This window comes from Kitasatospora sp. NPDC087271, from assembly GCF_044744605.1.
GTDB lineage: Bacteria > Actinomycetota > Actinomycetes > Streptomycetales > Streptomycetaceae > Kitasatospora.
Window position 1 is genome coordinate 1 of the sequence record NZ_JBIUYQ010000033.1, and the last position, 57,671, is coordinate 57,671.

General features: G+C 73.6%; 42 protein-coding genes (1 of these 42 running past the window's edge). 9 read left to right on the plus strand and 33 right to left on the minus strand.

Annotated elements, in window-relative coordinates:
* Window positions 1-270 precede the first annotated feature (270 nt).
* From ACIO9K_RS33955 to eccD, 9 genes are all read right to left on the minus strand, one after another.
* On the minus strand, window positions 271-1,956 hold the full coding sequence (locus ACIO9K_RS33955; RefSeq protein WP_363624925.1) for a ribonuclease J: 1,686 nt from the start codon (window positions 1,954-1,956) through the stop codon (window positions 271-273).
* Between the two features lie 171 nt (window positions 1,957-2,127).
* Complete coding sequence (dapA, locus tag ACIO9K_RS33960) at window positions 2,128-3,027, minus strand: 4-hydroxy-tetrahydrodipicolinate synthase (protein ID WP_063347602.1); 900 nt, start codon at window positions 3,025-3,027, stop codon at window positions 2,128-2,130.
* Window positions 3,028-3,255: 228 nt separating this feature from the next.
* Window positions 3,256-3,987 (minus strand): FAD-dependent thymidylate synthase, encoded by a 732-nt coding sequence (gene thyX / locus ACIO9K_RS33965; RefSeq protein ID WP_363586537.1) that lies wholly within the window; start codon window positions 3,985-3,987, stop codon window positions 3,256-3,258.
* Window positions 3,984-4,442, minus strand: a complete 459-nt coding sequence (locus ACIO9K_RS33970; RefSeq protein ID WP_363586536.1) for a tetratricopeptide repeat protein — start codon at window positions 4,440-4,442, stop codon at window positions 3,984-3,986. Before ACIO9K_RS33970 ends, thyX begins: the two co-directional genes overlap by 4 nt.
* 7 nt (window positions 4,443-4,449) lie before the next feature.
* Entirely contained in the window at window positions 4,450-5,196 is a 747-nt protein-coding gene (gene dapB, locus ACIO9K_RS33975) for a 4-hydroxy-tetrahydrodipicolinate reductase (RefSeq protein WP_063347605.1), read from the minus strand.
* Window positions 5,197-5,210: 14 nt separating this feature from the next.
* Window positions 5,211-6,563: a pitrilysin family protein gene (locus ACIO9K_RS33980; RefSeq protein WP_350887436.1), complete on the minus strand. Its 1,353-nt coding sequence runs from the start codon at window positions 6,561-6,563 to the stop codon at window positions 5,211-5,213.
* Window positions 6,564-6,678: 115 nt separating this feature from the next.
* Complete coding sequence (locus ACIO9K_RS33985) at window positions 6,679-8,886, minus strand: polyribonucleotide nucleotidyltransferase (RefSeq protein WP_363586535.1); 2,208 nt, start codon at window positions 8,884-8,886, stop codon at window positions 6,679-6,681.
* 460 nt (window positions 8,887-9,346) lie between these two features.
* The gene (gene rpsO / locus ACIO9K_RS33990; protein ID WP_363586534.1) at window positions 9,347-9,637 is read right to left on the minus strand and encodes a 30S ribosomal protein S15; all 291 of its coding nucleotides are present in this window, start codon (window positions 9,635-9,637) and stop codon (window positions 9,347-9,349) included.
* A gap of 209 nt (window positions 9,638-9,846) precedes the next feature.
* Entirely contained in the window at window positions 9,847-11,304 is a 1,458-nt protein-coding gene (gene eccD, locus ACIO9K_RS33995) for a type VII secretion integral membrane protein EccD (protein ID WP_363624929.1), read from the minus strand.
* A 367-nt stretch (window positions 11,305-11,671) separates the two neighbouring features.
* On the opposite strand from eccD, the gene eccCa reads away from it, so the two are divergent.
* Together eccCa and ACIO9K_RS34005 are read left to right on the plus strand one after the other, a co-directional pair.
* Window positions 11,672-15,616: a type VII secretion protein EccCa gene (eccCa, locus tag ACIO9K_RS34000; protein ID WP_400335596.1), complete on the plus strand. Its 3,945-nt coding sequence runs from the start codon at window positions 11,672-11,674 to the stop codon at window positions 15,614-15,616.
* Between the two features lie 482 nt (window positions 15,617-16,098).
* Complete coding sequence (locus tag ACIO9K_RS34005) at window positions 16,099-17,511, plus strand: APC family permease (protein WP_363624933.1); 1,413 nt, start codon at window positions 16,099-16,101, stop codon at window positions 17,509-17,511.
* Between the two features lie 70 nt (window positions 17,512-17,581).
* Here ACIO9K_RS34005 and ACIO9K_RS34010 read toward each other — a convergent pair whose 3' ends face one another.
* The 6 genes from ACIO9K_RS34010 to ACIO9K_RS34035 all read right to left on the minus strand — a co-directional run bounded on the left by ACIO9K_RS34010 (window position 17,582) and on the right by ACIO9K_RS34035 (window position 23,515).
* Window positions 17,582-18,820, minus strand: coding sequence for a hypothetical protein (locus ACIO9K_RS34010; protein ID WP_400335598.1), 1,239 nt, complete (start codon window positions 18,818-18,820; stop codon window positions 17,582-17,584).
* A gap of 67 nt (window positions 18,821-18,887) precedes the next feature.
* On the minus strand, window positions 18,888-19,430 hold the full coding sequence (locus tag ACIO9K_RS34015; protein WP_363624937.1) for a SigE family RNA polymerase sigma factor: 543 nt from the start codon (window positions 19,428-19,430) through the stop codon (window positions 18,888-18,890).
* Window positions 19,431-19,562: 132 nt separating this feature from the next.
* Window positions 19,563-20,795: a type VII secretion-associated serine protease mycosin gene (gene mycP, locus ACIO9K_RS34020; protein WP_363624939.1), complete on the minus strand. Its 1,233-nt coding sequence runs from the start codon at window positions 20,793-20,795 to the stop codon at window positions 19,563-19,565.
* Window positions 20,796-20,895: 100 nt separating this feature from the next.
* Entirely contained in the window at window positions 20,896-21,192 is a 297-nt protein-coding gene (locus ACIO9K_RS34025; RefSeq protein ID WP_363586526.1) for a WXG100 family type VII secretion target, read from the minus strand.
* A 102-nt stretch (window positions 21,193-21,294) separates the two neighbouring features.
* Window positions 21,295-21,600 (minus strand): WXG100 family type VII secretion target, encoded by a 306-nt coding sequence (locus ACIO9K_RS34030; protein WP_350885676.1) that lies wholly within the window; start codon window positions 21,598-21,600, stop codon window positions 21,295-21,297.
* Window positions 21,601-21,781: 181 nt separating this feature from the next.
* The gene (locus ACIO9K_RS34035; protein WP_400335602.1) at window positions 21,782-23,515 is read right to left on the minus strand and encodes a type VII secretion protein EccB; all 1,734 of its coding nucleotides are present in this window, start codon (window positions 23,513-23,515) and stop codon (window positions 21,782-21,784) included.
* Window positions 23,516-23,694: 179 nt separating this feature from the next.
* On the opposite strand from ACIO9K_RS34035, the gene eccE reads away from it, so the two are divergent.
* The 3 genes from eccE to ACIO9K_RS34050 all read left to right on the plus strand — a co-directional run bounded on the left by eccE (window position 23,695) and on the right by ACIO9K_RS34050 (window position 28,193).
* A complete protein-coding gene (gene eccE, locus ACIO9K_RS34040) occupies window positions 23,695-25,125 on the plus strand; it encodes a type VII secretion protein EccE (protein WP_363624943.1) in 1,431 nt (476 codons plus the stop codon).
* On the plus strand, window positions 25,125-25,892 hold the full coding sequence (locus ACIO9K_RS34045) for a hypothetical protein (protein ID WP_400335605.1): 768 nt from the start codon (window positions 25,125-25,127) through the stop codon (window positions 25,890-25,892). The genes eccE and ACIO9K_RS34045 overlap by 1 nt, the downstream gene beginning before the upstream one ends.
* A gap of 129 nt (window positions 25,893-26,021) precedes the next feature.
* Entirely contained in the window at window positions 26,022-28,193 is a 2,172-nt protein-coding gene (locus ACIO9K_RS34050) for a MinD/ParA family protein (protein WP_400335607.1), read from the plus strand.
* 55 nt (window positions 28,194-28,248) lie between these two features.
* Here ACIO9K_RS34050 and ACIO9K_RS34055 read toward each other — a convergent pair whose 3' ends face one another.
* The 10 genes from ACIO9K_RS34055 to rimP all read right to left on the minus strand — a co-directional run bounded on the left by ACIO9K_RS34055 (window position 28,249) and on the right by rimP (window position 41,718).
* Complete coding sequence (locus tag ACIO9K_RS34055) at window positions 28,249-29,193, minus strand: bifunctional riboflavin kinase/FAD synthetase (protein WP_363586521.1); 945 nt, start codon at window positions 29,191-29,193, stop codon at window positions 28,249-28,251.
* Between the two features lie 65 nt (window positions 29,194-29,258).
* Window positions 29,259-32,888, minus strand: coding sequence for a serine protease (locus ACIO9K_RS34060; protein ID WP_400335609.1), 3,630 nt, complete (start codon window positions 32,886-32,888; stop codon window positions 29,259-29,261).
* A 301-nt stretch (window positions 32,889-33,189) separates the two neighbouring features.
* Complete coding sequence (truB, locus tag ACIO9K_RS34065; RefSeq protein WP_363624951.1) at window positions 33,190-34,119, minus strand: tRNA pseudouridine(55) synthase TruB; 930 nt, start codon at window positions 34,117-34,119, stop codon at window positions 33,190-33,192.
* 34 nt (window positions 34,120-34,153) lie between these two features.
* A complete protein-coding gene (locus ACIO9K_RS34070) occupies window positions 34,154-35,257 on the minus strand; it encodes a bifunctional oligoribonuclease/PAP phosphatase NrnA (RefSeq protein WP_363586518.1) in 1,104 nt (367 codons plus the stop codon).
* Window positions 35,258-35,259: 2 nt separating this feature from the next.
* Complete coding sequence (rbfA, locus tag ACIO9K_RS34075) at window positions 35,260-35,700, minus strand: 30S ribosome-binding factor RbfA (RefSeq protein WP_350885658.1); 441 nt, start codon at window positions 35,698-35,700, stop codon at window positions 35,260-35,262.
* Between the two features lie 153 nt (window positions 35,701-35,853).
* Window positions 35,854-36,150 carry a DUF503 domain-containing protein gene (locus tag ACIO9K_RS34080; RefSeq protein WP_063347622.1) on the minus strand — a complete coding sequence of 99 codons (297 nt, stop codon included), beginning with the start codon at window positions 36,148-36,150 and terminating at the stop codon, window positions 35,854-35,856.
* A 167-nt stretch (window positions 36,151-36,317) separates the two neighbouring features.
* Window positions 36,318-39,452 carry a translation initiation factor IF-2 gene (gene infB / locus ACIO9K_RS34085; protein ID WP_363624953.1) on the minus strand — a complete coding sequence of 1,045 codons (3,135 nt, stop codon included), beginning with the start codon at window positions 39,450-39,452 and terminating at the stop codon, window positions 36,318-36,320.
* A 249-nt stretch (window positions 39,453-39,701) separates the two neighbouring features.
* A complete protein-coding gene (locus ACIO9K_RS34090; protein WP_063347625.1) occupies window positions 39,702-39,950 on the minus strand; it encodes a YlxR family protein in 249 nt (82 codons plus the stop codon).
* A gap of 145 nt (window positions 39,951-40,095) precedes the next feature.
* Window positions 40,096-41,106 carry a transcription termination factor NusA gene (nusA, locus tag ACIO9K_RS34095; protein WP_063347626.1) on the minus strand — a complete coding sequence of 337 codons (1,011 nt, stop codon included), beginning with the start codon at window positions 41,104-41,106 and terminating at the stop codon, window positions 40,096-40,098.
* A 57-nt stretch (window positions 41,107-41,163) separates the two neighbouring features.
* Window positions 41,164-41,718 (minus strand): ribosome maturation factor RimP, encoded by a 555-nt coding sequence (rimP, locus tag ACIO9K_RS34100; RefSeq protein ID WP_350885651.1) that lies wholly within the window; start codon window positions 41,716-41,718, stop codon window positions 41,164-41,166.
* A 305-nt stretch (window positions 41,719-42,023) separates the two neighbouring features.
* On the opposite strand from rimP, the gene ACIO9K_RS34105 reads away from it, so the two are divergent.
* Both ACIO9K_RS34105 and ACIO9K_RS34110 read left to right on the plus strand, forming a co-directional pair.
* Window positions 42,024-43,142, plus strand: coding sequence for a DUF4439 domain-containing protein (locus ACIO9K_RS34105; RefSeq protein WP_400335613.1), 1,119 nt, complete (start codon window positions 42,024-42,026; stop codon window positions 43,140-43,142).
* Window positions 43,143-43,229: 87 nt separating this feature from the next.
* Entirely contained in the window at window positions 43,230-44,153 is a 924-nt protein-coding gene (locus ACIO9K_RS34110; RefSeq protein WP_363624957.1) for an aminoglycoside phosphotransferase family protein, read from the plus strand.
* Between the two features lie 8 nt (window positions 44,154-44,161).
* Here the strand turns inward: ACIO9K_RS34110 and ACIO9K_RS34115 are convergent, their stop codons facing one another.
* The 5 genes from ACIO9K_RS34115 to dxr form a co-directional block, all read right to left on the minus strand.
* Window positions 44,162-44,713 (minus strand): GNAT family N-acetyltransferase, encoded by a 552-nt coding sequence (locus tag ACIO9K_RS34115; protein ID WP_063347629.1) that lies wholly within the window; start codon window positions 44,711-44,713, stop codon window positions 44,162-44,164.
* A gap of 70 nt (window positions 44,714-44,783) precedes the next feature.
* Entirely contained in the window at window positions 44,784-45,659 is an 876-nt protein-coding gene (locus ACIO9K_RS34120) for a GNAT family N-acetyltransferase (protein WP_350885688.1), read from the minus strand.
* Window positions 45,660-45,816: 157 nt separating this feature from the next.
* On the minus strand, window positions 45,817-46,977 hold the full coding sequence (ispG, locus tag ACIO9K_RS34125; RefSeq protein ID WP_363586514.1) for a flavodoxin-dependent (E)-4-hydroxy-3-methylbut-2-enyl-diphosphate synthase: 1,161 nt from the start codon (window positions 46,975-46,977) through the stop codon (window positions 45,817-45,819).
* 143 nt (window positions 46,978-47,120) lie between these two features.
* A complete protein-coding gene (locus ACIO9K_RS34130; RefSeq protein WP_363586513.1) occupies window positions 47,121-48,425 on the minus strand; it encodes a site-2 protease family protein in 1,305 nt (434 codons plus the stop codon).
* A gap of 119 nt (window positions 48,426-48,544) precedes the next feature.
* Window positions 48,545-49,774: a 1-deoxy-D-xylulose-5-phosphate reductoisomerase gene (dxr, locus tag ACIO9K_RS34135; protein ID WP_350885642.1), complete on the minus strand. Its 1,230-nt coding sequence runs from the start codon at window positions 49,772-49,774 to the stop codon at window positions 48,545-48,547.
* 84 nt (window positions 49,775-49,858) lie between these two features.
* Between dxr and ACIO9K_RS34140 the strand changes: the two genes are divergently transcribed.
* A complete protein-coding gene (locus ACIO9K_RS34140) occupies window positions 49,859-50,527 on the plus strand; it encodes an NAD(P)-binding oxidoreductase (protein ID WP_400335617.1) in 669 nt (222 codons plus the stop codon).
* 89 nt (window positions 50,528-50,616) lie between these two features.
* Here ACIO9K_RS34140 and ACIO9K_RS34145 read toward each other — a convergent pair whose 3' ends face one another.
* From ACIO9K_RS34145 to ACIO9K_RS34155, 3 genes are all read right to left on the minus strand, one after another.
* Window positions 50,617-52,059: an aldehyde dehydrogenase family protein gene (locus ACIO9K_RS34145; protein ID WP_363624961.1), complete on the minus strand. Its 1,443-nt coding sequence runs from the start codon at window positions 52,057-52,059 to the stop codon at window positions 50,617-50,619.
* Between the two features lie 254 nt (window positions 52,060-52,313).
* On the minus strand, window positions 52,314-53,879 hold the full coding sequence (locus ACIO9K_RS34150; protein ID WP_363586511.1) for a PucR family transcriptional regulator: 1,566 nt from the start codon (window positions 53,877-53,879) through the stop codon (window positions 52,314-52,316).
* A 153-nt stretch (window positions 53,880-54,032) separates the two neighbouring features.
* Entirely contained in the window at window positions 54,033-56,069 is a 2,037-nt protein-coding gene (locus tag ACIO9K_RS34155; protein WP_400335619.1) for an ATP-binding protein, read from the minus strand.
* 300 nt (window positions 56,070-56,369) lie between these two features.
* Between ACIO9K_RS34155 and gabT the strand changes: the two genes are divergently transcribed.
* Window positions 56,370-57,671, plus strand: partial view of a 4-aminobutyrate--2-oxoglutarate transaminase gene (gabT, locus tag ACIO9K_RS34160; protein WP_363586509.1) — the 5' portion only. 39 nt of this gene lie beyond the right edge of the window; the window shows 1,302 of its 1,341 coding nt (coding positions 1-1,302); it begins with the start codon at window positions 56,370-56,372; its stop codon lies beyond the right edge, outside the window.

The window sequence follows — 57,671 nt, forward strand, 5'->3', positions numbered from 1 at the left end:
CTTCGGACCGCCTTCCAGCGGGCCCTCCGGGCGCTTCGTTCTTTCGTGTTTCAAGCTTATCAGATGTTTTCCGCTCCGTTTTCCGGAGTTTCATTTACCTGATCGGCTTTCGCCTTTCGGCGCTCCCGAACTCTACCAGAGTTTCTCGGGCCGTTTTCCGCGGTCATTCTCGAATTCGCATTCGAGAGACTTCCTGCGGGGCCGTCCCGTGGGGCAACCCGGAGAACATTACGCACCGGGCTGCCCCACGTCAAACCAGCCGCCGGAGGCTCAGACCTCGACGACGACCGGCAGGATCATCGGCCGGCGGCGGTAGTTGTCCGCCACCCACTTGCCGACGGTCCGGCGGACCAGCTGCTGGACCAGGCGGGGCTCCAGCACGCCGTCGCTCGCCGAGCGGTCCAGGGCCTCCTGGAGCTTGGCGGCGACCGGCACGAACGCGTTGTCGTCGATGCCGGAGCCGCGGGCCTGGAAGGTCGGGCCGCCCACGATCTTGCCGTTGGTCGAGTCGACCGCGACGAAGACCGAGATGAAGCCCTCCTCGCCGAGGATCCTGCGGTCCTTGAGCGAGGCCTCGGTGATGTCGCCGACCGAGGCGCCGTCCACGTAGACGTACCCGGCCTGTACCTTGCCGACGATCCGGGCGACGCCCTTCTCCAGGTCGACGCAGACGCCGTCCTCGGCGATGACCACGCGGTTGCGCGGAATGCCGGTGGCGATGCCCAGGTCGGCGGCGGCCCGCAGGTGGCGCCACTCGCCGTGGACCGGCATCAGGTTGCGCGGCTTGCAGATGTTGAAGAAGTACAGCAGCTCGCCGGCCGAGGCGTGGCCGGAGACGTGCACCTTGGCGTTGCCCTTGTGCACGACCTTGGCGCCCCAGCGGGTGAGGCCGTTGATCACCCGGTAGACGGCGTTCTCGTTGCCCGGGATGAGCGACGAGGCCAGGACGACGGTGTCGCCCTCGACGATGCGGATCTGGTGGTCGCGGTTGGCCATCCGGGACAGCGCCGCCATCGGCTCGCCCTGGGAGCCGGTGCAGATCAGCACGACCTCCTTGTCCGGCAGGTCGTCGAGCTGCTTGACGTCGACGACCATGTTGCCGGGGACCTTCAGGTAGCCGAGGTCGCGGGCGATGCCCATGTTGCGGACCATCGAGCGGCCGACGAAGGCGACCTTGCGCTTGTACTCGTGCGCGGCGTCCAGCACCTGCTGGATGCGGTGCACGTGGCTGGCGAAGGAGGCGACGATGATGCGCTTGTCGGCGTTCGCGAAGACGTTCCGCAGCGCGGCCGAGATGTCCCGCTCGTGCGGGATGAAGCCGGGGACCTCGGCGTTGGTGGAGTCCACCAGCAGCAGGTCCATGCCCTCTTCGGCCAGCTTGGCGAAGGTCGGCAGGTCGGTCAGGCGGCCGTCGAGCGGCAGCTGGTCCATCTTGAAGTCGCCGGTGGCCACGACCATGCCCGCGGGGGTGCGGACGGCGACCGCCAGGGCGTCCGGGATGGAGTGGTTGACCGCGATGAACTCGCAGTCGAAGGGGCCGATGCGCTCGCGCTCGCCCTCCTTGACCTCCAGCACGTACGGCCGGATGCGGTGCTCGGCGAGCTTGGCCTCGATCAGGGCGAGGGTCAGCTTGGAGCCGATCAGCGGGATGTCCGGGTTCTCCCGCAGGAGGAACGGGACGGCGCCGATGTGGTCCTCGTGCCCGTGGGTGAGGACGATGCCGTCGATCTTGTCGAGGCGGTCCCGGATGTAGGTGAAGTCCGGGAGGATCAGGTCCACGCCGGGCTGCTCGTCCTCGGGGAAGAGGACGCCGCAGTCGACGATCAGGATGCGGCCCCCGTATTCGAAGACCGTCATGTTGCGGCCGATCTCGCCGAGACCGCCGAGCGGGGTGATGCGGAGGGCGCCCTCCTTCAGGGCCGGGGGTGCGCCGAGTTCGGGGTGCGGGTGACTCAAAAGACTCTCCTCACGACGCACGCCATATGCCCGGGGTCCTCCCCCTGAAGACATATGGCGTGCGTACTCAGTGTCGTTTTTCCTACTGGGTCGGTGCTCTCGCGCCGTCGGTCCGGTCCAGCGGCGGGCCCGTGAGGGTCCGGCGAGCCGGGGCGCGCACGTCTTCGTCTGTTACAGGTGTACCCCGCCGGCGGCGAGATCCTTCGTCAATCGTGCGATCTCCTCGGGAGTCGCGCCGACCAGCGGCAGCCTCAGCGGGCCGGCCGGCAGTCCCTGGAGCTCCAGCGCGGCCTTGGCGAGGATGACACCCTGCGTGCGGAACATACCGCTGAACACCGGGAGCAGGCCCTGGTGGATCGCCGTGGCCTTGGCCACATCGCCGGCCAGGTACGCCTCGATCATCGCACGCAGTTCGCCGGCCACGACGTGTCCGACGACGCTGACCACTCCGGCGGCTCCGACCGACAGCAGCGGCAGGTTGAGGATGTCGTCGCCGGAGTACCAGGCGAGGTCGGAGCGGGCGATGGCCCAGGCGGCCGCGCCGAGGTCGCCCTTGGCGTCCTTGTTGGCGACGATCCGCGGGTGCTCGCCGAGGCGGACCAGCGTCTCGTGGCTCAGCGCGACGCCGCTGCGGCCCGGGATGTCGTAGAGCATGACCGGCAGCCCGGTGGTGTCCGCGATGTGCACGGTGTGCCGGTACAGGCCCTCCTGCGGGGGCTTGCTGTAGTACGGCGTGACGACCAGCAGGCCGTGGGCTCCGGCGGCCTCCGCCTGTCGCGCCAGCTCGGCACTGTGGTGGGTGTCGTTGGTGCCGACGCCGGCCACCACGTGGGCGCGATCCCCGACCGCCTCCACCACGGCGCGGACGAGCTGGGCCTTCTCGGCGTCGCTGGTGGTCGGGGACTCACCGGTGGTGCCGTTGACGACGAGGCCGTCGTTGCCGGAGTCCACGAGGTGCGTGGCGAGGCGCTGGGCGCCGTCGAGGTCGAGTCCGCCGTCGGCGGTGAACGGGGTGACCATCGCGGTCAGGACCCGGCCGAACGGCGTCTGGGGGGTGGAGGTCGGAGCCATGCGTCCAAAGCTACTCGTAGGCGGTGGGGCGGTACCCACACCGGTCCAGTGTTCGGACAGGGGCATACCACGCGAAGCGGCGGAAACAGGCGGTGACATGGGATTCCGGTGCTGCCCGCTCGGGGGTTCGGGCAGCACCGGAATCCGTGTTCATGAATGTAGGGAGCGGCTAGAAAAGCCGCAATCCAGACATGCGTGACACTCCGCCCATATGCCTATCGTCCCAGGTCAGGGAGCGACCCGGCCGTGCTTCTCGAAGGCCGCATGGGTGAGCGGCATGAGCCGCGCCCACTCCTGCTCCATCTGCTCGGCGACCATCTCGATCTCGCGCTGCGGGAAGGACGGCACCGCCGAGTGCTCCCGCTTGGTCCGCAGCGACAGGAAGTGCATCAGCGAACGGGAGTTGCAGGTCGCGTACATCGAGGAGAACAGTCCGACCGGCAGCACCGCCCGGGCCACCTCGCGGGCCACGCCGGCCGCCAGCATCTCCTGGTAGCGCGCGTAGGACTCGCGGTACGCGGCCTCCATCGCCTCGGTGGTGGTCCTGTGCTGCTCGGGGGTGCCGTCGACGAACTCGTAACGGCCCGGGCGGCCCTGCTGGACGAGCTTGCGCTCCTCCGCCGGGACGTAGAAGACCGGCTGCAGCTCGCGGTAGCGGCCGGACTCCTCGTTGTAGGACCAGCCGCTGCGGTGCCGGTGGAACTCCCGGAACACGAAGATCGGCGCGCTGATGAAGAAGGTCATCGAGTTGTGCTCGAAGGGGGTGCCGTGCCGGTCCCGCATCAGGAAGTTGATCAGGCCCTTGGACTTCTCCGGGTCCTGCTGGACCGCCTCCAGGGACTGCTCCCCCGCGGTCGAGACGCGGGCCGCCCAGATGACGTCCGAGTCGGCGGCCGCGCTGCGGACCAGCTCGACCGTGACGTCGCTGCGGAAGCTGGGGGCCGTCGGTTGGTCGCTCACGCGTTGCTCCTTGCGGGTTCGGTGCTGTGCAGCTTGATGGCGTGCTGCATGGTCTTGCGGGCTCGCGGGGTGTCGCCGGCGTCGGCGTACGCGACCGCGAGGCGGAACCAGACCCGCCAGTCGGCCGGCGCGGCCTCCGCCTCGGTCTGCCGGCGGGCGAACACCGCGTCGGCCGAGGCCCGGTCGATCCGCCCGCCGGTGGTGCGCTGGAGCTCGTCCACCGGCAGGCCGCCCTCGGCCTCCAGCTCCCGGGCGAGTTGCTCGCTGGCCCGGCCGAACCGGACGGTCTGGCGCAGGAACCAGACGCCGATCACCGGGATGACGAAGGCGCACAGGCCGATGCCGATGCCGAGCGGCTTGCCGGTGGCGACCAGCTGGACGCCCTCCCCGACGCAGAGGAGGGCGACCAGCAGCAGCACGCCGGACAGGACGAAGAATCCGGTACGGGACGTCATGCCGGGCTCACAGGTCCAGGAAGTGTTCGAGGCCCAGGGTGAGCCCCGGCGTCTCCACGACCTTGCGCACACCGAGCAGGATGCCCGGCATGAAGCTGCTGTGGTGCAGCGAGTCGTGCCGGATGGTGAGCGTCTCACCGGTGTCGCCGAACATCACCTGCTGGTGGGCGAGCAGCCCGCGCAGCCGGACGGCGTGCACCGGCACCCCGTCCACGTCGGCGCCGCGGGCACCGGGCAGGCTGTGGGTGGTCGGGTCCTGCTGCTGCGGGCGGCCGGCCTCGGCGCGGGCGGCCGCGATCAGCTGCGCGGTACGCGTGGCGGTGCCGCTGGGGGCGTCGGCCTTGCGGTCGTGGTGCAGCTCGACCACCTCGACCGACTCGAAGTACTTCGCCGCGGTCTGGGCGAACTTCATGCCGAGCACCGCGCCGATGGAGAAGTTCGGCGCGATCAGCAGGCCCAGCTCGGGGGCCTGGTCGAGCCAGCCGCGGACGGTGGCCAGCCGCTCGTCCGTCCAGCCGGTGGTCCCGGTGACCACGTGGATGCCGTGGTGCAGGCAGTAGTCGAGGTTGCCCATCACCGAGTCCGGGTGGGTGAGTTCGACGGCGACCTGGACGCCGGCCTCGGTCAGCTCCGCCGGCTCGGACCCGCGGCCCAGGGTGGCCACCAGTTCGAGGTCCGGCGCGGCCTCGACGGCCTTGACCGCCTCGGAGCCGATCCGACCGTTGGCACCGATCACGGCGACACGCAGCGTCATAGCGAAATGTCCTCTCACACCAGCAGATCGGCGAGCTTGGCGGCCCGCTTGTCGTTGACCGGTCCGATCAGCGCCAGCGACGGCCGGTACGCGCCCAGCACATCACGGGCCACCGCGTGGACGTCGTCCAGGGTCACGGCCGCGATCCGCGCCAGCATCTCGTCCACCGACAGGTGGTGTCCGTAGCTCAGCTCGGCCTTGCCGATCCGGTTCATCAGCGAGCCGGTGTCCTCCATGCCCAGCACGGTGGAGCCGGAGATCTGGCCGATCGCGCGCCGCAGCTCCTCTTCGGTGATGCCCTCGGCGACCACCTTGGCCAGCTCCGCGCGGCAGATCCGCAGCACCTCCTCGACCCGCTTGGGCTGGCAGCCGGCGTAGATGCCGAACAGGCCGCTGTCCGCGTAGGACGAGGAGTACGAGTACACCGAGTACGCCAGGCCGCGCTTCTCCCGCACCTCCTGGAACAGCCGGGAGCTCATCCCGCCGCCGAGGGCCGCGTTGAGCACGCCCATCGCCCAGCGGCGCTCGTCGTGCCGCGGCACCCCGGGCACGCCCAGCACCAGGTGGGCCTGCTCGGTGGAGCGGTTGAGCACCTCGACCCGGCCGGCCGTGCGCAGCGCCTTGACGCCGCGGCGGGCCTCGGCGGGGGCCGCGTCGGAGCGGGCCAGCACCGCCGCGAAGGCCTGCTCGACCTGCTTGACCACCGTGTGGTGGTCGAGGTTGCCGGCGGCCGAGACGACCAGGTTCTCGGGCCGGTAGCGGCGGCGGTAGAAGCCGGCGATCTGCTCCCGGGTGAGCACCTTGATGGTCTCCTGGGTGCCCAGGATGGGGCGGCCGAGCGGGCCGCTGCCGAAGATCACCTTGGCGAACAGGTCGTGCACCACGTCGCCCGGGTCGTCCTCGGCCATCGCCATCTCCTCAAGGATGACGCCGCGCTCGGCGTCGACGTCCTCGGAGCGGATCAGCGAGCCGGTGACCATGTCGCAGACCACGTCGATGGCCAGCGGCAGGTCGGTGTCCAGGACCCGGGCGTAGTAGCAGGTGTTCTCCTTCGCGGTGAAGGCGTTCATCTCACCGCCGACCGCGTCCAGGGCAGCCGAGATGTCCAGCGCGCTGCGCCGCGCGGTGCCCTTGAAGAGCAGGTGCTCCAGGTAGTGGGTGGCGCCGTTGAGCTGCGGGGTCTCGTCCCGCGAGCCGACGCCGACCCAGATGCCGAAGGTAGCTGAGCGCACCGTCGGCAGGGTCTCGGTGACGACCCGAAGGCCGCCGGGGAGGACGGTGCGGCGCACCGTGCCGGCGCCGTCGGCGCCCTTGAGCAGGGTCCGGGTGGAGCCGGGGCGCTGCTTCGCCGCCGGGGCCTGAGCCACGGGGGGTACCTCCAGAGGAAACACGCGTGGGAACGCATGGACGAACGCGGGGGGCAACAGGGTGCGGCCCGCACGCCGGGAGGCGTACGGGCCGCAAGGGTCAGCTAGCGGCGCTTCACTCGGAAGCGGTCTCGCCGGCTTCCTCGCCCTCGACGACGGGGATGAGGGAGAGCTTGCCGCGCGGGTCGATCTCGGCGATCTCGACCTGCACCTTGGCGCCGACACCGAGGACGTCCTCGACGTTCTCGACGCGCTTGCCGCCGGCCAGCTTGCGGATCTGCGAGATGTGCAGCAGGCCGTCCTTGCCCGGCATGAGCGAGACGAACGCGCCGAACGTCGTGGTCTTCACCACGGTGCCCAGGTAGCGCTCGCCGACCTCCGGCATGGTCGGGTTGGCGATCTGGTTGATCGTGGTGCGGGCGGCCTCGGCGGCCGGTCCGTCGGCGGCACCGATGTAGATGGTGCCGTCGTCCTCGATCGTGATCTCGGCGCCGGTGTCCTCCTGGATCTGGTTGATCATCTTGCCCTTGGGGCCGATGACCTCACCGATCTTGTCCACCGGGATCTTGATGGTGATGATCCGCGGGGCGTTCGGAGACATCTCGTCCGGCGTGTCGATGGCCTCGTTCATCACGTCGAGGATGTGCAGACGCGCGTCCTTGGCCTGCTTCAGCGCGGCGGCCAGCACCGACGCCGGGATGCCGTTGAGCTTGGTGTCCAGCTGCAGGGCGGTGATGAAGTTGCGGGTACCGGCGACCTTGAAGTCCATGTCGCCGTACGCGTCCTCGGCACCGAGGATGTCGGTCAGCGCGACGTAGTGGGTCTCGCCGTCGATCTCCTGGGAGATCAGGCCCATGGCGATACCGGCGACGGCGGCCTTCAGCGGCACACCGGCGTTCAGCAGCGACATGGTGGAGGCGCAGACCGAGCCCATCGAGGTGGAGCCGTTGGAGCTCAGCGCCTCGGAGACCTGGCGGATGGCGTACGGGAACTCCTCGCGCGAGGGCAGCACGGGGATGATCGCCCGCTCCGCCAGCGCGCCGTGGCCGATCTCGCGGCGCTTGGGCGCACCCACGCGGCCGGTCTCGCCGACCGAGTACGGCGGGAAGTTGTAGTTGTGCATGTAGCGGCGGCGCGTCTCCGGGGAGAGCGTGTCCAGCTGCTGCTCCATGCGCAGCATGTTGAGGGTGGTGACGCCCAGGATCTGGGTCTCGCCACGCTCGAACAGGGCCGAGCCGTGCACGCGCGGGATGGCCTCGACCTCGGCGGCCAGGGTGCGGATGTCGGTGACACCGCGGCCGTCGATGCGGACCTTGTCCTTGATGACGCGCTCGCGGACGACCTTCTTGGTCAGCGCGTTGTAGGCGGCGCTGATCTCCTTCTCGCGGCCCTCGAACTCGGGGAGCAGCTTCTCGGCGGCCAGCGCCTTGACGCGGTCCAGCTCGTTGTTGCGCTCCTGCTTGCCCGGGATGGTGAGGGCCTGGGCGAGCTCGTCCTTGACGGCGGCGGTCAGCGCGGCGAGGACGTCGTCCTGGTAGTCCAGGAAGACCGGGAACACGCCGGTCGGCTTGGCGGCCTGGGCGGCGAGCTGCGACTGGGCGGCGCACAGCACCTTGATGAACGGCTTGGCGGCGTCCAGACCGGCGGCGACGACGTCCTCGGTCGGCGCCTCGGCGCCGCCCTCGACCAGCTTGATGGTCTTGTCGGTGGCCTCGGCCTCGACCATCATGATCGCGACGTCGCCGTCCGGCAGGACGCGACCGGCGACGACCATGTCGAAGACGGCCGACTCCAGCTCGCTGTGGGTCGGGAAGGCCACCCACTGGCCGTTGATCAGCGCGACGCGGACGCCGCCGATCGGGCCGGAGAACGGCAGGCCCGCCAGCTGGGTGGAGGCGGAGGCGGCGTTGATGGCCACCACGTCGTACAGGTGGTCGGGGTTGAGCGCCATGACGGTGCAGACGACCTGGACCTCGTTGCGCAGGCCCTTGACGAAGGACGGGCGCAGCGGGCGGTCGATCAGGCGGCAGGTGAGGATCGCGTCCTCGGAGGGCCGGCCCTCACGACGGAAGAACGAGCCGGGGATGCGGCCCGCGGCGTACATGCGCTCCTCGACGTCCACGGTCAGCGGGAAGAAGTCGAAGTGCTCCTTCGGCTGCTTGGACGCGCTGGTGGCCGACAGCACCATGGTGTCGTCGTCCAGGTAGGCCACGGCGGAGCCGGCGGCCTGACGGGCCAGACGGCCGGTCTCGAAGCGGATGGTACGGGTGCCGAAGGAACCGTTGTCGATCACGGCCTCGGCGTAGAACACGTTCTCTTCCACCTGGAAGATCTCCTCTTTCGTACGTCTCCGGGAGAGCGTCCCCGCGCTGCCTGCCTGCCGGCTGGCCCTGGCCCTCCTGGCAAGGAGGACGGCAGTCGGGCCGGTCTTCGATCGAAGCCTCCGGGGTGCTCCGCTCGGTCTGCGGGGCTTCCGGGGGCCACTACCGAGGACCGGCGCCTCACGGCTGCCGGGCCGGGACGGGCGGTCCGCGTCTGGACGCTCTCTCGGATGCGGGCGGCTTCCGTTTGAAGCCTTCGGCCCGCGGGGGGTTCGGGTTCGTCTGCCCGGGTGGCGCGCTGGTGCGCCATCACCGGGCATGCCCACAACCCTACGGTGCAATCCTCGGCCACCTGGGGAGGTACGCGCGAGTTGTTATGTCCGGGCGCCGCGGCTCGGGGTGTCCGCGGCATACGCGCGAGGGGCGGCTCCCCGGTGTGGGGAGCCGCCCCGAGCGGCGGTCTTAGCGGGCGCCACCGGCGGCACCGCGGCGGATGCCCAGGCGGTCGACGAGCGTACGGAAGCGCTCGATGTCCTTCTTGGCCAGGTACTGCAGCAGGCGGCGGCGCTGGCCGACCAGGATCAGCAGGCCACGACGCGAGTGGTGGTCGTGCTTGTGGATCTTGAGGTGCTCGGTCAGGTCCGCGATGCGGCGGGAGAGCATGGCCACCTGGACCTCGGGGGAACCGGTGTCGCCCTCCTTCTGGCCGAACTCGGCGAAGATCTGCTTCTTGACGTCAGAGGCGAGAGCCACTGCAACTCCTTCAGGGTGTACCGAGCGGTCCTGGTCGACAACACAGGACTCATGAGGACTCGGTGTCGTGACGGAGCGCGGCCGGCGGTCTGCGACCCACCGGAGGCGGACACACGGCTGCGCTCGAAGGCCAAGGGTACCAGTGCCGCCCACCCCGCCGGTCGGCGGGCCGGACGGGCCGAACGGGGCGGGCGGCACGGGCCGGCCGGTCAGCTGGTGGCGCCGCGGACCAGCCGGTAGACGTCCAGGACGGCGAGCGCCAGCGGGACGAGCGAGATCAGGGTCAGGCTGTCGACCAGGTCCAGGATGCGCCCCCAGAACGGGGAGACGCCGAGCCGGGGCACCACCAGCGCGATCGCGGCGAGCAGCGCCGCGCCGAACGCGATGGAGGCGGCCAGCCAGACGGTGCGCAGGTCGACCTCGGCGGAGCTGGCGGCGCGCAGGATGAACTGCGGGGTGTGCAGGGACAGGCCGATGATCAGCAGGGCCAGACCGAGCAGCCCGGCGATGGTGAGGCTGAAGACCTGCGCGGTGTAGCGGAACAGCCGGGCGCGCAGCATCGTGGCCAGGCCCAGGGCGAGCGCGAGCAGCTCGGGGAACGTCCGGTCGGTGAAGCCGAGGACGGCGCAGGAGCCGACCACGACCGCGGCGCAGCCGCCGACCAGGCCGACCAGGACCTCGTGGCCGCGGCGGGCCTGGTGGGCGATCCGCTCGTACTGGACGGCCTCGGCGCGCTCGGCCTCCTCGTCGTAGTCGCGGCTGCGGGTGCGGGTCTGGCCCGGTGCGCTGAAGCCGACGGGCAGCCGGGCGAAGCGGGCGGAGAGGCCGGGCAGGAAGCCGACGGCCGCGACGGCGGTGATGCCGGTGACGGCGGCGATGTGCCCGGCGGGGGTGTCCGGCAGCAGGACGGCGGCGAAGGTGGCGAGCGCGCCGGCGGCGGCGACCAGGGCGGCGGCGACGAACACCGCGTCCTTCTCGGGGAGCAGTCCCACCAGCAGCACGGCGACCACCAGGACGGCGACGCAGCCGGCCAGGAACTGGAGCCGGCCGGGGCCGTCCCACGGGTGGGCGACGGCGAGGACGCCGCTGCCGCCGATCATGGCGTGCGGCAGGGCGCCGAGGCCGAGCGCGAGGGCGGCGTGGGCGTCCTGGTAGACCCGGGCGCGGACGCCGGCCAGCGCGGTGAGGACGACGGCGGTGACGCCGGCCAGGACGCCGGGCAGGCCGTGCATGTCGTGGCGCAGGTCGGCGAACCAGAGCGCGAAGCCGAGCAGGACGAGCAGCAGCGCGGCGCCGATCAGGCCGAAGGCCCGCATGAGTTCGGCGCTCCAGAGCCGGCGGTCGGTCTCGACGGCGCTGGCGATCGCGTCGGCGACGTCGTCGTAGACGGCCGGCGGGAGGGACTCGGCGAAGGGGCGCAGCGCGAGCAGGTCGCCGTCGCGGACCTGCTGGGCGGCGAGCGGCAGGCCGCTGTCGAGGACGGTGCCGTCGCGGCGCACCAGGTGGAAGCCGGTGGGCGCGCCGTCGGGCTGGCTCTGGTTGGCCAGGCGCAGCACCTCGGGGTAGACGTCCGCGAGCGGGACGTCCTCGGGCAGGGCGACGTCGATCCGGCGGTCCGGGGCGACGACGGTGACCCGGCAGTAGCCGGTCGCGGCGGTGTTGCTCATCGCCGCACCTCGGTCCTTCGACGCACTGGGCGCTCCCCCTTGTTGACGGTGCCGCGGCACGGCGGCGCTCGGTGTGGCAGTGGAACCGGCCCGACCGGGCCGCGAGTTGGCGCGGCGTTACCCTACCCGCTCGGTTCGTGCCCGGCCCCGGTGCGGGCCGGGCCCCCGGCGGGGGGTGCGGCCGCGGGCCTGGCGGGCGGTGCGGGGGCGACCGTTAGGATCGGCCCCTGCGCGCGGTACGGGGGGCGGCGCCGTGTGGCGCGTCCTCGCCCTGGCGAAACCCGTACGAGCCGTACGAGTCGTACGAGTCCAGTTGCGTGAGGGCTGATGCCGAAGTGATCGATCGACGCCGCGGGGTGGATGACACATGGGTGTGATCACGGTCAAGCGCCCGGGCCGGGCCTATCCGCCGGCGGTGCCGGACGAGCCGGTGGAGCTGGTGACCCCGCCCGAACTGCCCCGGCAGGGCGGCGAGGACTGGCTGATGAGCATCCTCCCGATGCTCGGCATGGGCGGCTCGGCGGTGTTCTTCTTCGCGCCGGGCGCGGCGGCCCCGATGAAGGTCATGGGCGGTCTGATGGTCGCCTCGACGGTCGGCATGGTGCTGGCGCAGATCATGCGGGCCCGCAAGGGCGGTTCGACCGCGATGGCGGACGAGCGGCGCGACTACCTCAAGTACCTGCAGCAGATGCGCCGCCAGGTGCGCCGCACGGCGGAGCGCCAGCGCGGCGCGCTGCTGTTCCTGAACCCGGCGCCGGACCAGCTGTGGTCGATCGTGGCGGACGGCCGGCGGCTGTGGGAGCGCCGCACCGGGGACGGCGACTTCGCGCAGATCCGGGTGGGCCTGGGCCCGGTTCAGCTGTCGACGCCGCTGGTGGCGCCGCAGACCGCGCCGATGGACGAGCTGGAGCCGCTGTCGGCGGCCGCGATGCACTCCTTCCTGAAGGCCCACGGCACCTTGCAGGACCTGCCGCTGGCGGTGTCGCTGCGCGCCTTCTACCACGTCACGGTGTGCGGGGACGCGGACTCGGTGTACGGCAACGTGCGCGCGATGATCGCCCAGCTGACCACCCTGCACTCGCCGGACGACCTGCTGGTCGCGGTGGCCGCGGCGCCGGGCGCGGCGGAGGAGTGGGAGTGGACCAAGTGGCTCCCGCACAACCAGCACCGCAAGGAGGCCGACGGCGCGGGCTCGCGCCGGCTGATCGCCACCGACCTGGGCGAGCTGGAGTTCCTGTTGCAGGACGAGCTGGCCGGCCGCCAGCGGTTCGTGCGGGACGCGGCGCCCGCGCCGGACCAGCCGCACCTGGTGGTGGTGATGGACGGCGCCGGGGTGCCGCCGAACTCGCTGCTGGCGAGCCCCGAGGGCGTGCAGGGGGTGACCGTCATCGAGGTGGTGCCGGGCGACCTCGACGAGCCGAGCGGGCACCTGATGGTGACGGTGAGCCCGCAGGAGCTGGTGCTGCGCTCGGCCTCCGGGGCGACGTACACCGGCACGCCGGACCTGCTCTCGGTCTGGCAGTCCGAGGCGCTGGCACGGCAGTTGGCGCCGTACCGGCTCTCGGCCGGCGGGGACGACGAGCCGCTGCTGTCGAACCTGGACTTCACCGACCTGATGAACTCGGGCGACCCGGGCTCCTTCGACGTGACGCGCAGCTGGCGCCCGCGCGCCCAGCACGAGCGGATGCGGGTGCCGATCGGGGTCGGCGCGAACGGCGAGCACGTCTACCTGGACATCAAGGAGGCCGCGCTGGAGGGCATGGGCCCGCACGGCCTGTGCGTGGGCGCGACCGGCTCCGGCAAGTCGGAGCTGCTGCGCACCCTGGTGCTGGCGCTGGCGATGACGCACTCCTCGGAGATCCTGAACTTCGTCCTCGCCGACTTCAAGGGCGGCGCGACCTTCTCCGGCATGGCGGACATGCCGCACACCTCCGCGGTGATCACCAACCTGGAGGGCGAACTCACCCTGGTCGACCGCATGCGGGACGCGATCGAGGGCGAACTGCACCGCCGCCAGGAGCTGCTGCGCTCGGCGGGCAACTACGCCAACATCCACGAGTACGAGCGGGCCCGGGCGGCCGGCGCGGCGCTGGACCCGCTGCCCTCGCTGGTGCTGATCATCGACGAGTTCTCCGAACTCCTCACCGCCAAGCCGGACTTCATCGAGATGTTCATCCAGATCGGCCGGATCGGCCGGTCGCTGGGGGTGCACCTGCTGCTGGCCTCGCAGCGCCTGGAGGAGGGCAAGCTGCGCGGCCTGGACACCTACCTCTCCTACCGGATCGGTCTGCGCACCTTCTCGGCGGCCGAGTCGCGGGCGGCGATCGGGGTGCCGGACGCCTACCACCTGCCGCCGGTGCCGGGCGTCGGGTACCTCAAGTTCGGCGAGGACGTGATGGACCGGTTCAAGGCCGCGTACGTCTCGGGGCCCTACCGGGCGCCGGGGCAGCAGCGGTCGACCGGCGGGCGGCGGGTGAACGCCCGCCCGGTGCTGTTCACCGCGGCCCGGGTGGAGCCGCCGGAGCCGGCGGTGGAGGAGGAGGCGCCGCTCGCCCCGGAGCAGGACGACGCGCTGGTCGACACCGTGCTGGACGTGTTCGTGCAGCGGATGACGGGCCAGGGCCCGGCCGCGCACCAGGTGTGGCTGCCGCCGCTGGAGGAGGCGCCGAGCATGGACCACCTGCTGCCGCCGCTCCAGGTGGTGCCGGAGCGCGGGCTGACCGCGCCCGGCTTCCCGGCGGGCCGGCTGCGGGTGCCGATCGGCATCGTGGACAAGCCGCGCGAGCAGAAGACCGACGTCCTGGAGGTCGACTACGCGGGGGCGGCCGGCCACGGCCTGGTCGTGGGCGGCCCGCGCTCGGGCAAGTCGACGGTGGTGCGCACCACGGTGGCCTCGTTCGCGCTCACCCACACCCCGCGGGAGGTGCAGTTCTACCTGCTGGACTTCGGCGCGGGCAGCTTCCAGTCGCTGGCCGGGCTGCCGCACGTCGGCGGGGTGGCCGGGCGCCTGGACGTCGACAAGGTGCGCCGGATGGTCTCCGAGGTGCACGGGGTGCTGAACCGGCGCGAGGAGCTGTTCCGGGCCGCCGGGATCGACACCATCGGCACCTACCGGGCCCGCCGGGCGGCCGGGCAGCTGCCGGACGAGGCGTTCGGCGACGTGTTCCTGGTGATCGACGGCTGGAACACCTTCAAGCAGGAGTTCGAGGTGCTGGAGCCGGTGATCGGCGACATCGCCCAACGCGGCCTCGGCTACGGCGTCCACCTGGTCATCACCGCGGCCCGGTACGCGGAGGTGCGCCCGGCGCTGAAGGACCTGCTGCAGAACCGGACCGAGCTGAAGCTCGGCGACCCGATGGAGTCCGAGGTGGACCGCCGGGTGGCGCAGAACGTCCCGCCGCTGGCCGGGCGCGGCATCACCCCGGAGCGGCTGCACTTCCTGTCCGGCCTGCCGCGGCTGGACGGCTCCTGCGCGGTGGACGACCTCCAGCACGGGGTGGCCGGCCTGGTCGCCGCCGTCGACGGGGCCTGGACCGGGCCGCGCGCGCCGCAGGTGCGGATGCTGCCGGCCGTCCTGGACGGGAACTCGCTGCCGAAGGGCTTCGAGCGCCCGGAGCGCGGGATCGCCTTCGGCGTGGACGAGGCCGAGCTGGCACCGGCCTTCGTGAACTTCGAGACCGACCCGCTGTTCATCGTCTTCGGCGACACCGAGTCGGGGAAGTCGGCGCTGCTGCGGATGCTGGTCAAGCAGATCACCGAGCGGTACACCCCGGACCAGGCGGGCATCGTGGTCGGCGACTACCGGCGCGCGCTGCTGGGCGCCGTGCCGCCGGAGTACCTGGTGGAGTACGCGGCCGCGCAGCCGGCCATGGCGGCCATCGTGGACATGCTGCGCGGGGCCTGCGCGCGCCGCCTGCCCGGCCCGGACGTCACCGCCGAGCAGCTGCGCAACCGCAGCTGGTACAGCGGCAAGGACATGTTCGTGATCGTGGACGACTACGAGCTGGTCGCGACGGGCTCGGGCAACCCGCTGGCGCCGCTGGCGGAGTTCCTGCCGTTCGCCCGGGACATCGGCCTGCGGGTGATCGTGGCCCGCAGCGCGGGCGGCGCCGGCCGCTCGCTGTACGAGCCGGTGCTGCAGCGGATGCGCGAGCTGGGCGGGCAGGGCGTGATCCTCTCCGGCAACCGGGACGAGGGCGCGCTGCTGGGGACGGTCAAGCCGATGCCGCTGCCGCCGGGGCGCGGGGTGTACGTGTCGCGCCGGGCGACCGGCGGGCAGATGGTCCAGACGGGCTGGCTGCCGCTGGTGTGAGGGCACCGGCGCACCGCGCCGGCGGCTACGGACGGTGATCGAGGGGTCGGGCTCACGGGAGCCCGGCCCCTTTCGCGTCCCAGGTGTCGAAACGTTACCTAGATCTTTCCGGCGCGGGGCTGCGGTTCCCGCACCCCGCCCGGGGGTTGCGGCCGCACAGGGGGGCGCCTGGGCGTATCGCCGTCCGACTCCACGGACACCTTTGAAAGGTGGCTTGCAACACTCTGTTCACCTTGGATTCAGTTGCAATGTGGCAGAGGTAACAAGTCGGGCAAAGCTCGCAATGACCGTACGTGATCATCGGATCGCATGTCTATGCCCTTCCGCGCAACGGATTCCGAAGCATTTCGGCCATTGACGCAATCAATACGCCCAGGTTCCATTGCGACCCAGGAGCGACCCCACCAGAACCCCGAGCAGACAGCCAGCGGAGGCGATACCGCTCCCACCCACAGGACCGCACAGAGCCGATCGGAAGCCACATGACCGACACGCTTCGCCCGCCACGCGCCGCGACCCCCGCGACGGCCGACACCGCCGTCGCCGCCGCGCCCCAGCAACTCAAGCGCTCGATCGGCGTGGTGGGCGGCACCCTGCTCACACTGTCCTGCGTCACCCCGGCCTCCACGCTCTTCGTGATCGTCCCGGAGCTGTTCTCCAGCATCGGCAGCGCCACCGCCCTGGCCATCGCCATCGGCACCGTGCTGTGCGTCGCCGTCGCGTTCTGCTACTCCGAGCTCGGCACCCTGATCCCCAGCGCCGGCGGCGAGTACGCGATGGTCGGCACCCTCGCCGGGCGGCTGGCCGGCTGGCTGGTCTTCGTGCTCTCGCTGATCGTCGTGATGATCGTCCCCTCGGTCATCGCCCTCGGCACCGCCGACTACCTCGCCCCCGTGCTGCACCTCGACAAGGCCATGACCGGCGCCGCCGTGATGCTCGCCGCCACCCTGGCCGGCCTGCTCGACCTGCGCGCCAACGCCTGGCTCACCGGCGTCTTCCTGGTGCTGGAGGTCATCGCGGCCGGCGTCGTCTCCGTGCTCGGGTTCTCCCACGCCAACGGCGACGCCCCCAGCCTGCTGCACGGCGTGGTCACCGGGGACGGCGGCGCCACCACCACGGTGAGCATCGGCGCCATCGTCGGCGCGCTCGGCATCGCCCTGTTCATCACCCAGGGCTTCTCCACCGCCGTCTACCTCTCCGAGGAGCTGGAGAACCCCCGCCGCAACGTCTCGCGCACCGTGCTGTGGACGCTCGGCATCTCCTCCGCCGTCATCCTGGTCCCGGTCGTCGCCATCACCATGGGCGCCCCCGACCTCCAGACCCTGAGCTCCGGCGACATCTCCGGCATGGTCACCGCCTGGAGCAACTCCGCGGTCGGCACCTTCATCAGCCTCTGCGTCGCGCTGGCGATCATCAACGCCGGCATCGTCATGGTCATCCAGAACTCCCGGGTCCTGTTCGCCTCCGCCCGCGACAAGGCCTGGCCCGAGCCGGTCAACAAGGCCTTCGGCACCCTCGGCCGGTTCGGCTCCCCGTGGGTCGCCACCCTGGCCGTCGGCCTGCCCGGCGCCGCGCTCTGCTTCGTCAAGGGCGCACTGCTCAGCAACATCACCGGCGTCGCCGTCACCGGGATGTACCTGCTGGTCGCGATCGCCGCGCTGCTCTCCCGCCGCGCCCACCACAAGCACGCCGCCGCCTGGCGGATGCCGCTGTGGCCGGCCGTCCCGGTGGTGCTGATCGCCGTCCTCGTCTACGTGATGACCCAGCTGGACACCGAGCCCCTGCTGTGGACCGGCGGCATCACCGCCGCCGCCACCCTCTACTGGCTGTTCTACCTGCGCCCCCGCCAGGACACCCGCTGGGTGATCAGCCTCCCCGAGGACCAGCAGCCCTGACCCCCACCCCTCCCCCACACGGCAGTGCCCCGGGCTCCCCCTCGCCCGGGGCACTGCCACGTCCGCACCGCTACTTCTTCAGCTTCCACACCGGCGCGGTGGCGATCGCCTTCAGCTGGTCGTTGCTCAGCGCCGGGGTGCTGCGGGTCGCCGGGGTCTGCTGGGTGCCGCTGTTGAACGCGCTGATCACCACCCGCAGGCCGTCCGCGTGCAGGGTGTCGACGGTCCACATGCCCGGGTTGGAGCCCCGCTTGCCGACCACCACCCTGGTGCCGTCCGGCTGTGCCCGGGCACTGCCGAACAGCTCCTCCTTGGTCTTGTCGTCGCGGGACCAGTCCTGCACGTTGATCTGCACCATGGACTTGCCCTTGCCGTCGTCGACCACGAAGTTCGCGTAGCCAGGCTGTCCCCCGGTCTCCGTCTCGGTCAGCCCGGACGGCAGCAGCTTGGCGACGATCGCCAGGATCTCGTCCTTGCCGTACTCCTTGCCGTTGTCCGGCCCCGGCTCCGGCCGCGGCTCGGGGAACTTGGCGATGATCCCGTCCCAGGCCTTGTCGGTGACGACCGCCCTCAGCTGCTCCGGCGACAGCGGCGGCGTCCGGCGGCTGTCCGGTGCGCCCTTCTCCGCCTCGGCGTTCCACTCCGTCAGCTCGATCACGCGGCCGTCGGCGCCGCCCAGCCAGGCGGACCACCTCTTGGTGCCGGCCTGCTTGTTCGGGTACTCGTAGCCCTGGAACAGGGTCAGCTTGCCTCCGCCCGGCAGGCCCGCGCTGGTGCAGGCGTCGTACGGGACGAGCTTCCGGTCCGGACAGCCGTTCTCCGTCAGGACCGGGCTGCCGGCCCCGACCCGGTTGACCGAGACCGCCATCGCGGCCCTGCCCCGACCGTCGTCGAAGACCAGCGTGCCGCCCTGGCGTTGGCCGGCGTTCTCGTCGCTGGTCCGGCCGCCCGGCAGCAGGCCCCGCAGGGTGGCCAGCACCTCCTCGCCGGTGACCTCGCCCGGCTCCGCGGAGGAGGCCGCCGCGACCGGGGCCGCCGAGCCGCTCCCGCTGCCGCCGGCGGTGCTCGGGGCGGCCGCGGGCACCGCACTCGGGCGCGGCGAGGAGCCGGTGAGGTACACCGCGCCGGTCCCCACCAGGGCCAGCGCGGCCGCGCCGCCCACCACCGCGGCGGTCGAGCGGCGGCGCCAGCGTCGGCGTCCGCGCTGGTACCCGCCCGCGAGCAGGTCGGACGGCTCGGTGCGGAAGCCCTCGCCCGTACGGGTGAGGGCGTAGAGAAGATCGTCCTCGAACTTGTCCGGTTCGGACATGGGTGGTCACCGTCTCCTTGCATCACGAAATTGCGTCACGGGTTGCGTCACGGACTACGAGCAGTGGTCAGCGGGCGGCGAGCTCGGCCAGCGAGTCGCCGAGCAGGCCGCGCAGCCGGGCCAGCGCCCGGGTGGTGCGGGTGCGGACCGCCCCCGGGGAGGAGCGCAGCACCTCGGCGGTCTCCGCGACGCTGCGGTCCTCCCAGTAGCGCAGCACCAGGACGGCGCGGTCCTTGGGCGGCATCCGGCCGAGGGCGTCGAGCAGGGTCATCCGCAGCGCGCCGTCCGCCTCCCGCGCCTCCGACTCGGGCACGGCCCCGATGGGGCGCTCGGTGCTGGAGCGGCGGCGCTGCTGGGCGAGGAAAGTGCGCACCATCACCGTGTGGGTGTAGGCGGCCGGGTTGTCGATCCGGTTCCGGCCGCCGGTCCAGGCGCTGCGTCGCCAGAGCACGTACATCCGACTGAGGGCCTCCTGGACGAGGTCCTCGGCGTAGTGGGTGTCGCCGCTGGTCAGCAGGCAGGCCGAGCGGTACAGGTGGCCGGTGCGGCCGGACACCAGCTCCAGGAACCCGGCGTCCTCGGCCTCCCGGCCCGCCCCGATCCACCCCATGCCCGCCGCTCCCCCGTGTCCGTGCTCCCCGACACTTCTTGGATGCGGTGAGCGGCCCACGACGTTACAGCCGTTCCGGAGGATTCTTCCGCGCACCCCCCCCAGGCACCGGTCGGGTGCTGCGCACACGGATCAGTCGGCGGACCTGCGGCGCAGGTCGCGCAGGACGACGCCGCCGCCGATGAGCAGCGCGACCAGCAGCGCCCCGATGCCGAGGACGTACGTCGCGGTGCGGCCGTCGCGGTCGGCCTGGGTCTCGCCGAGGCCGACCGGCCGGGGCACGATCGGGGCGGCGGCCAGTCGGACGGGGGCGTCCGGGGTGGCGGTGAACGGCGCGCTCTCGGGGGCCTTGGTGACGGCCCTGACCGGGTCGACCACGCCCCAGCCGATGAACCGGTCCGGATCGCGCTGGGTGCGCTGGGCGGTCTGCTCGATCCAGGCCCGCACCTGGGCCGGCTTCCAGTTCGGGTGGGCGCCGACCAGCAGCGCGACGAGCCCGGACACGTACGGGGCGGAGAAGCTGGTGCCGTTGTCGACGCACTGGCCGCCCCTGGGGACGGTGGAGAGCATGTCGACGCCGGGTGCGGCGACCTTCACGAAGGAGCCGTACTGGGAGAACGGGGCGCGCTCGTTGTTGCGGTCGGAGGCGCCGACGGCGAGCACGGTCGGGAACGCGCCGGGGTAGGTGTCACCCTCCTTGCCGTCGTTGCCGGTGGAGGCGACCACCACGACGCCGCTGTCCTCGGCGGCCTGGACGGCGGCCTTCAGCTCCTGGTACCCGCCGAAGCCGGCGGCGCCGGCACCGCGGACGTCCTGGGAGATGTTGATGACCTTGGCCTTGGCCCTGACCGCCTCGTTGACGGCCTGGACCAGGGTGGAGACGTCGCCGTTGCCGTCGCTGTCGTTCTGGCGGATCGACAGGACGGTGGCGTCGGGGGCGAGCCCGACGAAGCCCGTCCGGTCGTAACGGCGGGCGGCGATGATGCCGGCCACCTTGGTGCCGTGGCCGACCGGGTCCTCCTTGGAACTGCCCGGGACCTTCTCCTTGGTCTCCCGGTTCACCACCAGGTTGGAGCCCTCCAGGACCTTGCCGGCCAGCTGCGGGTTCTGGTCGTCCACGCCGGTGTCGATGACCGCGACGGTCACCCCCGCGCCGGTGGTCCGACCGCCCTGCCACAGCTCGTCCAGCAGCAGGCGCTGCAGCGACCACGGCACGGTCGGCACGTCGGGCGCGTTCTTCGGGCAGTCGCCCGCGGCGGCCAGCCCTGGTCCGCTGTCCGCGTGCGCCGGGGCGGCGAGCGGGCCGCCCAGCACGGCGAGCGCGGCCAGTGCCGCGGCCGCCTTCCGGTACCCGCGTCCGGACACCCTGCCACCCCTCATGTCGTCCACCCGTGCCGCGCGCCGAAGGGCGGGTGCCCGGAGTCCGAGCACCCGCCCCCTCACGTTCCCGCTGGGGAACGCGTGGTCAGCTGTTCCCCCACAGCTTGGCGTTGTTGTTCTCGGTCGTCCGGTAGCTCTGCGCGGCGCCGTCCAGCGAGGAGGCGATCTGCGTGCAGACCTTCTGCAGGTCGGCGGCGCGCGCGTCCCACTGGGTCTGGTGGGCCTGGTAGCCCTGCTGGGCCGCGCCCTGCCAGCTGGACGCGATGCGGTTGACGTCGCCCTTGAGGTCGTTCAGCAGGTGGTCGATGCGACCGGCCGAGGCGCGCACTTCCTCGGCCGCGTGGTGGACGGTCTCGAAGTTGACGAGGATGTGGTCGGACACGATGTCTCCCTTGACGAGGATGCGGAGCACCCCGCGCTCAGCCGCGGGCGCCCCACCGAGCGGAAGGTCGGAACAGAACGGTGATCAGCGCGGTGCGGCTGATCAGCCCTGGGCGTTGGAGAACAGCGCCTTCTGCTCTTCCTCGGTGCTCGCGTAGTGCTTGGTGGTCAGCTCGATCGCGTGCTGGATCGCGGTCAGCGACTCCTTCAGCTTCGCGATGTCGGTGTTGACCTGGTCCTGCAAGGCCTTGTAGGCGTTCGCCGCCTGGCCCTGCCAGCCGCCGGTGATGCCATCGACCGTGCTGATGAGCTTCTGCCGCTCAGCCTCGATCTTTCCGATCGCGTCCTCGATCCGCTTGGCGAAAGCCAGCATCTCCTGAGCCGTCATCGTGAACTGACCCTGAGCCATGCTCCACCATCCCCCATGAGACAGACATTGCGTGTACGGAGGGCAGCGCGGCCCGACCGTCCCATCACCCTAGTGATGTCCAGGAGCACTGTAGTCGGCACACGCAGCTCACCCAACACCGAACTCGGCGCAGTTACCAGACCATGACACTGAGGCCAATTCCGTTGCCGGGCTTGGTCGATCAGGCGTTCTGCGGCTGGGCGGCGCTCTTCGCCGTCAGCGGCGGGCCGGCCGGGACGAGGTCCGACCACTCGTGCGGCACCGGGAGCGGCTGGAGCTCCTTGTAGCCCAACCGGGCCTGGTTGGCGCCCGATTCGTCCTGCGGCGGCTGCTGGTCCGGCGTGGTGGCGCCCGGCTGCGGGGTGGGCGTCTTCGGGGCGCCGCCCTGGCCCGGCTGCGCGCCCTGGCCCGGCTGTCCGCCCGCACCCGGCTGCGCGCCCTGGCCCGGCTGCGCGCCGGGCGGGGTGGTGGCGCCGCGACCACCGTCGCCGTTGGCCGGCACCGAGTAGCGCAGACCGGTCTCGGTGATCAGGAAGTCGGTGCCGGAGCCGCCCGCCGCGTTGTCCAGCGCGCGGTAGAAGAGGCCGTGCCCGGGCGTCACGTACGCGGCGCCCGCGCCGTTGTTGTACGGCGCCGGGTAGGACGTCCCGGCCCAGACGCTGCGCCGGGGCGTGCGGCCGTCCTCGGCGACGCCGTCGAAGGTGCTGCACACGACCAGGCGCGCGTCCTGCCGGTCCTGCCAGTTGTTGGCCGGCGCACCGGACTTCAGCGGCCAGTCGTCCCCGGTGCTCGGCAGCCGGACGTCGTTGCCGAGCTTGGCGTGGTCGGCCGGGGTCATCTCGTCGCTGCGCGGCCGCTTGTCGCCGTCGTACTTGTAGAGGTCCTGGTAGTCCGGGTTCTGCCGGATCAGCTCCGCCTGGAACGGCGTCACCAGGTAGAGCCGGTCCTTGCCGACCACGTAGTGGCGGTCCTGGTAGTGCACCAGCCGGCCGATCCGGCGGTCGGCCTGGTTGCCCAGCTCCACCGAGGAGTTGGGGTTCGGGCTGTCCGCCACCCCGTCGACCTTCGGGAAGGTGATCGGGCTGCCGGTCACCAGGGTGTCCAGCCACTCGCGCTTGACGCGCTGCGGCACCGCGTTGGGCCCGAAGACCGCGGTGATCAGCGACTTGCGCTCCTTGTCGTCCGCCTGCGGCGAGCCGATGCCGTGCCTGCGGCCCTGCGCGTCGACCAGGAACACCTTCGCGTCACCCGGCCTGGCCGCGGGCTGGCCCGGCGCCGGCTGCGCGGAGACCTGCTGCTCGTCCGCCTGCTGCACCAGCAGCAGCTGGTCCTGGCCGAGCATCCGGTCCTTGCCCGCCAGCGCCGCCGCGTCCGGGCCCGCCGCCACGAACACCGCCTGGTTGACGGTCTCCTGCTTGTCGTCCGAGCCCGGGCGGTCGCAGACCGACCACTTCATCGGCTTGTCCGCGTTGTCCCTCGTCGGCAGCTTGTCCGGCGCGTACGGGATGCCGATCGTCGGGCCGTGGTTGGGGTAGCTGTCGAGCACCCCGTCGTCGACCACCACCACCTTGGCATCGGCCGGCAGCACCAGCCGCGCCGAGGACATGTTGAGCACCTGGTGCAGCCGCTTGGTCCGGCCGTCCGGGTCGGTCAGCACCACGTACCGGGTGGTCGACTTCTTGCCCTGGACGACGTTCTTGCCGTCGTCCCAGTGCAGCGGCGCACTCGGCTTGAACACCCCCCACAACCCGAACCCGGCGACGATCACCGCCCCCGCCAGCACGCTCGGCAGCACCGCCTTCACCGGGCGCGGCGCGTCCTCGTCGCTGCCGCCGCCACCGGGCAGCAGGAACGCCCCCACCGTGCGCTTGCGGGCGAAGGTGTACGCGTTCAGCTCGTCCCGGCGCGATGCCATCCTCGTCGTCCCCCTCGTCAGACACTGTCGGACCGGCCTGCACCGCCCCCCGCACCCGCCGGGCGGGAACCCGTACGAACCCTCTACGATGCGGCAGCAGACGGTGAGTACGGTACGGGTACGGTCCGCGCACCGGCCAGCCGGGCCGCGGCAACTGATCAGAGAGGGTCACCCGGGGGATGCCAAGCCAGACCGCTCCAGGACGCCGCGGACCGGCAACGGGCGGGAGGTCGCGCCGCTCCGGCCGGGCGCAGCGCGGCGGCCCCGCGTCCGGGACCGCGCCCGGGCAGCCACTGCCGCCCGCCGGCGAGAGCAGCGGCCGTGACGAAGGCGGTCGCGGGCCCGTCCTGCTCCGGATCAACCCCCGGCCCGGGCTGCTCGGCGGGCGGCTGAGGCTCCAACAGCTCGTCCTGGTCGAGGTCGCGGCCGCGCTGGCCGCGGTGGGCTGGACGATCAGCCGGCCGGTCGCCGCCGGCTTCGGCGCGGTCTCGCTGGTCCTGGTGGTGCTCGCCGTGATCCCGCTGCGCGGCCGGACCATCCCCGAACTGCTACGGGTGCGCGCCGCCCTCAAGTCCCGCCGCCGGCGGGCCCGCGGCACGCTGCCGCCGGCCGGCACCGACCCGGCGCTGGCCCCCGCCCTGGAACTCGAACCGGCGCTGCGCACCTGCACCCACGCCACCGAGGCCGACCTGGGCGGCCGCCCGGTCCGCCGGGAGACGGGCATGGTCGGCGACGGCACCTTCCTCAGCTCGGTGCTGCTCGTCCAGGCCAAGGACCAGCCGCTGCGCCCGGTGCGCACCGCGCTGCCGCTGCCCCTGGACGTGATCTGCTCGGCGCTCCAGGTCGACGACATCACCCTGGAGTCGGTGCAGCTCGTCCAGCACACCCAGCCGGCCCCGGCCCCGCACCTGCCCGAGCAGTCGCTGGCCGCCCGCGCCTACCGGGAGCTGCCGGACGGCACCGCCACCCCCGGGCTGCGGCTGACCTGGGTGGCGCTCAAGCTCGACCCGGAGCGCGCCGCGGCCGCCGTCCGGGCCCGCGGCGGCGGCGAGGAGGGCGCCCGCAAGGCGCTGCAACGGGTGACCGACCAGCTGGCCGGGCGGCTCAACAGCGCCGGGTTCAACGCGACCGTGCTGGACGAGCGCGAGCTGATCGCCGCGCTGGCCATCTCCACCTGCGCCAACCCGCTCGCGGTGGCCGGGCGCCAGGGCACCGGCAGCGGCGGCGGCACCACCCGCCGCACCCAGGAGGGCAGCCGGTTCTGGCGGATCGACGACCGCTGGCACAGCACCTACTGGATCTCCCGCTGGCCGCAGCTCAGCCGCCCCGGTGGCTCGCCCGGCCGGATCGCCGCGCCCGACCTGGTCAACCTGGTCACCGGCTCCCCCGCGCTGGCCAGCACCTTCAGCCTGACCGCCGGGCGCGGCACCGGCGGCTCGGTGACCGTCAGCGGGCACCTGCGGGTGACCGGGCGCAGCGAGAGCGAGGTGACGCAGGTCGGCCGCCAGGTGGAGGCGCGGGCGCAGGGCGCCGGACTCGGCCTGGTCCGGCTCGACCTTGAGCAGGCCCCCGGGGTGCTCGCCACCCTGCCGCTGGGAGGAGCGTCCTGATGGCGTACCAGACCTATCCGGCCCCCGGCCCGCAGCACGGCGCCGAACGGCCCCGGGCGCGGTCCCGGATCCTGCCCGGCTTCGGGCTGCGCGGCCCGCGCCGGGAGAAGCACGTGCTCGACGCCGCGGACCTCGGGGCGCTGGCCTTCCCGGTCGGCGACGACGGCGTGGTGATCGGCGTCGACCCGCAGGGGCTGCCCGCGGTGCTCGGCCTGTTCCGGCCCAGCGCGTACGACCTGGTGCTGGTCGGCGGCGTGTGGACGGCGCAGGTCATCGCGCTGCGGGCGGCCGCGATCGGCGCCCGGGTCGCGGTGGAGACCGCGCGCGGGCAGCTGTGGGGCCCGCTGGCGCAGGCCGCGGGCGGCGGGCAGCCGTGCGTGACGGTCCACCAGGTCGGCCGACTCGGCCCGCAGGGCGCCTCGGTGGCCTCGCCGGTCCTGGTGGTGCGCGACCTCGGCGCCCGCCCGCCGCGCAGCCGGCTCTCCGCCGCGCCCTGGCAGACCACCCTGACCCTGCTGCCGTACCTGGGCCCGAACGCGGCCCGGGTGCTCAACGCGGCCGACCTGGTGGGCGTGCAGCGGGTCTCCCCGCAGGAGGCGGAGCTGACCGGCCGGGTGCTGTCGCTCCCGTCGGAGGACGTCGCCTCGCTGCCCACCCTCGGCGACGACCTCACGCTGTGGGCCACCCGGATGCGGCGCCAGTACGTGCGGGCCGTGGCCGGGCAGGCCGAGCAGCAGGTTCTCGGCGGTCCGCGCCGGATGGACTGAGCGGCGGCGCCGGGCCCGGGGGGCCGCTCCGGATCCGACGCCGCCTTCAACGGGGGTTGCCGCACGGCCTAGTCTTTGATGCGGCAACGGCACCGCTGAACAAGCGGCGGCGAACACGAGGGAGCCCTAGTGAGCAGCGATCGGGACGGCGTCTACGTCGGCGACAACGCGGCAGAGGACGACGACGACTGGTCCGACGCGCCCGACTACACTCCCCCGTCCTGGTACGTGCAGACGGACGCCTCGGCGGCCCCGGCGGTGCAGGCTCCGACGGCCCCGGCCGTGCAGGCTCCGACGGCGGCGCAGGCTCCGCAGGCCGCCGCTCCGGCGCCGGTGCCCGCCCAGGCTCCGGCCCCGACGCCGGCTCAGGCGCCCGTGCCCGCGCAGCCCGTACCCGCGCAGCCCGTGCCGCCCGCACAACCCGTCCAGGCCGAGGCGCAGCACGTCCCGTTCCCGGCGTCCGCCCCTGCCCAGGCCCCCGCCCCCGCGTTCGAGCAGCCACCGGCCGTCGCCCCGGGCTGGCCGGCGGAGGTCCCGGCGCAGCCGCAGCCCGCCCCGGCCCCGCAGCCGCCGTACCCGGCCCCGGTCTCGGCCGCGCCGTCGGCGCAGCCCGCCCAGCCGGTCCCGCCGCAGACGTACCCGCAGCCGTACCCGCAGACGTCCGCGCAGCACCTGCCCCCGCAGCAGCCGCTGCCGCCGCAGGACGCGCAGTCCGCCGCCGCGTGGGCCGCCCAGCAGGCCGCCGCCCAGCCGCAGCCCGCACAGCCGCAGCAGCCGGCCCCGCAGTCCGCGCCGGTGGATCCGCGCCAGGGCGGCTGGCCGCAGCCCCCCGCCTACCCGCAGTCGGCCCAGCCCCAGCCGCACGAGTACCAGCCGTTGCTGCCGGGCTCGCCGCACGAGCAGTCCGGCGGGGTGCAGCCGTGGCCGCCGCAGAGCGCCGTCGCACCGCCGCCGGTCGCGTTCCCGCATTCCGCCGCCCCGCAGCCGCCCGTGGCGCACGGTGCGCCACTCGGCTACACCGCCGCGGTCGAGCTGTCCTCGGACCGGCTGCTGCGCAGCCAGCCCAAGCAGCAGCGCCAGCAGCCGCGGTTCCAGTTCGGCGGCAAGGCGGCGGCCGCCGAGAAGTCGCGCAAGCTGGAGATCATCCGCACCCCGGTGCTGAGCTGCTACCGGATCGCCGTGATCAGCCTCAAGGGCGGGGTCGGCAAGACCACGACCACCACCGCGCTCGGCGCGACCCTGGCCAGCGAGCGCCAGGACAAGGTGATCGCGATCGACGCCAACCCGGACGCCGGCACCCTGGGCCGCCGGGTCAAGCGCCAGACCGGCGCGACCATCCGCGACCTGGTGACGGCCATCCCGCACCTGCGCAGCTACATGGACATCCGTCAGTTCACCTCGCAGGACCTCAACTCGGGCCTGGAGATCCTGGCGAACGACGTCGACCCGGCGGTCTCGACCACGTTCAACGACTCGGACTACCGCCAGGTCATCGACGTGCTGGGCCGCCAGTACCCGATCGTCCTGACCGACTCCGGCACCGGCCTGCTGTACAGCGCGATGCGCGGGGTGCTGGACCTCGCCGACCAGCTGATCATCGTCTCCACCCCCAGCGTGGACGGCGCCTCCAGTGCCTCGACCACCCTGGACTGGCTCTCCGCGCACGGCTACGCGGACCTGGTGCAGCGCAGCATCACGGTGGTCTCCGGGGTGCGCGAGACCAGCAAGCTGATCAAGGTCGAGGACATCGTCGCGCACTTCCAGACCCGCTGCCGCGGGGTGATCGTGGTGCCGTTCGACGAGAGCCTGGCGGCCGGCGCCGAGGTCAACCTCGACATGATGCGGCCCAAGGTCCGCGAGGCCTACTTCGAGCTAGCCACCCTGGTCGGCGAGGACATCGTCCGGGCCCAGCAGGCCGCCGCCCAGCAGTCCGGGTGGCAGCAGCAGGCGCAGGCCACGCCGTACCCGCCGCAGCCACAACCGCAGCCACAGCCGTATCCGGGTCAGGCCGGTCAGGCCGCTCAGCCCGCCCCCGGGGCGCCGTGGGCGCCGCAGCCCGGCCAGGCCCCGCCGCCGCCCCCCGGCTACGGCTACCCGCAGCAGCCGCCCGCCCCCACGGCCTGGCCGCAGCCGGGCGCCCAGCAGCAGCCGGCCCCGCAGCCGGGCCCGGGCTACGGCTACCCGCCCGCCCAGGGCCAGCCGCCGCAGCCCGCCCCGCCGTCCCCGCCCGCCTCGCCGTCCCCGCCGGACGGCTACCAGCCGCCGCCCGGCTACGGCCACCCGCCGCAGCCCCCGCAGTGACGCCGAAGGGCCCGCCGACCAGGTCGGCGGGCCCTTCCCCGTGCTGCGGCAGTGCTCAGACGCCGTCGGTCAGCTCGCGGGCCTGCTTGACGTCGTCGGCCATCCGGTCGAGCAGCGCGTCGATGGAGTCGAACTTCTCCATCCCGCGCAGGTAGGCCAGGAAGTCCACGGCCACGTGCAGCCCGTACAGGTCCAGTCCGACCCGGTCGATGGCGTACGCCTCGACGGTGCGGGCGGTGCCGTCGAAGGTCGGGTTGGTACCGACCGAGATGGCGGCGGGCATGCGCTCGCCGTCGGCGGTCAGCCAGCCCGCGTACACGCCGTCGGCCGGGATCGCGCTGTGCGGCACGGTCTCGACGTTGGCGGTGGGGTAGCCGAGCTCGCGGCCGCGCTGCGCTCCGCGCACCACCACGCCCTCGACCCGGTGCGGGCGGCCCAGCACCTCGCCGGCGCCGGCCATGTCGCCGGTCTCGACCAGCCGCCGGGTCAGGGTGGAGGAGAACGGCTCGCCGGCCCCGGCGGCGCCGCTCACCTGGAGGTCGACCACCTCGACGTCGAAGCCGGCCGAGCGGCCCAGCTCGGTGAGCAGCGCGACGTCCCCGGCGGCCCGGTGCCCGAAGCGGAAGTTGGGGCCCTCGATGACGGCCCGGGCGTGCAGGGCGTCGACCAGGACCTGCTGGACGAAGGTCTCCGGCGACTCCTGGGACAGCTCCGGGGTGAACGGCAGCACCAGCACCGCGTCCACGCCGAGGCCCGCGATCAGCTCGGCGCGGCGTGCCTGCGGGGCGAGCAGCGGCGGGTGGCTGCCCGGGCGGATGACCTCGCGCGGGTGCGGGTCGAAGGTCACCACCACCGCGGGGAGGCCGAGTTCGCGGGCCCGCTCGACCGCCCGACCGATGATCAGCTGATGCCCGCGGTGCACCCCGTCGAACGAGCCGATGGTGACGACGCTGCGTCCCCAGTCAGCGGGGATCTCCTCCAGGCCACGCCAGCGCTGCACCCTGACCGCTCCTTGTTCCGTACGGCGCGTACCCTCTGTACGCTCAAACGCTCAAACCCGAACCCCTATAGCGTGCCATGCGCCTGCTCCTGCTCCGGCACCGGAATACGGGTTGGGCGCACCGGCGGGTGCGCGGCGCGCCCGGGCACGGTCCGCTCCGCCTCGGCGGCCGCGTACTGCGGGTCGCGGCCGGCCGCCGCCAGGGCCCGCATCCGGGCCAGCCGGGGACCGTCCGGCGCGGTCGGGGCGGCGTCCCGCGGCCACTGGGCGAGCAGCTGCGCGAACGCCGCCGAGCGGCCGGCGCAGCGCACCAGCAGTTCGTCCGCGCCCGGCAGGCCGGGGGTCGCCCGGGCCAGCACCGCGCGGGCCCGGGCCGGGTTCTCGGCCGCGCAGTGCTCGGCCAGCCGCTCCACGGCCGCGGTCAGCACCGCCGGGTCGGTCTCGATGGCGAGCAGGGTGTCCAGCAGTTCGCAGCGCAGCGCGTCCGCCGCCGGGTCGGCCACCGGGACGGACAGCACCTGGGCGAACGGCCGCCGCACGCCCGCCGTCCGGGCGGCCAGCGCGCCGCCGAGCAGCACCCGCAGCTCCAGCCGGGCGGCCGGGCCGCCGGTCGCGGCGCGCTCCAGGCGGCGGCCCAGGTAGTCGACGGCGACCGGGCCGGCCAGGGCCGGGTGCTCGCGCAGCAGCCGGGCGGCCAGTTCGGCGCCCCGCCGGGTGGCCACCGGGGTGCGGGCGTCGGCGAGCACCCGCAGGGTCTCGGCGGCGGCCACGCCGGGGGACGCCAGCCGGTCGGCGAGCGCGGCCAGGACGGGTTCCGGGTCGCTCTCCAGGGCGGGGGCCAGCGCCCTGGGGGTGAGGAAGGCGTCGCCGCCCGCCCGGTGCAGGGACAGCGCGGCGGGGAGGTGCTCGGCCCTGGTCGCCGGGTCGCCGACCAGCAGGGCGAGGGCGGCGCCGTGCAGGCCCGGTTCGTCCTCGCGGGCGAGCAGGGTCAGCGCGGTGAAACGCAGCAGTCCGGCGGCGGCGCCGACGGCGTGCGGGGCGGCGTGCAGGGCGTGCACGGCGGCGGCGACGTGCCGCTCGGGCCGCCCGTCGTGGCTCCAGCGGTCCACCGCCCGGCAGAGCGCGGAGGGCTCCTCGGCGGCGAGCACGGTGAGCAGTGCGTCCGCCCTCGGGTGCGCGGCGTCGGCCAGGGCGTCGGCCAACTCGTCCAGGGCGAGCCGGCGGTGGGCGTGCAGCAGGTCGTGGGCGAGGTCGGCGACGGTGTGTCCGGGGCGGCCGGGCAGGCCGCGCGGATCGTCGAACCAGGCGCAGAGCAGCGGGAACACCGCGACGGGGTCGGCGCGCAGCCGTTCGGCCACCGCGCCGAGGAACGGCTGCCCGGGCCCGTCGGCGGCCACCAGGCGGCGCAGCAGCGCGAGTTCGGTCTCGGCGGGCAGGCCGAGGCCGGTCCAGAACGCCGGGCCGAACGCGCCGAGCCCGTCCGCCGGGAGCGCGTCCAACCCGCCCTCGGCGACCGCCCGTTCGGCGATCCGACCGGCCAACTGGTCGAGCAGCGCCCGGTGTTCGGCCGGATCGGGACTGGCGGCCAGCCCGGCGGCGAGCAGCCGGCCCGCCCACCAGGCCGGTTCGCTACCGGGCGGGCGCAAGTCCAGGGCGCGCCAGAGCCGGTGCAGCCACGGGTCCAGGGCGGGTGCGCCCCAGGTCTCGGCCAGTCGGCGCAGCGCGGCGGCGACCGGGCCGATCCGGTGCCGGGGGACGCCGCGCGGGGAGCCCTCCGCAGGCGCGCCCTCCAGCCCGTTCGCGAGCGAGGAGGGCGTGTCCGCGGCCTCGCCGAGCAGCAGCCCCAGCGCGGCGTCCAGGTCCAGGTGCAGGCCCTGCAGCCAGTCCGCGAACTCCCCGTGCGCGAACCGGAATCCGGGCCCGGCCGGGACGAACAGGCCCTCGGCGAGGACGGCCGTTCCCCAGCCGCCGGCCGCCGGGAACAGCTCCTCGAAGGCGGCCCGGCCCAGGCCGCCCGGCCCGGCGCCGAGCATCCGCCGGGCCGCCTCGTGCACCCGTCCGGCCACCGCGGCCGCCAGCCGCCGCACCCGCCCGTGGGAGGGCCCGGCCGGGCGGGCGGAACTCCGGCGGTGGGCGCCCGGGCGGCGCTGCCGGCCGTCCTCGACCAGCCGCCCGGCCACCCGCAGGCAGCGCAGGTCCAGGTAGGCGGCGAACAGTTCGCCCCGGCGGGCCGGCTCCCCGCGCAGGCCCTCCGCCCACAGCTCGCCGGCCAGCCGGACGGCCAGCGGGTGCCGCACGTCGGCGTCGGCCGGCCAGCCCGGCGGCAGCCCGTAGCGGCGGCGCACCCGCTCGGCCGCCTCGGCGGGGAGCGGGCCGAGCCGGTGCCCCGCGAGGCTGGGGGCGCCCGGGCCGCCGCCGTCCATCCGGACGGTGGGGGCGCTGGCCAGGTCGCCGCCCGGCTCCGGCGGGTCCGGGTACCGGACGTGGCCGGAGCCGCTGCCCCACTTCTCGGCCGCCAGCCGCACCCAGGCCTCCTCGCCGCAGGCGGTCAGCAGCCGCGCCCCGCAGCCGGTCAGCCAGTCCCCCGCGCCGCGCAGCCAGCGCGGGTCCAGCGGCGCCGGGGCCTCCTCGGGGCCGTCCAGGACCACCAGCAGCGGCCGCCCGGCCGCCGCGCACAGCGCCGCCACCGGTTCCGGCGCGGGCGCCGGGATGTCCAGCTCGGCCGCGACGGCGGCCAGCGCCCGTTCCACCGGGGCGGCGAGCGAGCGGTCCTCGGCGCGCAGGTCGGCGCCGCGCAGCCAGAGGGTGGGCAGCGGCCGGGCGCCGCCGGCGCGGCGGGCGGCGAGGGCGGCGAGTTCGGTGGAGCGCCCGCTGCCGGGGGCGCCGACCAGGGCGGTGACGGTGGCCTGCGGCTCGTCCCCGGCCAGTCCGTCGGGCCGGTCGACCCGGTCGGCGGCGAGCCCGGCGACCCGGCCCGGGCCGGCCCCGGCGGCGGCCAGCTGGGCCGCGGTCAGCCGCAGCACGCCGGCCAGGTTGAGCGCGGGCCCGTAGCCGGGCACGGCCGCGCCGTTGCGCGCCAGCAGTTCGGCCAGCGCCGGCGCGACCGCGACCGCGCCGCCGCCGGCCGGCACCGCCGGGAGCGCGCCGCCGTGCTGCGGCCCGCGCAGCGCGGGCACGGCCAGGGCCACCACGGCGCCGCTGCGGGCGTCCAGCACCGGCGAACCGGCCGGCACCGCGACGCCGGCGACCACCGGCGGGTCGAGCAGCAGCACCCCGCCGACCCCGCCGCACCCGGCACCGGCGGCACCGGCGGCACCGAGCAGACCGCAGCGCAGCGCCACCACCCGCCCGTCCTCGCCGGCCAGCGCGGGCAGCAGCACCGCGCGCCCGGCCCCGAGGGCCGCGACGGGCAGCGGCGGCACGGGCAGCCCGCCGACCGCGTCGGTGCGCAGCAGGGCGAGCCCGTGCTCGGGCAGCGGCAGGACGGCGTCCGGGCCGAGCACCCTGGTCTGCCCGCCGGGGGTGTGCAGGACGATCCGGTCCAGGCCGGTGACGCTCTCGTGGGCGGTGAGGACGGTGCCCTGCGGGTCGGCGACGAACCCTAAGCCGTGCAGTCGCCCGTTGAGGTCGCGGATCCGCAGCAGGTACCGCCCCGGATCTCCCGCCACGCCGTCGCCGTCCAGGAATCCCGGCATTCGCACTGCCCTCCCCGCAGGCCGGACGGCCCGGGGGCGGGCTCGTCACGGCGACCTGCTCGCCGCCGGGGAGCCTGCCCGCCCGGGAGGCGGCCCCACCGCGCCTGCGCCGCTCACCACGGGCGTTCACCTCGCGCGCTCCCCCGGGCGGGTGACCCCTCCCTCTCCCTCGCCGGAACGAACCCCCGGACCTCGCCGGAACACCCCCTGAACGAGCGAAGCCCCTCCCGGGACGCCCCCCGAACGAGCGAAACCCCCGCCGGAAGACTCCCGACGGGGGTGACGCGTGCGCTGCGGGGCGTCAGCCGACGAAGACCGCGACCGGCTTCGCCTGCCCGCCCGTCTCCTCGACCAGCGCGAGGAAGCGCCCGTCCGGCCCGAACACCGCGATCGGCCCGTCCACGCCCAGCCCGGGCGCCTTGAGCCGGGCACCGTGCGACAGCTTCTCCGCCGCCGACTCGTCCAGGTCCCAGCGCGGGAAGGCGGCGGCCGCGGCCTCCCCGATCGGCAGCACCTGCAGCCCCGTCGGGGACTCGCCGGTGACCGCGGCCTCCAGCTGCTCCAGGGTGTGCGCCGACTCCACCGAGTACGGCCCGACCCTGGTGCGCCGCAGCGCGGTGAGGTGGCCGCCGACGCCGAGCCCGGCGCCCAGGTCACGGGCCAGCGCCCGGATGTAGGTGCCGGAGGAGCACTCGACGGTCACGTCCAGGTCGATCACCGGCGTGCCGTCCTCGGCGAGCGCCGCGCGCTGCCCGTGCACGGTGAAGGAGTGGATCGTGGTGGGCCGGGCCGCGAGCTCGAAGTCCTCGCCCTCGCGCACCCGCGCGTACGACCGCTTGCCGTCGATCTTGATCGCGCTGACCTTGGAGGGCACCTGCATGATCTCGCCGGTGAGCGCGGCGATCCCGGCGTCGATCGCCTCCCTGGTCACCCCGTCGGCCGGGGCGGACGCGGTGACCTCGCCCTCCCGGTCGTCGGTGACGGTGGTCTGGCCGAGCCGGACGGTCGCCTCGTACGTCTTGGCGGTGAGCATCAGGTGGCCGAGCAGCCGGGTGGCCCGCTCGACGCCGATCACCAGTACGCCGGTGGCCATCGGGTCGAGCGTGCCGGCGTGCCCGACCTTCCGCGTCCCGGCCAGCCATCGCAGCTTGGCGACGACCCCGTGGGAGGTGATGCCCTCGGGCTTGTCGACGATCACCAGGCCGTCCGGGCCGGTGCCTTTGCGCTTCATCAAGTTCTTTCTCTAAAAAGCGGTCAAGAGATGATCAACGTACCGGTCGCAGCGCGCTCCGGAACCGTTCGACCACCGCGGCCACGTCCTCCCGGGCGCTGAACCCGGCCGCGAAGACGTGCCCGCCGCCACCCAGCTCCGCGCAGGCGGCGGCGACGTCCACCGCGCCCTTGGAACGCGAGGAGCCCCGCAGCGTGCCGTCCGGGTCCTGCTTGAGCACCAGCGCCACCTCGGCCTCGGCCGGGCGGCGCAGGATGTCGATCAGCCCCTCGATCTCCTCGACCGTGACGCTGAACAGCACCAGGTCCTGGTACGGCACCCAGGTCCACACCAGGCCCAGCCCGCCGGCCGCGTCCGGCTCGTAGACGGCCCGGTCGAGCGCGCCCGCGAGCACCTTGAGGTAGCCGAAGGAGGAGGTGTCCCACAGCTGCCGGGAGATCAGGTCGTGCCGGATGCCGGTGGCCAGCAGCCGCCCGGCGAGTTCGTGGGTGGCGGGCGTGGTGGCCCGGTACTTGAACGAACCGGTGTCGGTGGCGACGCCGGTGTACAGGCAGGTGGCCAGGTCCTGGTCGAGTTCGACGCCGAGCCGGCGCAGCAGTTCGTCGACCAGGACGGCGGTGGCCGGCGCGGTCGGGTCGATCAGCTGGTGGGTGCCGAAGCCCGGATTGGAGGCGTGGTGGTCGATCACCACCAGCACCGGCGCGGCGAAGGCCTTGCCGTGCAGCAGGCCGAGCCGGCTCTCCGCGGCCACGTCGAAGCAGAGCACCAGCTCGGGGACGTCCGGCACCTCGACGGCCGGCACGATCAGCTCCTGGCCGGGCAGGAAGGCCAACGACTCGGGCACGATCTGCGGGTCGTCGCCGAAGGAGACCCGCACCCGCTTGCCGAGCCCGCGCAGCGCCAGCGCGGCCGCCAGCGAGGAGCCCAGGGCGTCGCCGTCCGGGCAGATGTGGCAGATCAGGTCGATCGAACGGGCCCGCCCGATCTCCGCCACCACCTGCTGCCAGAGCAGCTCGAAACCGCTCTCCTCGGTGCGCGGCCCCGGGAGCGCCACGAGGGCGTCCTCCACCGTGCTGGTGGAAGACGCCCCCGTGGTCGAACCGGCTCGCGAGGCGGCCTTCGCCGGCTCACCCGCCATGACTACTCGTCCTCGTCGTCACGCTCGGCCGCCGGAACCTTGTACGGGTCCGCCTCGCCGGCGTAGGTCGCGCCCGCGGCGGTGGTGCGCACCGCCGCGTCGATGGCCTTGGCCCGGTCGAGCAGGTCGTCGATGTTCCGGGCGTTGTCCGGCAGCGCGTCCGCGACGAAGGTCAGCGTCGGGGTGAAGCGCACCCCGATCTTGCCGACCTCGGAGCGGATCACGCCCTTGGCGCTCTCCAGCGCGGCGGCCGTGGCCTCGCGCTCGGTCTCGTCGCCGAAGACGGTGTAGAAGACGGTGGCCTCGCGCAGGTCCCCGGTCACCCGGGTGTCGGTGATGGTCACGAACCCCAGTCGCGGGTCCTTGATCCGCCGCTCCAGGGTCTGGGCGACGACCACCTGGATGCGGTCGGCGAGCTTGCGCGCCCTTGCGGTGTCGGTCACGTTGCCTCCTCGTGCAGTGGGTCCGGCATTCGGGTGAGCTACGCACCCTTCGGGGCCCACGCCCCAAAGTACCGGCCCGCGCCCGGCCTTGCGGGCGCTCTGGGTCCTGATCCGTGTGAGAACGGCGACTTCCGCCGATCGTCTCCACGGCTCTCATTCGTCGTCGTCGTTGTGGTACCTCCTCCTCGCGGAGAGGAGCTGCACCTCGGGGCGGCCGGCGACCAACCGCTCACAGCTGTCCAGGATCTCGGTGACGTACCCGGCATCGCCGGCCACCACCGCGAGGCCGATCTCGGCCCTGCGGTGCAGATCCTGGTTCCCGGTCTCGGCAGCGCACACGCTGTACTTGCGCTGCAGTTCGGCCACGATGGGCCGCACGATCGAACGCTTCTCCTTGAGCGAGTGGACGTCGCCCAACAGCAGGTCGAAGGTGAGTGTTCCCACGAACATGTATGACAGGTCTCGCCGACCTGGAAGGCCTCGGGGGGCAGCCCTGAACCGGGCTGCCGGTGCTACGTCTGAACGCTGCTGCATCTCGACTACCCCGGACCCTACACAGCGAGACCGGGGCCGGTCGACGGAAATACCACCCGTCGACCGGCCCCGGCTTTCACCGACTACGAACGCGGCTTCTCGCGCATCTCGTAGGTCTCGATGATGTCCTCGACCTTGATGTCGTTGAACGACCCCAGGGTGACACCGGCCTCGAAGCCCTCGCGGACCTCGGTCGCGTCGTCCTTGAAGCGGCGCAGACCCTCGATGGTGAGGCTCTCCGCCACGACCTTGCCGTCGCGGATGAGGCGGGCCTTGGCGTTGCGGCGCAGCAGGCCCTCGCGGACGATGACACCCGCGATGTTGCCGAACTTGGAGGAGCGGAACACCTCGCGGATCTCCGCGGAGCCGAGGCGCACCTCCTCGTACTCGGGCTTGAGCATGCCCTTGAGGGCGTTCTCGATCTCCTCGATCGCCTGGTAGATGACCGAGTAGTACCGGACGTCCACGCCTTCCTTGTCGGCCGCGGTACGCGCACGGCCTTCGGCGCGCACGTTGAAGCCGATGATGATGGCGTCCGAACCCATCGCCAGGTTGACGTCGGACTCGGTGATCGCACCCACACCGCGGTGCAGGATGCGGAGCTCGACCTCCTCGCCCACGTCCAGCTTGACGAGGGCGTCCTCGAGGGCCTCGACCGAACCGGAGACGTCACCCTTGATGATGAGGTTGAGCTGCTCGATCTCGCCGGCGGCGATGGCCTTGTCCAGGTCCTCCAGGGACACCCGGACCCGACGCTGCGCGAAGGCGGCGTTGCGGTCGCGGGCCGAGCGCTTCTCGGCGATCTGACGGGCGGTGCGGTCCTCGTCGACGACGATGAAGCTGTCGCCGGCGCGGGGCACCGAGGTCAGACCGAGCAGCAGCACCGGGCGGGACGGGCCGGCCTCGGCGAGGCTGTTGCCGTTCTCGTCCAGCATCGCGCGGACGCGGCCGTAGGCGTCGCCGACCACGATCGAGTCGCCGACGCGGAGGGTACCGCGCTGCACGAGCACGGTCGCCATGGCGCCGCGGCCCTTGTCGAGGTGGGCCTCGATGGCGATACCCTGCGCGTCCTGCTCGGGGTTGGCCCGCAGGTCGAGCGAGGCGTCCGCGGTGAGGACCACGGCCTCCAGCAGCTGCTCGATGTTGAGGCCCTGGCGCGCGGAGATGTCGACGAACATGGTGTCGCCGCCGTACTCCTCCGCCACCAGACCGAACTCGGTCAGCTGACCGCGGACCTTGGTCGGGTCGGCGCCCTCGACGTCGATCTTGTTGACGGCGACCACGATCGGCACACCCGCGGCCTTGGCGTGGTTCAGCGCCTCGACCGTCTGCGGCATGACACCGTCGTTGGCCGCGACCACCAGGATCGCGATGTCGGTGGACTTGGCACCACGGGCACGCATGGCGGAGAACGCCTCGTGACCCGGGGTGTCGAGGAAGGTGATCGGGCGCTGCTCGCCGTTCACCTCGGTGACGACCTGGTAGGCACCGATGTGCTGGGTGATGCCACCGGCCTCGCCGGCCACCACGTTGGACTTGCGGATGGCGTCCAGCAGGCGGGTCTTACCGTGGTCGACGTGACCCATGACGGTGACGACCGGCGGGCGCGGGGCCAGCTGGTCCTCGTCGCCCTCGTTCGCACCGAAGTCGATGTCGAACGACTCCAGCAGCTCGCGGTCCTCGTCGTCGCGGCTGACGATCTCCAGGATGAAGCCCATCTCGCCGGCCAGCAGCTCGAGGGTCGCGTCGGAGACCGACTGTGTCGCGGTGACCATCTCACCGAGGTTGAACATGACGGAGACGAGCGCGGCCGGGTTGGCGTTGATCTTCTCCGCGAAGTCCATCAGCGAGGCGCCGCTCGACAGGCGAACGGTCTGGCCGTTGCCGCGAGGCAGCATCACACCGCCGACGGACGGGGCCTGCATGGCCTCGTACTCCTGGCGCTTCGCCCGCTTCGACTTGCGGCCACGCGCCGGGCGACCGCCCGGGCCACGACCGAAGGCGCCCTGCGTGCCACCACGGGCACCCGGGCCGCCGGGACGACCACCGAAACCACCGGGACGCGGACCGAAGCCGCCGCCACCACCGGGGGCACCGCCACCGGGACGCGGACCGCCGAAGCCGCCGCCACCGGCCGGACGCGAGCCCGGACCGGCCGGACGACCCTGGAAGCCCGGACGAGCGCCACCGGCACCCGGACCACCCGGACGGCCACCGGGGCCACCGGGGCCACGGCCGCCGGGGCCCGGACGCGGGCCCGGAGCCGGACGCTGCGGCATCATGCCCGGGTTCGGGCGCGGCATGCCGGACGGGGACGGGGCGCCGGGGCGCGGACCGGCCGGACGCGGCATGCCGTCGGGACGCGGACGGTCGCCACCGGGACGCGGGGCGCCACGGTCGGCGCCGGGAGCACCGGCGGGACGCGGACGGTCGCCACCGGGACGCGGGGCGCCACGGTCGGCACCGGGAGCACCGGCGGGACGCGGACGGTCGCCACCCGGACGCGGACGGTCGCCACCCGGGGCGCCCTGACCGGCCGGACGCGCACCCGGCGCGCCCTGACGGCGGTCGCCGGGGCGGGCCATACCGGTCGCGCTGCCCGAGGTGAACGGGTTGTTGCCCGGACGCGGACCGGCCGGACGCGGACCCGGACGGGCACCGCCGGCGGCGGGACCGGCCGGACGCGAGGCCTGCGGGGCCTGCGGAGCCTGCGAGGCCTGCGGAGCCTGACGCGGGGTGTCACCGGCCGGAGCCGGCGAGGAGAACTCGGCCGCGGGCGCGGCCGGGGCCGCCGGAGCGGCGGGACGCGCCGCCGGGCGCGGGCCCGGGGTCGGGCCACCCGCCGGCTTCGCGGCGGCGGGGGCCGCCGGGGCGGCGGGCGCGGCCTGGGCCGCAGGGGCCGCGGCCGGGGTGGGACGGGGACCAGGGGTCGCGCTGGGGCGCGGACCCGGGGTCGGAGCACCCGGCTTGGGTGCACCCGCGGCGGCGGAGCCACCCGCGGGCTGGGGCGCCGCGCTCTTGCGCGGGCCCGGCTTGGCAGCGGAACCACCACCGGTGGGGGCCACACCAAGCGCGTCAGTCAGCTTACGTACGACCGGCGCCTCAATCGTCGAGGACGCCGAACGGACGAACTCACCGAGCTCGGTGAGCTTGGCCATGACGGCCTTGCTCTCCAAGCCAAGTTCCTTGGCGAGTTCATAAACCCGGACCTTAGCCACTTCACTCCTGTCTATGAGTCCGGGGTGTCTCGTCCGCCGGACCGTCGCTACTTCATGGGCGTACCCATCGCGTACTCATCGCGTACTCATCGAGAGCTCATCGCAATCTCGACCTACTTCCACATCGCGAGGTACCTGACTGGTGGCACGGCACGCGGCTGCCCGCGAACCGTGCTTGTTGCGGTGGTTCTCCCGCCGCACTGAGCGGCGGCCGTTGCGGGCGTCGCCCCACCGGGCGGCCTGAGGGACTCAGGGCGCCGGGGTGTCGACGGTCCGCTCCCCGATGAACTCGCGGAGCCGCTCCGTGTCGAGCGTCCCCTGGAGGCGGAAGGCCCGGGGAAACGCCCGACGGCGGACCGCGAGGTCGAGGCAGGCCGGATCGGGGTGCAGGTGAGCGCCCCGGCCCGGCAGTGCGCCACGGGGGTCGGGGACGCAGACGCCCTCGACCGCCGTGACACGCAACAGCTGGTGCTTGGCCGCTCGCTTGCGGCAGCCCACGCAGGTGCGTTCCGGGCGTGCTCGGACGTGCGTCCGGCCAGACGAAGGCAAGTCTACCCCTCCGAAGGGACATGGCGCCGCCCCGCCGATCCCGGGCGGAACGGCGGGGGGCTTTGACGGGGCGAACGGCCGGTCAGCGCCGCGCTCAGCGGTCGGTGTCCCGACCGCCGTCCTCGGGCTGGCCCTCGGTGTCCGGCCGGATGTCGATCCGCCAGCCGGTGAGGCGGGCGGCGAGGCGGGCGTTCTGCCCCTCCTTGCCGATCGCCAGCGACAGCTGGTAGTCCGGCACGATCACCCGGGCGGAACGCTGGGCCAGGTCGACGATCTCCACGCTGGTCACCCGTGCGGGGGACAGCGCCGCGGCGACCATCTCCCGGGGGTCCTCCGACCAGTCGACGATGTCGATCTTCTCGCCGTGCAGCTCGCCCATCACCGCGCGCACCCGGCTGCCCATCGGGCCGATGCAGGCGCCCTTGGCGTTCAGCCCGGCCCGGCGCGACCAGACCGCGATCTTGGTGCGGTGGCCGGCCTCACGGGCGATCGCGGCGATCTCCACGCTGCCGTCCGCGATCTCCGGGACCTCCAGCGCGAACAGCTTCTTCACCAGGCTCGGGTGCGTCCGCGACAGCGTCACCGAGGCCCCGCGCACACCGCGGCGCACCGCCACGACGTAGCACTTCAGCCGGGTGCCGTGCCGGTAGTCCTCGCCCGGGACCTGCTCCTGCGGCGGCAGGATGGCCTCCAGCTTGCCGATGTCGACCAGCACGTTCTTCGGGTCGTTGCCCTGCTGGACGACACCGGTGACGATGTCGCCCTCCTTGCCCGCGTACTCGCCGAAGGTCTGGTCGTCGGCGGCGTCGCGCAGGCGCTGCATCATCACCTGGATGCCGATGCTGGACGCGATCCGGCCGAAGCCGTTCGGGGTGTCGTCGAACTCCTTGGGCTCGACGCCCTCGTCCAGCTCGGCCGGGTCCTCCGTCGCCCACACGGTGACGTGGCCGGACTTGCGGTCCAGGTGCACCCGGGCGCGGCGGCGCGAGCCCTCGGTGCGGTGGTACGCGGTGAGGAGGGCGGACTCGATGGACTCGACCAGCAGGTCGAAGGGGATGTTCTTCTCGTTGACCAGCGTGCGCAGGGCACTCATGTCGATGTCCACGGCTACGCCTCCTCGTCTTTCTTCGTCACGTTCGTCATGGTCCGGGCGGTGCGCAGGTCACAGCGCACCGTCGTCCCCCTCCTCGGAGGCGTCGTCGTCCGCGTAGTCCGCGGCCTCGTCGAGGAGCTTGTCGTCCTTGCGGTTGAACTCGACCTGCACGCGCGCCCGATCCACCTCGGCGTACGCCAGCCGGCGCTCCTTCGGACGGCCGCGGCCCTTCACCGGCTGCACCTCGACCAGCGCGCCGTCCTCGTCCGCCTCCAGCACCCGGGCGACGATCTCCCCGCCGTCGACCAGGTGGATCTTGGCCAGTCGGCCCTCCGCGCGACGCCAGTGCCGGGGCAGGTCCAGCGAACGCTCAGCGCCCGGCGAACCGACCTCCAGCAGGTAGGGCTCGTCGCCCATCAGGTCCGACTCGTCCAGAGCCTCACCGACCACCCGGCTGAACTCGGCGATGGCGTCCATGTCCACGCCGCCGTCGGTGTCGACGTCGATCTGCACCTGGCGGCGGCTGCCGGCCTTGGTGACCTTGACGTCCTCCAGGTCCAGACCGGCCTGCACGGCCAGCGGCTCCAGCAACGCGCGCAGCCGGTCGGTGTGGGTGGTGCTCATCCGGGTGGACTCCTCGGCCGCGTCTGCTGTTGTCAGAAGGTCGCTCCGCACCCTCCGGCGCCGGTCCGGCGCACACCGGGTCACGGCAGCTCGGCCCAAAGCCTAGCCGGTGAAGCCGCGAACCACCGATTCCGGACCACCCCCGACCGGGCGCACGCCACCCACTGCGAGCAAGCTCACACCCGCTCCCGGGGCGCCCCTGGATCCGAATCCCCGCCCGGAATCGTGGGGATTCTGTAATCATTCACGCCTACGAAGGGCAGGCGGGGAGGCCGCCCTCCCGCACACGCCCCGGAGTGACACCCATGCAGCCGCCCAGCCGACGGACGTTCCTGGCTCTCGGGCTGCTCGCCCTCACCGCCCTCACCGCCTGCACCGGCTCCCACGGCGGCAACGACACCACGCCCGGCAACCGCGGCCCGCTGCCGAACCCGGACGAACCGGTCATCCTGCGCTCGATCGCCGCCACCGACACGCTGCTGGCCGGCTACGACGCGCTGCTCGCCGGCCCGGGCGGCGCCCAGGCCGCCGTGCTGCAGCCGCTCCGGGCCGAGGTGGCCCAGCACCGCGCCGCCCTCGCCTACGGGCTGCCGGCCGCCTCCATCCCCCCGGCGTCCCCGGCCACGTCCTCGGCCGGCCCGGGCGGGACACCGAGCGCACCGCCGAGCGGGACGGCGAGCGGGACGGCGAGCGGGACGGCGAGCGGGGCGCCGGTCGGCACCCCCGCCGCGCTCGCCGCACTCGAACGGCAGACCGCCCAGGCCCGCCTCACCGACCTGGCCGCAGCCCGGCCACCGCTGGCCCGGCTGCTCGCCTCGGTCGCCGCCTCCGACGTGCTGCACGCCGTCGCCCTCGGCGACACCACCCCGCCGGTCGCCCCGCCCCCTGCCGCCACCACCCCCACCGAGGCGCCGACCGCGCCCCCGAGCGACCAGCCCACCGCTTCCCCCTCCGCCGGCCCGTCGGCCGACCCCGCCGCCGCCGCGGCGGTGACCGCCCTCCAGGGCGCCCTCGGCGCCGAACACGCCGCCGTCTACGGCTACGGCGTGGTCGGCGCCCGGCTCCCCGAGGACCAGCAGCGCACCGACGCCCGCACCGCCTACGCCGCCCACGAGGCCCGGCGGGACGCCTGGCAGCGGCTGATCGGCTCCCTCGGCGCCACCCCGGCCGCCGCCGCCGGCGGCTACCAGCTCCCGTTCGCCGTCACCGACGCGGCCGGCGCCACCAAGCTCGCCGCCCACCTCGAAACCCGGCTCACCACCGTCTACGCCGACCTGGTCGCCGCCGTCCCCGGCCCCCAACGGGGCACCGCCGCCGACGCCCTGCGCGACAGCGCCCTGCGCGCCCACCGCTGGGGCGCGGCCGACCCCGCCTTCCCCGGCATTCCCGAGCCCCTCCCCACCCCCACGGCCGCCACTCCCTAGGGCCCGCAGCGCTGACCTGCGGTTTCCCGTTCATGGCCGACAATGGACGGGTAACACCAACGGGGGAGCGTCAACCGGAAGGCCGGCATGTCGGGAGCAGCACCGCAGATCACCGTCCCCGCCTGGCTGGCGCGCGGCGTCGCGGCGAGCGAGGGCGAACCGGGCCGGCAGTGGCTGGCCGGACTGCCCGCGCGGGTGGCCGCCCACCTGGCGCGCTGGGACCTCACCCTGGAGCGGGTGCTCGATCCCGGCGGCAGCCTGAGCCTGGTCGCCTACGTCCACCGCGACGACCTCTCCCCCGCCGTCCTCAAGACCGGCCTGCGGACCCCCGAGACCGCGCTGGAGCACGCGGCGCTCGCCCACTGGGCCGGGCGCGGGGCCGTCCTGCTGCTGGACGCCGACCCCGCCGAGGGCGTCCAACTGCTGGAGCGGCTGCACGGGGACATCCCGCTGCGCTCGCTCGCCGAGGCGAAGGCGATGCTGGAGGCGACCAGCCTGCTGCACCGGCTCTGGAGCACCCTGCCCGAGGACCACCCGTTCCCGACCCTCGCGGCCCGGACCGCCGACACCGCGGAACGGCTGCGCGGGCACCGCGCCCTGCCCGGCGCCGCCGAGGCCGAGCCGCTGATCGCCGAGGCGCTGGACACCGCCGACGGCCTGGCCGGCTCCGCCGCCGAGACCTTCCTGCTCCACGGGGACTTCCACCACGGCAACGTGCTCGCCGCCGACCGGGCGCCCTGGCTGGCGATCGACCCGCGCCCGCTGGCCGGCGAGCGCGCCTTCGACCTGGCCCGGCTGGCGCTGGACCGGGCGGACACCCTGGTCGGCTCCCCCGGCGTGGCCGCGGCCGTCCGCCGCCGGCTGCACCAGCTCGCGGACGCGCTGGAGGTGGACCGGGAACGGCTGCGCGGCTGGACGCTGTTCCGGGCCGTCGACCTCGCCCTGCGGGCCCTGGCGGCCGGCCGCCGGGAGGACGCCGAGCTCTACCTGGAGTTCGCCGGGGCGCTGTAGGGCGAGCCCTACGCCTCGCCCGGCCCGCGCAGCGGAAGCCGGGCCCCCATCACCGCGTACAGCCGGTCCGTGGCGGGAAAGCGCACCGCACGGGCGAGGTCCTGGTAGCCGAGCGCCCGGTAGAGCCGCCGGGCGGGGGTCTCCGCGTCGATCGCGGAGAGGATGCTGCGCTCCAGCCCGGAGCGCTCGCAGAGGGTGCGGATCAGCCGGGAGCCGACGCCCTGGCCCTGGTACTCGGGCAGCACGTGCAGCTCGGTGACGGCGAACACGTCGTCCAGCCAGGCGTCGTGGCCGCGTGCGTCCAGGTAGGGCTCGATCACCGTGCTCCACCAGTGGTCGCGCTGGTTGGGCATCCCGTAGCCGAAGCCGACCAGCCGGCCGCCGCTCATCGCGCCGAGCGCGATCACCCCGGGCTGGTGGGCGTGCCGGCCGACGATGTGCAGCCGGACGGCGACCTCCTCGGCCGTCAGGCCGAACGCCACCGCCTGGACCTCCAGCGCCTGCGGCGCCCAGGCCGCAAGGTCGATGGCCTCGATCGTCACCCCGGTCAGCTGATCCATGCCTCGGACGTTACTACCCGTGGGCCGCCGGCGCGGGCGAAGATCGGAACCGAACTCCCGGGGTGCGGACTCAGAACAGCACGCTCATGAACGCGCCGACCTCACGGAAGCCGACCCGCCGGTAGGCGGCCCGGGCCCGCAGGTTGAAGTCGTTGACGTAGAGCGAGACCACCGGGGCGATCTCGCGCAGCGCGAGGTCGAGGACGGCGGCCATGCCGGTCTCGGAGAGGCCCCGGCCCCGGTACCCGGGGGCGACCCAGACGCCCTGGACCTGACAGGCGCCCTCGGTGACGGCGCCGATCTCGGCCTTGAAGACGACCTCGCCGTCCTCGGTGAAACGCGCGAACGACCGCCCGGCGGAGACGAGTTCGGCGACCCGGGCCTGGTAGAGCAGGCCGCCGTCACCGGCCAGCGGGGAGACTCCGACCTCCTCGGTGAACATCGCCACGCAGGCGGGCATCAGCGCGTCGATCTCCTCCCGCCGCACCCGCCGCACCAGCGGGTCCGGCGCGATCTCGGCGGAGGGCACGGCGGTGGCCAACAGCGGCTGGTGGGCGCGGACTTCGCGGGCCGGGCCCCAACTGCGTTCCAGCAGCGCCCAGAAGGCGGCGGTGGCCCCGGCCGGGCCAACGATCGAGGAGCAGCGGCGGCCCTGCCGGCGGGCCCGCTCGGCGAAGGCGGCGACGGCCTCCGGCCCGGCGTCGACCAGGACGAGGTTGGCCCCGGCGTAGCAGAGCGCGGCGAGGGCGCCGTCCCCGTCGTACCAGCCCCACATCTCGCCGCCGAGCCGCCAGGGGTCCAGACCGACGGCCTCGACCCGGGTGGCGACGAAGGAGTTGGCGACCGGGTCGCGGTGGAGGATCTCCAAGGCGTCCGCGAGGTCGGGGGGCTCCAACACGCGGGTGGTGGCCAGGGCGCGGGCGGCCTGGAACGAGCCGGGGAGCATCACACCTCGATCGAGCATCGAGACAGCACCTCACTGAGACGAATCTGGCCGCACCCTACTCCGTGGCCCCACCCGGCTACGGCCGCGGGGCCGTCCGCGAACGGACGGCCCCGCTTCCGGAAGACTGCGCGCGGCGCACCGCGCGGACCCTGCGTGGTCAGTCGGCCGCGACGACGGTCGGCGTACCGGCCTCGACGCCCGCCTCCTGCATCTGCTCGGCGAGCTTGAGCGCCTCCTCGATCAGGGTCTCGACGATCTTCGACTCGGGGACGGTCTTGATGACCTCGCCCTTGACGAAGATCTGGCCCTTGCCGTTGCCGGAGGCGACGCCGAGGTCGGCCTCGCGGGCCTCGCCCGGGCCGTTCACGACGCAGCCCATGACGGCGACGCGCAGCGGCACCTCCATGCCCTCCAGGCCGGCGGTGACCTCCTCGGCCAGCTTGTAGACGTCGACCTGGGCGCGGCCGCAGGACGGGCAGGAGACGATCTCCAGGCCGCGCTGGCGCAGGCCGAGCGACTCCAGGATCTGGTTGCCGACCTTGATCTCCTCGGCCGGCGGGGCGGAGAGGGAGACCCGGATGGTGTCGCCGATGCCCTCGGCGAGCAGCGCGCCGAAGGCCACCGCGGACTTGATGGTGCCCTGGAAGGCGGGGCCGGCCTCGGTGACGCCGAGGTGCAGCGGGTAGTCGCAGGCGGCGGCCAGCTGGCGGTAGGCGTTGATCATCACGACCGGGTCGTTGTGCTTGACCGAGATCTTGATGTCGCGGAAGTCGTGCTCCTCGAACAGCGAGCACTCCCAGAGCGCGGACTCGACGAGGGCCTCGGGGGTGGCGCGGCCGTACTTCTCCAGCAGGCGCTTGTCGAGCGAGCCGGCGTTGACGCCGATCCGGATCGGCACGCCGGCGTCCCTGGCGGCCTTGGCGATCTCGCCGACCTTGTCGTCGAAGGCCTTGATGTTGCCCGGGTTGACGCGGACCGCGGCGCAGCCGGCGTCGATCGCGGCGAAGACGTACTTCGGCTGGAAGTGGATGTCGGCGATCACCGGGATCTGGGACTTCTTGGCGATGATCGGCAGCGCGTCGGCGTCGTCCTGGGTGGGGACGGCGACCCGGACGATCTGGCACCCGGATGCGGTGAGCTCAGCGATCTGCTGCAGCGTGGCGTTGATGTCCGAGGTCACGGTGGTGGTCATCGACTGCACCGAGACGGGAGCGTCACCGCCGACCGGTACGTTGCCGACCATGATCTGCCGGGATACACGGCGCTTGGCGAGCGGCTTGAGCGGCAGGGACGGAATACCGAGCGAGATCGCGGTCATGTGCGCAGGGTTCCCCGGGGTTGAGGTGTGGTCGACCGCCCGGCCAGTGGGACGGCCGAGGCCGGGCGCGCCTCGATCGCGCACCCGGCCTCCACGGTACGGCACGGCGCCGGACCCCAGCACACCCGCCGTACCCGAACGCTCTAGCTGATCTTCACCGGGTTCACCAGGTCGGCGACCATCACCAGCAGGGTGAAGCCAATGAAGACGCTGGCCACGACGTACGCCACCGGCATCAGCTTGGCGACGTCGAAGGGCCCGGGATCGGGCCGCTTGAACAGCTGAGCGAATCGGCGGCGGACCGATTCCCACACCGCGCCCGCGATGTGGCCGCCGTCCAGCGGGAGCAGCGGCAGCATGTTGAACAGGAAGAGCGAGAGGTTGATCCCGGCCAGCAGGTTGACGAACATCGCCACCCGCTGGCTGGCGGGCAGGTCCATGCTCACCAGTTCACCGCTGACTCGGGCGGCGCCGACCATGCCGATCGGCGAGTCCGGGTCACGCGGGGAGTCCCCGACGACGGCGTTCCACAGACCTGGGATCTTGCCGGGCAGCGCGGCCAGCGACTTCACCCCGTTCTCGGCCATGCCGACCATCCGGTCCAGCGACTGCCCGAAGCTCTGCTGGACGACTCCCTGCTTGGGGGTGAAGCCGAGGAAGCCGGCCTGCACGGTCTGGCCCTTGAGCGGCACGCCGTTGCCGTCGTACTTCTGCACGTCGTTGACGGCGATGACGGGCTTGAGGACGAGTTGCTGCCCGCCCCGGTCGACCAGGATCTCGACCTGCTGGCCGGCCGACTTCCGGATGTCCGCCTGGAGCTGGTCGTAGTCGCGGATCCGGTCCCCGCCGAAGGAGAGGACCTTGTCCCCCTGCCGCAGCCCCACCTCGTTGGCGGGGGTCTTGGGCGCGTCCGCGGGGCACACGTCGGTCGGCGAACCGGCCTTGACCACGCACTGGGCGACCGAGCCGATGGTCGGCACCGCCGTCGAGACGCCGAAGCCCATCAGGACCGTCAGGAACAGGCCGAACGCCAGGACCAGGTTCATGAACGGCCCGGCGAACATGACGATGACGCGCTTCCACGGCTTGCGGGTGTAGAACAGCCGGTGCTCGTCGCCCTCCTGGAGCTCCTCGTAGGAAGCCTCCCGGGCGTCCTCGATCATGGTGCGCCAGGGGGAACTGCTGCGCTTGGTGATCCGGCCGTCCGCACCCGGCGGGAACATCCCGATCATCCGGATGTAGCCGCCCAGCGGGATCGCCTTGAAGCCGTACTCGGTCTCGCCCTTCTTCCGCGACCAGACGGTCGGGCCGAAGCCGACCATGTACTGCGGCACCCGGATGCCGAACAGCTTGGCCGTCGAGAGGTGGCCGAGCTCGTGCCAGGCGATCGAGACGAGCAACCCGACCGCGAAGACCAGGATGCCGACCACCGTCAAAACCATTGCCACCGCTGGCCCTCCGTCATGCCGCTCCGCTCGTCGTCTTGTCTTACCGCAGTCACGCCCGGCCGGACACCCGGTACGGGTACACCCGGCCGGAAACGGCCCACGCCGTCAACCCGCCGCCGTCAGCCCGCCGCCAGCTCGCGGGCCCGGGCGCGGGCCCAGTCCTCCGCGTGCAGGACGTCCTCGACCGTCAGGGAAGTTCCCGGCACGGGCGTGCCGTGCTCGGCGACGACCTTGGCAACAGTGTCCACGATTCCCGTGAAAGCGAGGCGCCCCTTCAGGAACGCCTCCACGCACTCCTCGTTGGCCGCGTTGAAGACCGCCGGCGCGGTACCGCCCAGGGTGCCCACCTCGCGGGCCAGCTCCACCGCCGGGAAGGCCTCGTCGTCCAGCGGGAAGAACTCCCAGGTCGCGGCCTTGGTCCAGTCGCAGCCGGGGGCGGCGTCCGGCACCCGCTCCGGCCAGCCCAGGCCCAGCGCGATCGGCATCCGCATGTCCGGCGGGCTGGCCTGCGCCAGCGTCGAACCGTCGGTGAACTCCACCATCGAGTGCACCACCGACTGCGGATGGACCACGACCTCGATCCGGTCGAAGGGCACGTCGTACAGCAGGTGCGCCTCGATCACCTCCAGGCCCTTGTTCACCAGGGTCGCCGAGTTGATCGTGACCACCGGGCCCATCGCCCAGGTCGGGTGCGCCAGCGCGTCCTGCGGCGTCACCCCGGCCAGCTGCTCACGCGTCCGGTTGCGGAACGGACCGCCACTGGCCGTCACCACCAGCTTGCGGACCTCGGCCCGGGTACCGCCCGCCAGCGCCTGGAACAGCGCCGCGTGCTCGGAGTCCACCGGCACGATCTGCCCCGGCCGCGCCACCGCCTTCACCAGCGGGCCGCCGACGATCAGCGACTCCTTGTTGGCCAGCACCAGCACCCGGCCCGCCCTCAGCGCGGCCAGCGTCGGCCGCAGCCCGATCGACCCGGTGATGCCGTTCAGCACCGAGTGGCACTCCATCGCGGCCAGCTCGGTCGCCGCGTCCGGCCCCGCCAGCACCGCCGGCAGCGCAGCGCCCGCCGCCTTCGCCGCCAGCGCCGCGCGCAGCGCCGGCTCGGCCGCCGGGTCCGCCACCGCCACCGTGTGCACGCCCAGCCGCAGCGCCTGCTCGGCGAGCAGCTCCACCCGGCCGCCGGCCGCCGACAGGGCGACCACCCGGAACCGGTCCGGGTTGCGGAGCACCACGTCGATGGCCTGGGTGCCGATCGACCCGGTCGAACCGAGGATCACCAGCTCCCGGGGGCCGGAAGGGTCCTGCACGGTGGGCGTGAACCGCAGCTGCGGGTGGGCGAGCGAAGTCATGCGCCCATTGTGTCCTGCCCGGGGCCCCGCGCAGGACGCCTCCCGACAGGACGCCGGTCCGCGCCCCGGGCTACCGTCGGAGCCATGCGTACCGTCATCGCCGGGGGCCACGGACAGATCGCGCTGAAACTCGAACGGCTGCTCGCCGCGCGCGGCGAGCGGCCCGCCGGGATCATCCGCCGCCCCGAACAGGCCCGGGACCTCACCGACGCCGGCGCGGAACCGCTGCTGCTCGACCTGGAGTCCGCCACCGCCCCGCGACTCGCCGAACTGCTCGCCGGCGCCGACGCGGTCGTCTTCGCCGCCGGCGCCGGACCGGGCAGCGGCGCCGCCCGCAAGATCACCGTCGACCGCGACGCCGCCGTGCTGCTCGCCGACGCCGCCGAACTCGCGGGCGTCCGGCGCTACCTGATGGTCTCCTCGATGGGCGCCGACGCCCACGCCCAGCACCCCGCCGACGAGGTCTTCGAGACCTACCTGCGGGCCAAGGGCGCCGCCGACGACGCCGTCCGGGCCCGCACGGCGCTGGACTGGACGGTGCTGCGCCCCGGCCGCCTCACCGACGGCCCCGGCACCGGCCTGGTCCGGCTCGCCGCCTCGGTCGCGCGCGGCGCCGTGGACCGGGCCGACGTCGCCGCCGTCCTCGCCGCGCTGCTGCGCGCACCGGGCACGGCCGGGCAGACGCTGGAGCTGGTCGCCGGCGACACCACGGTCGAGGAGGCCGTCTCCGTCGCGGGCGGACACAACGGCTGACGCGGGCGGACACGACGGCTGGGCCGACCGGGCCCCGGAACGGGCGAAGGGCCCGGTCACCGGACCGGGCCCCTCACTCACGGGTTCGCTCAGAGGTCGAGGCCGCTGAGGACCAGGACCTTCTCGACCGTGTAGTCGTCCATCGCGTACCGGACGCCCTCACGGCCGACGCCGGAGTCCTTGACGCCGCCGTACGGCATCTGGTCGGCGCGGTAGGACGGCGCGTCGCCGATGATCACACCGCCGACCTCCAGCTCCCGGTGGGCGCGGAAGGCGGTCTGCAGGTCGTGCGTGAACACGCCCGCCTGAAGGCCGAACGCCGAGTCGTTGACGGCCGCGAAGGCCTCGTCCACACCGTCCACCCGGTGCAGCGACAGGACCGGGCCGAACACCTCGGCCTTGGCCAGGATCGCATCCGCGGGCAGCTCGGCCAGCACGGTCGGCGCGTAGGTCGCACCCTCGCGGCCCCCGCCGGCGAGCACCTTGGCGCCCTTGGCGACCGCGTCGTCCACCCAGGACTCCACCCGCTTCGCGGCGTTCTCGTCCACCAGCGGGCCGACGTCCGTCGCGTCGTCGTTCGGGTCACCGGTGACCTGGGCCTTGACCTTGGCCACGACCTTCTCCACCAGCGCGTCGTACACCGACGCGTCGGCGATCACGCGCTGCACCGAGATGCAGGACTGGCCGCCCTGGTAGTTGGCGAACATCGCGATCCGGGTGGCCGCCCAGTCCAGGTCGGCCTCCGAGGACCAGTCGGCGAGCACCACGGCCGCGGCGTTGCCGCCCAGCTCCAGGGTGCAGTGCTTGCGCGGCACCGAGTCCATGATCTGGTAGCCGACCTTGTCCGAACCGGTGAACGAGATCACCGGCAGGCGCTCGTCCTGCACCAGCGCCGGCATCCGGTCGTTCGGCACCGTCAGGATGCTCCACGAACCGGCCGGCAGGTCGGTCTCGGCCAGGATCTCGCCCAGCACCATCGCCGACAGCGGCGTCGCCGGGGCCGGCTTCAGGATGATCGGGGCACCGACCGCGATCGCCGGGGCGACCTTGTGGGCGACCAGGTTCAGCGGGAAGTTGAACGGGGCGATCCCCAGCACCACACCGCGCGGGAAGCGGCGCACCACCGCGAAACGGCCCACGCCGCCCGGGTCGGTGTCCAGCCGCATCGTCTCGCCGTTGGTCCGGCGGGCCTCCTCGGCCGCCCAGCGGAAGACCGACACCGCGCGGCCGACCTCACCACGGGCCCACTTGATCGGCTTGCCGTTCTCCGCGGTGATCAGCTGGGCGAGCTCCTCGGTGCGCTCGGCCAGGCGCTTGGCCACGTGGTCCAGCGCGGCCGAGCGGACGTGCGCCGGGGTGGCGGCGAACACCGGCAGCGCGGCGACGGCGGCGTCCAGCGCCTCCTCGACCTGGGCGTCGGTCGGGATGCTCACCTTGCCGACCAGACGGCCGTCCCAGCTGTTGTGCACCTCGAAGTCGGCGTCGCCGCTCGCCCGTCGGCCGGCCAGCCAGAAATCGTACGTGGTGGTCACCGTGGTACCGGCCCTCTCCTCGTCGTCATCGGGCCCACGGGTGTGGGACCCGAACCCGAGGGTAGGTGGGGCGGCGCACCGACCGGATTGGCCGACTCGGAGCGTTCGCCCCCGACGCTGCTCCATCCCGTCCAGGGCCTCCCGGGCTGAGCCCGGACGGGGCCCGGTCCGGTGCGGCTCGGTGCGGCCCGGTGCGGTGCGGCTCGGTGCGGTGTGGCTCGGTGCGGCTCGGTGCGGTGCGGCTCGGGTGCGACCTACTCCTCGCCGGAGCGCAACGCCAGCCACAGCTCCATCCGCACGTCGGTGTCGTCCAGCGAACGCCCCAGCAGCTCCTCGACCCGCCGCATCCGGTAGCGCAGCGTGTGCCGGTGCACCCCGAGATCGGCCGCCGCCGCGTCCCACTGCCCGTGCCGGGACAGCCACGCCCGCAGCGAGGCCACCAGATCGCCGCGGGCCGTCCGGTCGTGCTCGCGCAGCGGCCGCAGCAGCCCCTCGGCGAACGCCGTCACCGCGTCCTCGCCGAGCAGCGGCAGCAGCGACCCCGCACCGACCTCCTCGTGGTCCACCGACCGCCGGCCACCGCGCAGCGCCACCGCCAGCGCCCGCTCGGCCTGCGCGTGCGCCGTCCCCGCGTCCTCCAGCGCGGCCGGCGCCGACACGCCCAGCGACAGACCCTCGTGCTCCTCCACCGCACCCAGACAGGCCCGGTGCACCGCCCCGTTGTCCAGCGCCAGCACCATCAGCCGCGCCCCGTGCGCGCCGTCCTCCCGCGCCACCAGCAGCTTCTCGCCCACCCGGGCACCCGCCTGCTCGGCCCGGTCCCCCAGTTCCCCGAGCGCCTCCGCGGCCTCCGCGTTCGGCCCGGCCCCGGCCACCAGAACCCGTATCGTCCCCTCCGGCATACCGCCGAACAGCCCCACCGCCACCTGGCGGGCCGTCGCCACCTCGCCCGCCAGCACCATCCGCAGCAGCGCCGCGCCCATCCGCTCCTCGGCCTGGCGCAGCTCGCGCGAGCGCTCCAGCGTCAGGGTCAGCAGCGCCACCGCCGCGTTCAGCACGTACCGCTCGGTCGGGGTGATCCGGTCCTCGGTGCCCACCGCCAGGAAGCCCCGGGCCCTCCGGTCCGCCCCCAGCGACTGGACCACCACGTAGTCCTCGTCCGCCGTGTCGATCCCCGGCGCCCGCCCCTGCAACGCGGCGCTCGACGGCGCCGGACGCCGGCGCAGCCGGTCCACCTCCGCCGCCAGCCGCCCCGCCCGGCGCGCCGCCCAGTCCGGCGCCACCACCGACAGCGCCCCCGAGCCGTCGTACAGCGCCGCCCAGCCGCCCAGCCGGGCCGCCAGCCGGCGCACCACCGCCGTCGTGCCGTCCTTGCCCAGCGCGGCCCGGGTCAGCTCCTCCTGCGCCTCGAAGGAGGTCGTCACCGCCTCGTACTGCTCCGCGGCCAGCGCCGCGGACACCACCTTGCTGATCGCGATGAACGGCGTCGGCTCCGGCACCCGCAGCAGTGGCAGCCCCCGCTGCGCGGCCGCGTCCACCAGCGGCTGCGGCACCTCCGTGTGCGACAGCCCCACCCCCAGGCCCAGCCCCACCACCCCGGCATCGGCCAGCCGGTGCACGTACGCCTGCAACTGGGCCGCCGTACGGCCCAGCTTGATCCCGGTGGTGAGCAGCAGCTCGCCACCCTCCAGGAACGGCGTCGGGTCGTCCAGCTCGCTGGTGTGCACCCAGCGGACCGGCCGCTCCAGGTGGTCCGCGCCGGCGAGGACCGTCAGATGGAGCGAACTGTTGCGGACAACGGAGGCGAGTGTGGGGGGCATGGCACCTTCGGGGGATCGACCTGACCGCGCCGTTGCGGCCGGGCGAGGAGAGGGCAATGGGGCAAGTGAGAGTCTCTCCCCCTCATTATGGACGCTCCGGACAACCGGCACTGCCGAATCCACCGTGACGGCGAGCTTCCGCCCCTCGCCCCGTCAGCCCCGAAGATCCACCAGCAACGGCGGCACCTGCTCCCCCGACACCGCGGTCAACGACACCACCGCGTGCCCCGCCGGCAGCGCGTGCGCCAGATCCGACGGCGACCAGCGCAAGCGCTCCACGTCCCGCGTCGTCACCGACTCCGTCTGCGCCGCCGTCCCCGACAACGCCCGCCGCCCCAACCGCCCGGCCCGCCGCACCACGCCGCCCGAGGTGTCGGGCGTGTGGGTCACCGCGGTCTCCTGCACCAGGTGCGTCCCCCAGGCCTCCGAGAACAGCCGGCCGTCCCACGGCGCGATCCCCGGGAACGCCATCCGGCAGCCGACCGCGCCGAACAACGGCGCCCGCAGCGCCTCCGGCAGATCCACCAGCGTGCGCAGCAGCAGCACCGCGCCCGCGTTCGCCCCCCGCATCCGCTGCACCCCGCGCACGGCGGTCGCGTCCAGCGCCGCCGAGGCGTCGTCCACCACCAGGCCGGCGAACAGCGAACGGTCCGTACGGGCCCCCGCCGCCTGCACGAACTGCCCCACCACCAACCGGGACAGCATCCGCGCGGCCTCCGGATGGCTGCGCTCCGGCAGCTTCACCCGCACCCGCAACGGATGGTCCAGCACCCGCATCGCGAACGGGGGCCGCCCGGTGCCGTCCGTCGCGAAGGCGCCCTCGAAGGCCGGCCGGTCCAGCAGCGCCAGCCGGTCCGCCAGCAGCGCCCCGGGATCGTCCGCCCGGCCGCGCTGACGTTCCCGGTGCTCCAGGTCCCGCTCGTACACGGCCAGTCGGCCCGCCACCCCGAGCGCCTTCACCAGGGCCGCCAGCACGTCCGGCTCACCGGCCAGCAGCGCCCGCAACTCCCGCACCCCCGGATAGCGGGCGTACGCGGCGTGGAACGGGCCCACCACCTGCTGCAGCGCCGTCCGGGCGTTCTCCGCGCGCGCCGTCAACTCGTCCGGCAGCAGCGCCTCGGCCAACCGGGCGGCCGCCTCGTCCGGATCCTGCGCCGCACCGTAGAGGTCCAGCCCGTACACCGACGCCGGATCACCGGGCGCGATCACCACGTCGTACCAGGCGTCCGGGCCGAGATCCGCGTCCGCCGCCCCCACCACCACCACGCACGCGGTGCCGGCCAGCGCCTGCAGACACAGCGCCTCCGCCACCGGCCGCGCCAGCCGCGCCGTCTTCCCCGTCCCCGCCGGACCCACCGCCAGCAGCGACGTTCCCAGCAGCGCCGGATCCAGCGCGAAACCGGCCGCCCGATGACTCAGCGGGTTCTTCGGCACGTCCTGGGCGGTCCCGAGGCAGACCTGGCCCAGCAGCAGATCGTGCCGCTCGCCCCGGTCCGCCAGCTCCCGCGACTCCGAAGGGTGCGCGAAGGCCGCCCCACCGCGCGCCACCACCTGCTCGACGAAGGCCGGCACGAACGCCGGATCCGCCTGCGCCGACTCCCACGCCCGCTGGATCCGCACGTAGTCGACGTCCCCGACCGCCTCCCGCTCCAGCCGCCCCGCCGCCTCGGCCGCCCCGCCCTGCCGCAGCCCGCCCCACGGGTCCAGCCGCCGCACCACCTGGGCCACCGCCACGCCCTCCTCCGCGGGCTGCTCCTGCGTCACCGCCCGCGACAGCAACGGCGACACGTACCGCCGCCACACCTCGGGCCAACGGCCCATCCGGCCGAAGAGCTTGATGACGACGCCGATCACGAGCGCGTTGACCACCAACAGCGTGAACATGGCCTCGGACTCGGACGGCGACGCGAGCGGGCCGATGCCGGCCTGTCCGCCGAACCACACGAGCACGTACATCAGAAGCTGCGTGCCGTAGAGATAGGCGAACCACCCCACCACCGCGTTGAGTCCCGCCCGCAGGAGCAGCGGCCAGGCCGCGACCTGGGCCGCCTCCGCCCGCTCCGGGTCGATGGGGCGGTAGCCCAGCCGGTAGACGCCGGGTTCGGCTTCCGGGCGCGGGGCCGCGGCCCAGGTGGGGAGGTCGAAGGCGGGGGCCCCGTCGGTGCGGGTGCCGGGCCGTTGGTGCGGCATGGGGGCCGGGGGTCTGGTGGTGGTCCGATCGGTGTGGTGGTGTGCCCCGTCGTGCGCCATGTACGGCCCCGCTCCCTCGCCCGCCCGGCCCGATCGCCGTCGGTGCCGCCATACCCATGCCGCCGTACCGGCGACACGCCCGCGCTCAATGTAGTGGAGCGGGGCCTGCTGGTAGTCGCACCACCCGCGCTGGCCGTGCCGGACAAGTCGGACGGCTCAGTGCTACCGAGTGGCGCATGCCCGGCCGGGGAGGGCGGCCGTAGCCTGCGAAGCACCGAGCCGAGAAGTCTGGAGAACACCATGAGCGCCGCAACGCCGCTCCCGCAGGAGCGCCGCCTGGTCACCGCGATCCCCGGTCCGAAGTCGCAGGAGCTGCAGGCCCGCAAGCTGGGTGCGGTGGCGGCCGGTGTCGGCACCACCCTGCCGGTGTACGTGTCCCGTGCCAACGGCGGCGTGCTGGAGGACGTGGACGGCAACTCGCTGATCGACTTCGGCTCCGGCATCGCCGTGACGAACGTCGGCAACAGCGCCGAGGCCGTGGTGGCGAAGGCGAGCGAGCAGCTGGCCGCCTTCACCCACACCTGTTTCATGGTGACCCCGTACGAGGGTTACGTGGCGGTCGCCGAGCAGCTGAACGAGCTGACCCCGGGTGACCACGACAAGCGCACCGCGCTGTTCAACTCGGGCGCCGAGGCGGTCGAGAACGCGGTGAAGGTGGCCCGCGCCTACACCAAGCGCACCGCCGTCGTGGTGTTCGACCACGGCTACCACGGCCGTACGAACCTGACCATGGGCCTGACGGCGAAGAACATGCCGTACAAGCAGGGCTTCGGCCCGTTCGCCCCGGAGATCTACCGGGTGCCGGTGGCCTACCCGTACCGCTGGCTGACGGGTGCGGAGAACTGCGCCGCCGAGGCCGCCGCGCAGGCGATCGAGGTCATCAACAAGCAGATCGGCGCCGAGAACGTCGCCGCGATCATCATCGAGCCGATCCAGGGCGAGGGCGGCTTCATCGAGCCGGCCAAGGGCTTCCTGCCGGCGATCGTGGAGTACGCGAAGGCGAACGGCATCGTGTTCGTCGCGGACGAGATCCAGACCGGTTTCTGCCGTACCGGCCAGTGGTTCGCCTGTGAGGACGAGGGCATCGTCCCGGACCTGATCACCACCGCGAAGGGCATCGCCGGCGGTCTGCCGCTGGCGGCGGTGACCGGTCGCGCCGAGATCATGGACGCCGCGCACGCGGGCGGCCTGGGCGGCACCTACGGCGGCAACCCGGTGGCCTGTGCGGCCGCGCTGGGCGCCATCGAGACGATGAAGGAGCAGGACCTCAACGGCAAGGCGCAGCGGATCGGCGAGATCATGCTGGGCCGCCTGCGGGCGATGCAGGAGAAGTTCGACATCATCGGCGAGGTCCGCGGCCGCGGTGCGATGATCGCCGTCGAGTTGGTGAAGCCGGGCGGCAAGGAGCCGAACGCGGAGGCCACCGCGGCCATCGCGAAGGCCTGCCACGCCGAGGGCCTGGTGGTGCTGACCGCCGGCACCTACGGCAACGTGCTGCGCTTCCTGCCGCCGCTGGTCATCGCGGAGCACCTCCTGGCCGAG

Bases quoted from the DNA above. Each gene is read 5' to 3' on its own strand.
- ACIO9K_RS34120 (WP_350885688.1), bottom strand. From the start codon at position 45,659: ATGCTCCCCGGCTCGTTCCAGGCCGCCCGCGCCCTGGCCACCACCCGC.
- dapA (WP_063347602.1), bottom strand. From the start codon at position 3,027: ATGGCTCCGACCTCCACCCCCCAGACGCCGTTCGGCCGGGTCCTGACC.
- ACIO9K_RS34015 (WP_363624937.1), bottom strand. From the start codon at position 19,430: ATGGGGTGGATCGGGGCGGGCCGGGAGGCCGAGGACGCCGGGTTCCTG.
- ACIO9K_RS34060 (WP_400335609.1), bottom strand. From the start codon at position 32,888: ATGCCGGGATTCCTGGACGGCGACGGCGTGGCGGGAGATCCGGGGCGG.
- truB (WP_363624951.1), bottom strand. From the start codon at position 34,119: ATGAAGCGCAAAGGCACCGGCCCGGACGGCCTGGTGATCGTCGACAAG.
- ACIO9K_RS34080 (WP_063347622.1), bottom strand. From the start codon at position 36,150: ATGTTCGTGGGAACACTCACCTTCGACCTGCTGTTGGGCGACGTCCAC.
- ACIO9K_RS34070 (WP_363586518.1), bottom strand. From the start codon at position 35,257: ATGGCGGGTGAGCCGGCGAAGGCCGCCTCGCGAGCCGGTTCGACCACG.
- ACIO9K_RS34030 (WP_350885676.1), bottom strand. From the start codon at position 21,600: ATGGCTCAGGGTCAGTTCACGATGACGGCTCAGGAGATGCTGGCTTTC.
- ACIO9K_RS34110 (WP_363624957.1), top strand. From the start codon at position 43,230: ATGTCGGGAGCAGCACCGCAGATCACCGTCCCCGCCTGGCTGGCGCGC.
- ACIO9K_RS33970 (WP_363586536.1), bottom strand. From the start codon at position 4,442: ATGACGTCCCGTACCGGATTCTTCGTCCTGTCCGGCGTGCTGCTGCTG.
- ACIO9K_RS34150 (WP_363586511.1), bottom strand. From the start codon at position 53,879: ATGCCCCCCACACTCGCCTCCGTTGTCCGCAACAGTTCGCTCCATCTG.
- ACIO9K_RS34105 (WP_400335613.1), top strand. From the start codon at position 42,024: ATGCAGCCGCCCAGCCGACGGACGTTCCTGGCTCTCGGGCTGCTCGCC.
- eccE (WP_363624943.1), top strand. From the start codon at position 23,695: ATGCCAAGCCAGACCGCTCCAGGACGCCGCGGACCGGCAACGGGCGGG.
- ACIO9K_RS34010 (WP_400335598.1), bottom strand. From the start codon at position 18,820: ATGTCCGAACCGGACAAGTTCGAGGACGATCTTCTCTACGCCCTCACC.
- eccD (WP_363624929.1), bottom strand. From the start codon at position 11,304: ATGAGCAACACCGCCGCGACCGGCTACTGCCGGGTCACCGTCGTCGCC.
- ACIO9K_RS34155 (WP_400335619.1), bottom strand. From the start codon at position 56,069: ATGCCGCACCAACGGCCCGGCACCCGCACCGACGGGGCCCCCGCCTTC.
- ACIO9K_RS34115 (WP_063347629.1), bottom strand. From the start codon at position 44,713: ATGGATCAGCTGACCGGGGTGACGATCGAGGCCATCGACCTTGCGGCC.
- ACIO9K_RS34045 (WP_400335605.1), top strand. From the start codon at position 25,125: ATGGCGTACCAGACCTATCCGGCCCCCGGCCCGCAGCACGGCGCCGAA.
- ACIO9K_RS34005 (WP_363624933.1), top strand. From the start codon at position 16,099: ATGACCGACACGCTTCGCCCGCCACGCGCCGCGACCCCCGCGACGGCC.
- ACIO9K_RS34140 (WP_400335617.1), top strand. From the start codon at position 49,859: ATGCGTACCGTCATCGCCGGGGGCCACGGACAGATCGCGCTGAAACTC.
- dxr (WP_350885642.1), bottom strand. From the start codon at position 49,774: ATGACTTCGCTCGCCCACCCGCAGCTGCGGTTCACGCCCACCGTGCAG.
- ispG (WP_363586514.1), bottom strand. From the start codon at position 46,977: ATGACCGCGATCTCGCTCGGTATTCCGTCCCTGCCGCTCAAGCCGCTC.
- dapB (WP_063347605.1), bottom strand. From the start codon at position 5,196: ATGACGCTGCGTGTCGCCGTGATCGGTGCCAACGGTCGGATCGGCTCC.
- eccCa (WP_400335596.1), top strand. From the start codon at position 11,672: ATGGGTGTGATCACGGTCAAGCGCCCGGGCCGGGCCTATCCGCCGGCG.
- ACIO9K_RS34035 (WP_400335602.1), bottom strand. From the start codon at position 23,515: ATGGCATCGCGCCGGGACGAGCTGAACGCGTACACCTTCGCCCGCAAG.
- rimP (WP_350885651.1), bottom strand. From the start codon at position 41,718: ATGAGCACCACCCACACCGACCGGCTGCGCGCGTTGCTGGAGCCGCTG.